Annotated in this window: 58 protein-coding genes, 2 pseudogenes and 1 riboswitch; of the genes and pseudogenes, 27 read left to right on the top strand and 33 right to left on the bottom strand. The window is 73.1% G+C overall.

The genetic code is table 11. The annotated features are described in order from the left end of the window. Positions 1-322: pseudogene (locus GA0070215_RS16380) on the top strand (IS110 family RNA-guided transposase); the annotation flags it as partial. Between the two features lie 137 nt (positions 323-459). Here the strand turns inward: GA0070215_RS16380 and GA0070215_RS16385 are convergent. Next, a complete protein-coding gene (locus GA0070215_RS16385) occupies positions 460-1,551 on the bottom strand; it encodes a UDP-N-acetylmuramate dehydrogenase (RefSeq protein WP_018789232.1) in 1,092 nt (363 codons plus the stop codon). A gap of 70 nt (positions 1,552-1,621) precedes the next feature. Here GA0070215_RS16385 and GA0070215_RS16390 point away from each other — a divergent pair, with 70 nt between their 5' ends. The 7 genes from GA0070215_RS16390 (at position 1,622) to GA0070215_RS16420 (ending at position 9,147) form a co-directional block, all read left to right on the top strand. Beyond that, positions 1,622-2,377 (top strand): maleylpyruvate isomerase family mycothiol-dependent enzyme, encoded by a 756-nt coding sequence (locus GA0070215_RS16390; RefSeq protein WP_018789231.1) that lies wholly within the window; start codon positions 1,622-1,624, stop codon positions 2,375-2,377. Between the two features lie 177 nt (positions 2,378-2,554). Further along, positions 2,555-3,859, top strand: a complete 1,305-nt coding sequence (locus tag GA0070215_RS16395; RefSeq protein ID WP_091047018.1) for an ABC transporter substrate-binding protein — start codon at positions 2,555-2,557, stop codon at positions 3,857-3,859. 70 nt (positions 3,860-3,929) lie between these two features. Beyond that, the gene (locus GA0070215_RS16400) at positions 3,930-4,919 is read left to right on the top strand and encodes a carbohydrate ABC transporter permease (RefSeq protein ID WP_018789229.1); all 990 of its coding nucleotides are present in this window, start codon (positions 3,930-3,932) and stop codon (positions 4,917-4,919) included. Further along, positions 4,916-5,749 (top strand): carbohydrate ABC transporter permease, encoded by an 834-nt coding sequence (locus tag GA0070215_RS16405; RefSeq protein WP_018789228.1) that lies wholly within the window; start codon positions 4,916-4,918, stop codon positions 5,747-5,749. Before GA0070215_RS16400 ends, GA0070215_RS16405 begins: the two co-directional genes overlap by 4 nt. Continuing rightward, on the top strand, positions 5,746-7,113 hold the full coding sequence (locus GA0070215_RS16410; protein ID WP_018789227.1) for a GH1 family beta-glucosidase: 1,368 nt from the start codon (positions 5,746-5,748) through the stop codon (positions 7,111-7,113). Before GA0070215_RS16405 ends, GA0070215_RS16410 begins: the two co-directional genes overlap by 4 nt. 19 nt (positions 7,114-7,132) lie before the next feature. Further along, the gene (locus tag GA0070215_RS16415; protein ID WP_091047022.1) at positions 7,133-8,134 is read left to right on the top strand and encodes a LacI family DNA-binding transcriptional regulator; all 1,002 of its coding nucleotides are present in this window, start codon (positions 7,133-7,135) and stop codon (positions 8,132-8,134) included. Between the two features lie 107 nt (positions 8,135-8,241). Then, positions 8,242-9,147, top strand: a complete 906-nt coding sequence (locus GA0070215_RS16420; protein WP_091047026.1) for a GNAT family N-acetyltransferase — start codon at positions 8,242-8,244, stop codon at positions 9,145-9,147. Here GA0070215_RS16420 and GA0070215_RS16425 read toward each other — a convergent pair. After that, the gene (locus tag GA0070215_RS16425; RefSeq protein ID WP_018788018.1) at positions 9,140-9,658 is read right to left on the bottom strand and encodes an O-acetyl-ADP-ribose deacetylase; all 519 of its coding nucleotides are present in this window, start codon (positions 9,656-9,658) and stop codon (positions 9,140-9,142) included. The genes GA0070215_RS16420 and GA0070215_RS16425 overlap by 8 nt on opposite strands. Position 9,659: 1 nt before the next feature. Further along, positions 9,660-10,451, bottom strand: a complete 792-nt coding sequence (locus tag GA0070215_RS16430) for an EI24 domain-containing protein (protein WP_091047028.1) — start codon at positions 10,449-10,451, stop codon at positions 9,660-9,662. A 103-nt stretch (positions 10,452-10,554) separates the two neighbouring features. Between GA0070215_RS16430 and GA0070215_RS16435 the strand changes: the two genes are divergently transcribed. Beyond that, positions 10,555-11,544, top strand: a complete 990-nt coding sequence (locus GA0070215_RS16435) for a helix-turn-helix transcriptional regulator (protein WP_091047033.1) — start codon at positions 10,555-10,557, stop codon at positions 11,542-11,544. Here GA0070215_RS16435 and GA0070215_RS16440 read toward each other — a convergent pair. Further along, entirely contained in the window at positions 11,535-12,449 is a 915-nt protein-coding gene (locus GA0070215_RS16440) for an SDR family oxidoreductase (protein ID WP_018788015.1), read from the bottom strand. The genes GA0070215_RS16435 and GA0070215_RS16440 overlap by 10 nt on opposite strands. A 76-nt stretch (positions 12,450-12,525) precedes the next feature. On the opposite strand from GA0070215_RS16440, the gene GA0070215_RS16445 reads away from it, so the two are divergent. Then, positions 12,526-13,197: a nucleotidyltransferase domain-containing protein gene (locus GA0070215_RS16445; RefSeq protein WP_091047036.1), complete on the top strand. Its 672-nt coding sequence runs from the start codon at positions 12,526-12,528 to the stop codon at positions 13,195-13,197. A 4-nt stretch (positions 13,198-13,201) separates the two neighbouring features. On the opposite strand, the gene GA0070215_RS16450 is transcribed toward GA0070215_RS16445, so the two are convergent. Next, the gene (locus GA0070215_RS16450) at positions 13,202-13,651 is read right to left on the bottom strand and encodes a VOC family protein (protein WP_018788013.1); all 450 of its coding nucleotides are present in this window, start codon (positions 13,649-13,651) and stop codon (positions 13,202-13,204) included. Positions 13,652-13,694: 43 nt separating this feature from the next. On the opposite strand from GA0070215_RS16450, the gene GA0070215_RS16455 reads away from it, so the two are divergent. Next, entirely contained in the window at positions 13,695-14,294 is a 600-nt protein-coding gene (locus GA0070215_RS16455; protein WP_091047040.1) for a CGNR zinc finger domain-containing protein, read from the top strand. 1 nt (position 14,295) lies between these two features. Here the strand turns inward: GA0070215_RS16455 and GA0070215_RS16460 are convergent, their stop codons facing one another. The 5 genes from GA0070215_RS16460 to GA0070215_RS16480 all read right to left on the bottom strand — a co-directional run bounded on the left by GA0070215_RS16460 (position 14,296) and on the right by GA0070215_RS16480 (position 17,709). Continuing rightward, entirely contained in the window at positions 14,296-15,033 is a 738-nt protein-coding gene (locus GA0070215_RS16460; RefSeq protein WP_018788011.1) for an alanyl-tRNA editing protein, read from the bottom strand. An 11-nt stretch (positions 15,034-15,044) separates the two neighbouring features. Then, entirely contained in the window at positions 15,045-15,932 is an 888-nt protein-coding gene (locus GA0070215_RS16465) for an alpha/beta fold hydrolase (RefSeq protein ID WP_091047043.1), read from the bottom strand. Next, positions 15,929-16,243: a DUF2516 family protein gene (locus GA0070215_RS16470; protein ID WP_013288803.1), complete on the bottom strand. Its 315-nt coding sequence runs from the start codon at positions 16,241-16,243 to the stop codon at positions 15,929-15,931. Before GA0070215_RS16470 ends, GA0070215_RS16465 begins: the two co-directional genes overlap by 4 nt. 72 nt (positions 16,244-16,315) lie before the next feature. Next, positions 16,316-17,086 (bottom strand): hypothetical protein, encoded by a 771-nt coding sequence (locus tag GA0070215_RS16475; RefSeq protein ID WP_091047047.1) that lies wholly within the window; start codon positions 17,084-17,086, stop codon positions 16,316-16,318. Further along, positions 17,083-17,709: a helix-turn-helix domain-containing protein gene (locus tag GA0070215_RS16480; protein ID WP_091047052.1), complete on the bottom strand. Its 627-nt coding sequence runs from the start codon at positions 17,707-17,709 to the stop codon at positions 17,083-17,085. The genes GA0070215_RS16475 and GA0070215_RS16480 overlap by 4 nt, the downstream gene beginning before the upstream one ends. A gap of 114 nt (positions 17,710-17,823) precedes the next feature. On the opposite strand from GA0070215_RS16480, the gene GA0070215_RS16485 reads away from it, so the two are divergent. After that, positions 17,824-18,621, top strand: a complete 798-nt coding sequence (locus GA0070215_RS16485) for an alpha/beta fold hydrolase (RefSeq protein ID WP_091047300.1) — start codon at positions 17,824-17,826, stop codon at positions 18,619-18,621. 43 nt (positions 18,622-18,664) lie between these two features. Here the strand turns inward: GA0070215_RS16485 and GA0070215_RS16490 are convergent, their stop codons facing one another. The 4 genes from GA0070215_RS16490 to GA0070215_RS16505 form a co-directional block, all read right to left on the bottom strand. Continuing rightward, positions 18,665-19,624, bottom strand: a complete 960-nt coding sequence (locus GA0070215_RS16490; RefSeq protein WP_091047055.1) for an asparaginase — start codon at positions 19,622-19,624, stop codon at positions 18,665-18,667. Positions 19,625-19,718: 94 nt separating this feature from the next. Then, the gene (locus GA0070215_RS16495) at positions 19,719-20,561 is read right to left on the bottom strand and encodes a beta-keto acid cleavage family enzyme (RefSeq protein WP_091047059.1); all 843 of its coding nucleotides are present in this window, start codon (positions 20,559-20,561) and stop codon (positions 19,719-19,721) included. A gap of 112 nt (positions 20,562-20,673) precedes the next feature. Further along, positions 20,674-21,783 carry a CAF17-like 4Fe-4S cluster assembly/insertion protein YgfZ gene (gene ygfZ / locus GA0070215_RS16500; protein WP_091047061.1) on the bottom strand — a complete coding sequence of 370 codons (1,110 nt, stop codon included), beginning with the start codon at positions 21,781-21,783 and terminating at the stop codon, positions 20,674-20,676. Next, the gene (locus tag GA0070215_RS16505; RefSeq protein WP_018788003.1) at positions 21,780-22,187 is read right to left on the bottom strand and encodes a Fur family transcriptional regulator; all 408 of its coding nucleotides are present in this window, start codon (positions 22,185-22,187) and stop codon (positions 21,780-21,782) included. The genes ygfZ and GA0070215_RS16505 overlap by 4 nt, the downstream gene beginning before the upstream one ends. 92 nt (positions 22,188-22,279) lie before the next feature. Here GA0070215_RS16505 and GA0070215_RS16510 point away from each other — a divergent pair, with 92 nt between their 5' ends. Then, positions 22,280-23,131 carry an aminotransferase class IV gene (locus GA0070215_RS16510; RefSeq protein ID WP_026268512.1) on the top strand — a complete coding sequence of 284 codons (852 nt, stop codon included), beginning with the start codon at positions 22,280-22,282 and terminating at the stop codon, positions 23,129-23,131. Positions 23,132-23,203: 72 nt separating this feature from the next. Here the strand turns inward: GA0070215_RS16510 and GA0070215_RS16515 are convergent, their stop codons facing one another. Together GA0070215_RS16515 and mtfM are read right to left on the bottom strand one after the other, a co-directional pair. Continuing rightward, positions 23,204-23,794: a heme-binding beta-barrel domain-containing protein gene (locus GA0070215_RS16515; protein ID WP_026268511.1), complete on the bottom strand. Its 591-nt coding sequence runs from the start codon at positions 23,792-23,794 to the stop codon at positions 23,204-23,206. 55 nt (positions 23,795-23,849) lie between these two features. Next, positions 23,850-23,954, bottom strand: coding sequence for a small membrane protein MtfM (gene mtfM / locus GA0070215_RS29555; protein ID WP_026268510.1), 105 nt, complete (start codon positions 23,952-23,954; stop codon positions 23,850-23,852). A 23-nt stretch (positions 23,955-23,977) separates the two neighbouring features. On the opposite strand from mtfM, the gene GA0070215_RS16520 reads away from it, so the two are divergent. The 3 genes from GA0070215_RS16520 (at position 23,978) to GA0070215_RS16530 (ending at position 26,875) form a co-directional block, all read left to right on the top strand. Further along, a complete protein-coding gene (locus tag GA0070215_RS16520) occupies positions 23,978-24,340 on the top strand; it encodes a DsrE family protein (protein ID WP_091047064.1) in 363 nt (120 codons plus the stop codon). A 70-nt stretch (positions 24,341-24,410) separates the two neighbouring features. Then, positions 24,411-24,800, top strand: a complete 390-nt coding sequence (locus GA0070215_RS16525; RefSeq protein ID WP_018787998.1) for an SCP2 sterol-binding domain-containing protein — start codon at positions 24,411-24,413, stop codon at positions 24,798-24,800. After that, complete coding sequence (locus tag GA0070215_RS16530; RefSeq protein ID WP_091047068.1) at positions 24,797-26,875, top strand: amylo-alpha-1,6-glucosidase; 2,079 nt, start codon at positions 24,797-24,799, stop codon at positions 26,873-26,875. The genes GA0070215_RS16525 and GA0070215_RS16530 overlap by 4 nt, the downstream gene beginning before the upstream one ends. A 2-nt stretch (positions 26,876-26,877) precedes the next feature. On the opposite strand, the gene GA0070215_RS16535 is transcribed toward GA0070215_RS16530, so the two are convergent. The 7 genes from GA0070215_RS16535 to GA0070215_RS16560 all read right to left on the bottom strand — a co-directional run bounded on the left by GA0070215_RS16535 (position 26,878) and on the right by GA0070215_RS16560 (position 32,440). After that, on the bottom strand, positions 26,878-27,720 hold the full coding sequence (locus tag GA0070215_RS16535; RefSeq protein ID WP_091047072.1) for a hypothetical protein: 843 nt from the start codon (positions 27,718-27,720) through the stop codon (positions 26,878-26,880). 46 nt (positions 27,721-27,766) lie between these two features. Then, entirely contained in the window at positions 27,767-28,816 is a 1,050-nt protein-coding gene (locus tag GA0070215_RS16540; RefSeq protein WP_018787995.1) for a hypothetical protein, read from the bottom strand. A 130-nt stretch (positions 28,817-28,946) separates the two neighbouring features. Then, complete coding sequence (locus GA0070215_RS16545) at positions 28,947-29,285, bottom strand: DUF1416 domain-containing protein (RefSeq protein ID WP_013288819.1); 339 nt, start codon at positions 29,283-29,285, stop codon at positions 28,947-28,949. Continuing rightward, positions 29,282-30,133, bottom strand: a complete 852-nt coding sequence (locus GA0070215_RS16550; RefSeq protein WP_018787994.1) for a sulfurtransferase — start codon at positions 30,131-30,133, stop codon at positions 29,282-29,284. Before GA0070215_RS16550 ends, GA0070215_RS16545 begins: the two co-directional genes overlap by 4 nt. Positions 30,134-30,335: 202 nt before the next feature. Beyond that, positions 30,336-30,413: an Ms5788A family Cys-rich leader peptide gene (locus GA0070215_RS29860; RefSeq protein WP_310503780.1), complete on the bottom strand. Its 78-nt coding sequence runs from the start codon at positions 30,411-30,413 to the stop codon at positions 30,336-30,338. Positions 30,414-30,528: 115 nt separating this feature from the next. Then, on the bottom strand, positions 30,529-31,311 hold the full coding sequence (locus GA0070215_RS16555) for an LmeA family phospholipid-binding protein (RefSeq protein ID WP_091047076.1): 783 nt from the start codon (positions 31,309-31,311) through the stop codon (positions 30,529-30,531). Positions 31,312-31,390: 79 nt separating this feature from the next. Further along, positions 31,391-32,440: a hypothetical protein gene (locus GA0070215_RS16560; protein ID WP_018787992.1), complete on the bottom strand. Its 1,050-nt coding sequence runs from the start codon at positions 32,438-32,440 to the stop codon at positions 31,391-31,393. 245 nt (positions 32,441-32,685) lie between these two features. Here GA0070215_RS16560 and GA0070215_RS16565 point away from each other — a divergent pair, with 245 nt between their 5' ends. The 3 genes from GA0070215_RS16565 to mshD all read left to right on the top strand — a co-directional run bounded on the left by GA0070215_RS16565 (position 32,686) and on the right by mshD (position 35,414). Further along, the gene (locus GA0070215_RS16565; RefSeq protein WP_196806757.1) at positions 32,686-33,405 is read left to right on the top strand and encodes a winged helix-turn-helix transcriptional regulator; all 720 of its coding nucleotides are present in this window, start codon (positions 32,686-32,688) and stop codon (positions 33,403-33,405) included. A gap of 148 nt (positions 33,406-33,553) precedes the next feature. Continuing rightward, positions 33,554-34,408: a polysaccharide deacetylase family protein gene (locus tag GA0070215_RS16570; protein ID WP_091047304.1), complete on the top strand. Its 855-nt coding sequence runs from the start codon at positions 33,554-33,556 to the stop codon at positions 34,406-34,408. Between the two features lie 67 nt (positions 34,409-34,475). Then, positions 34,476-35,414 carry a mycothiol synthase gene (mshD, locus tag GA0070215_RS16575; protein ID WP_091047079.1) on the top strand — a complete coding sequence of 313 codons (939 nt, stop codon included), beginning with the start codon at positions 34,476-34,478 and terminating at the stop codon, positions 35,412-35,414. A gap of 69 nt (positions 35,415-35,483) precedes the next feature. Here mshD and GA0070215_RS16580 read toward each other — a convergent pair whose 3' ends face one another. Next, positions 35,484-36,311, bottom strand: a complete 828-nt coding sequence (locus GA0070215_RS16580) for an NUDIX hydrolase (protein ID WP_091047082.1) — start codon at positions 36,309-36,311, stop codon at positions 35,484-35,486. Positions 36,312-36,803: 492 nt separating this feature from the next. On the opposite strand from GA0070215_RS16580, the gene GA0070215_RS16585 reads away from it, so the two are divergent. Beyond that, positions 36,804-37,385: a DinB family protein gene (locus tag GA0070215_RS16585; RefSeq protein WP_091047308.1), complete on the top strand. Its 582-nt coding sequence runs from the start codon at positions 36,804-36,806 to the stop codon at positions 37,383-37,385. A gap of 61 nt (positions 37,386-37,446) precedes the next feature. Then, entirely contained in the window at positions 37,447-38,415 is a 969-nt protein-coding gene (locus GA0070215_RS16590) for a Gfo/Idh/MocA family protein (RefSeq protein WP_091047085.1), read from the top strand. A gap of 43 nt (positions 38,416-38,458) precedes the next feature. Here the strand turns inward: GA0070215_RS16590 and GA0070215_RS16595 are convergent, their stop codons facing one another. The 3 genes from GA0070215_RS16595 to GA0070215_RS16605 form a co-directional block, all read right to left on the bottom strand. Further along, positions 38,459-39,463 (bottom strand): inorganic phosphate transporter, encoded by a 1,005-nt coding sequence (locus tag GA0070215_RS16595; protein WP_091047088.1) that lies wholly within the window; start codon positions 39,461-39,463, stop codon positions 38,459-38,461. A gap of 4 nt (positions 39,464-39,467) precedes the next feature. Continuing rightward, entirely contained in the window at positions 39,468-40,094 is a 627-nt protein-coding gene (locus tag GA0070215_RS16600; RefSeq protein WP_091047092.1) for a DUF47 domain-containing protein, read from the bottom strand. Between the two features lie 150 nt (positions 40,095-40,244). After that, positions 40,245-41,195, bottom strand: coding sequence for a PPK2 family polyphosphate kinase (locus GA0070215_RS16605; RefSeq protein ID WP_091047095.1), 951 nt, complete (start codon positions 41,193-41,195; stop codon positions 40,245-40,247). Between the two features lie 167 nt (positions 41,196-41,362). Between GA0070215_RS16605 and sigJ the strand changes: the two genes are divergently transcribed. Further along, a complete protein-coding gene (gene sigJ / locus GA0070215_RS16610; protein ID WP_091047099.1) occupies positions 41,363-42,316 on the top strand; it encodes an RNA polymerase sigma factor SigJ in 954 nt (317 codons plus the stop codon). A 6-nt stretch (positions 42,317-42,322) separates the two neighbouring features. Here sigJ and GA0070215_RS16615 read toward each other — a convergent pair whose 3' ends face one another. Next, entirely contained in the window at positions 42,323-42,829 is a 507-nt protein-coding gene (locus GA0070215_RS16615; protein WP_018787981.1) for a DUF402 domain-containing protein, read from the bottom strand. 124 nt (positions 42,830-42,953) lie between these two features. On the opposite strand from GA0070215_RS16615, the gene GA0070215_RS16620 reads away from it, so the two are divergent. Continuing rightward, positions 42,954-45,098 carry an ATP-dependent DNA helicase gene (locus tag GA0070215_RS16620; protein WP_091047102.1) on the top strand — a complete coding sequence of 715 codons (2,145 nt, stop codon included), beginning with the start codon at positions 42,954-42,956 and terminating at the stop codon, positions 45,096-45,098. A gap of 51 nt (positions 45,099-45,149) precedes the next feature. Here the strand turns inward: GA0070215_RS16620 and GA0070215_RS16625 are convergent, their stop codons facing one another. Continuing rightward, positions 45,150-46,424: an AI-2E family transporter gene (locus GA0070215_RS16625; RefSeq protein ID WP_341844996.1), complete on the bottom strand. Its 1,275-nt coding sequence runs from the start codon at positions 46,422-46,424 to the stop codon at positions 45,150-45,152. 172 nt (positions 46,425-46,596) lie between these two features. Here GA0070215_RS16625 and GA0070215_RS16630 point away from each other — a divergent pair, with 172 nt between their 5' ends. Next, positions 46,597-46,944 carry a GroES family chaperonin gene (locus GA0070215_RS16630; RefSeq protein ID WP_018787978.1) on the top strand — a complete coding sequence of 116 codons (348 nt, stop codon included), beginning with the start codon at positions 46,597-46,599 and terminating at the stop codon, positions 46,942-46,944. Positions 46,945-47,021: 77 nt separating this feature from the next. Beyond that, complete coding sequence (locus tag GA0070215_RS28470) at positions 47,022-47,189, top strand: hypothetical protein (protein ID WP_018787977.1); 168 nt, start codon at positions 47,022-47,024, stop codon at positions 47,187-47,189. Between the two features lie 18 nt (positions 47,190-47,207). On the opposite strand, the gene GA0070215_RS16635 is transcribed toward GA0070215_RS28470, so the two are convergent. Further along, on the bottom strand, positions 47,208-48,725 hold the full coding sequence (locus GA0070215_RS16635; RefSeq protein WP_208600360.1) for a PrsW family intramembrane metalloprotease: 1,518 nt from the start codon (positions 48,723-48,725) through the stop codon (positions 47,208-47,210). A gap of 23 nt (positions 48,726-48,748) precedes the next feature. Then, a riboswitch (SAM riboswitch) is annotated at positions 48,749-48,844 on the top strand. Between GA0070215_RS16635 and GA0070215_RS16640 the strand changes: the two are divergent. Further along, a pseudogene (locus tag GA0070215_RS16640) lies at positions 48,815-49,271 on the top strand (aminotransferase class V-fold PLP-dependent enzyme); the annotation flags it as partial. Its footprint overlaps the riboswitch before it by 30 nt. A 23-nt stretch (positions 49,272-49,294) precedes the next feature. Here the strand turns inward: GA0070215_RS16640 and GA0070215_RS16645 are convergent. Further along, the gene (locus GA0070215_RS16645; RefSeq protein ID WP_091047109.1) at positions 49,295-50,548 is read right to left on the bottom strand and encodes an FUSC family protein; all 1,254 of its coding nucleotides are present in this window, start codon (positions 50,546-50,548) and stop codon (positions 49,295-49,297) included. 292 nt (positions 50,549-50,840) lie between these two features. Between GA0070215_RS16645 and GA0070215_RS16650 the strand changes: the two genes are divergently transcribed. Further along, positions 50,841-52,241 carry an FAD-binding oxidoreductase gene (locus tag GA0070215_RS16650; protein ID WP_026268503.1) on the top strand — a complete coding sequence of 467 codons (1,401 nt, stop codon included), beginning with the start codon at positions 50,841-50,843 and terminating at the stop codon, positions 52,239-52,241. On the opposite strand, the gene GA0070215_RS16655 is transcribed toward GA0070215_RS16650, so the two are convergent. Continuing rightward, positions 52,238-52,735 (bottom strand): hypothetical protein, encoded by a 498-nt coding sequence (locus GA0070215_RS16655; protein ID WP_091047115.1) that lies wholly within the window; start codon positions 52,733-52,735, stop codon positions 52,238-52,240. The two genes, GA0070215_RS16650 and GA0070215_RS16655, sit on opposite strands and share 4 nt — an antisense overlap. Positions 52,736-52,801: 66 nt before the next feature. Continuing rightward, on the bottom strand, positions 52,802-54,619 hold the full coding sequence (locus tag GA0070215_RS16660; RefSeq protein ID WP_026268501.1) for a glycerol-3-phosphate dehydrogenase/oxidase: 1,818 nt from the start codon (positions 54,617-54,619) through the stop codon (positions 52,802-52,804). Positions 54,620-54,679 lie beyond the last annotated feature (60 nt).

Here is a 54,679-nt window from a genome sequence, read left to right on the forward strand (position 1 = left end):
AGGCGGGACCGGCAAGGGCAACCCGTACCTCAAAGGCGCCCTCGGAATGGCCGCCGCGACAGCCGCCCGCAGCCGCACCACGTTCCTGTCCGCACGGTACCGACGTCTGGTCACACGCCGGGGCAAGCGCAAGGCCCTGGTCGCCGTCGCCCGGTCCATCCTCGTGATCATCTGGCACCTACTCGCTGACCCGACGGCCCGCTACCACGACCTCGGCGCCGACTTCCACGACCGCCGGATCAACACCACCCGCAGGACCAACAGCCTCGTCCGACAACTCGAATCCCTCGGCCACACCGTCACCCTGCAACCCGCCACCTGACACCCCACACCCCAACCCACCCGCGTCGACCCACCGACGCCGGGCCACCCCCGCGCGCCCAAAACCCACCGTGGTACAGGTCATTTACCGGTCAGATCGGCGGGCGCGGGGGTCCGGGGGCGAGGGCGGGGGCGGGGTCAGATGGTGCAGTTGATGAGGACCGGCTCGGGGTGGAGGGTCACGCCGAAGCGGGACTGCACGCCGTCGCGGATCTCGCGGGCCAGCGCCACCAGCGCGGCCGTACTGGCGGCGCCGGAACGGTTCGTGAGCGCGAGCGTGTGCTTGCTGGAGATCGCGACACCCTCGGGGCCCGCGTACCCCTTGCCGAACCCGGCCTTGTCGATCAGCCACGCGGCGCTGACCTTCACCGTCCCGTCGGCGCCCGGCCAGTTCGGCGGCTGCCCCAGGTCGGCGGCTCGTTCCCGTACCTGCTCGAACACCTCGGCCGGCAGGACCGGGTTGGTGAAGAACGAACCCACCGACCAGGTGTCCGGGTCGGCCGCGTCCAGCACCATGCCCTTGCCGGCGCGCAGCCTGCGCACCGTGGCGCGGGCGTCGGCGAGCGGCACCCGGTCACCGACCTCGACCCCGAGTGCCCGGGCCAGCTCGGCGTAGCGGACCGGGCCGGAGCGCGGGGACCGGGTGAGCCGGAAGTCGACGGTGAGCACCACCCAGCGGTCGCTGTACTTGAAGATGCTGCCCCGGTAGACGAACCCGCAGTCGGCTGCGGTGATCCGCACCACCTCACGGCGGGTCCGGTCGTACGCCTCGACGGCGACGATCGTCTCGGCGACCTCCTGGCCGTACGCGCCGACGTTCTGGATCGGGGTGGCGCCGGCCGACCCGGGGATGCCGGAGAGGCACTCGAGCCCGGACCAGCCGCGCTCGACGGTGGCGGCGACGAGGTCGTCCCACGGCTCGCCGGCTTCGACGCGTACCGTGACGGTGTCGCCGTTCTCCGCGACGACCCGGAACCCCCGGGAGCGCACGAGCACGACGGTGCCGGGGAAGCCCTGATCGCCGATCACGACGTTGCTGCCGCCCGCCAGCACCAGCACGGACTGCTCCCGGGCTTCCGCTTCCTGCACTTTTAGTACGATCTGGGCGGCGTCGTCGGCGATCTCCAGCCGCCCGGCGGGGCCACCGAGGCGGAGTGTGGTGTAGCGCGCCAGGGTGGCCGGATCGGTCGGGTCACCGGCAGTAGCCGGTTCGGCGTAGACGTCTGACACGCCTTTCACCCTAGGCTGAGGGGTAGCCGGCGCACCCACTGGTGGCCCGGTCACCCCCGGGAGGATGGCGATGAGCAGACTGCACCACACGAAGGACTTCTGGATCGGCGCGCTGCGGACGGAGGGCCCCGCCTTCGCCGCGGCGGTGGCGGAGGCGCCGCCCGAGACACCCGTGCTGTCCTGTCCCGGCTGGACGGTCACCGACCTCGCTCATCACCTGACCCGCGCGTACGCCTGGGCGGGCACGGTGCTGACCGCGGGCATCGCGACCCGCCCGGAGCGGCACGACCCGGAGCCGCCCGCGGGCCTGACCGCGGCGCAGTGGTACGCGCAGGAGTACGAGCGGGTAAGCGCGTTGCTGGAGGCGACGGATCCGGAGGCGCCGGCGTGGAACTTCGCGCCGCAGCCGAAGAAGGCGGTCTTCTGGCCGCGCCGGCTGGCGCACGAGACGGCTGTGCACCGCTGGGACGCCCAGCTCGCGATCGGTGCGGGTGATCCGATCGAGGCGAAGCTCGCGGCCGACGGGGTGAGCGAGGTGCTGGACACCTGGCTGCCGGCGGGGCGGCGGACGCATCCGGGACAGTGGCGCGGCGTGGTGCAGCTGAACGCGACCGATGCCGCCCAGGAGTGGTACCTGCGGTTGCGGGGCGAGGGGGTCGCGCTGCTGGACACCGCGACGATCCTCGACCACGACGACCACCACGCGCGGGCGCAGGTGGCAGGCACGGCGAGCGATCTGTTGCTGGCGCTGATGGGCCGGATCAGCTTCGACACGCTGGACGTGGCGGGCGACCGGTCCCTGCTGGGCGGCCTGCGGGTCGGCTGAGGAGGGGCACCGGACGGAGGGGGGCGGTCGTCGCCCCTCTCCTTTCTTTTCGGATACCTCTGAGAGCGCTCTCTTGACAAGGTCCACGACCCTCCACCACGCTGTCGCGAGAGCGCTCTCTTAGTTCTGGCACCGCCTTCCACCACCCGTTTCGACGACCCGAGAGGTCAGGACAGCATGCTCACCTTCACGCGCCGCCGCCTGGCGGCGGTTGCAGTGGTCGCCGCCACCGCGTTGCTCGGCACCACCGCCTGCGGCGGCGGCGACGATGCCGCCGACGGGCCGATCACGCTCACCGTCGACGTCTTCGGCCAGTTCGGTTACGCAGATCTCTACCAGGAGTACATGACCGCCAACCCCGGCGTGAAGATCGTCGAGCGCGGCACGGGCGGCAACCTCGACGAGTACTCCCCCAAGCTCACCCAGTGGCTCGCCGCGGGCAAGGGCGCCGGCGACGTGGTCGCCATCGAGGAGGGCCTGCTCGTCGAGTACAAGGCCAACCCGCAGAACTTCGTCAACCTGCTCGACCACGGCGCGGCCGACCTGAAGGGCAACTTCCTCGACTGGAAGTGGAACCAGGGGCTCACCGCCGACGGCAAGCAGCTCATCGGCCTCGGCACCGACGTGGGCGGCATGGCGATGTGCTACCGGACCGACCTGTTCGCCAAGGCCGGCCTGCCCACCGACCGGGAGGCCGTGTCCAAGCTCTGGCCCACCTGGCAGGACTACATCAAGGTCGGCGAGCAGTTCACCGCGAAGAAGACCGGCGCCTCGTTCCTGGACGCCGCGACGAACACCTTCAACACGATCCTGCTCCAGACCGCCGGCAACAGCAGCGGCTACAGCTACTACGACACCGGCAACAACCTGGTCGTGGGCAGCAACCCGGCGGTGAAGCAGGCGTACGACACCACGATGGACATCATCGACTCCGGGCTGTCCGGCAAGTACGGCTCCTGGTCCGAGGAGTGGGTGTCGGCGTTCAAGCAGTCGAAGTTCGCCACCATCGCCTGCCCGGCCTGGATGACCGGCGTGATCGAGGGCCACGCCGGCGCGGGCGCCAAGGGCAAGTGGGACATCGCGCAGATCCCCGGCAACGGCGGCAACTGGGGTGGCTCGTTCCTCGCCGTGCCGAAGCAGAGCAAGCACCAGGCCGAGGCGATCGAGCTGGCCAAGTTCCTGACCAGCGCCAAGGGCCAGATCGGCGCGTTCAAGGCGAAGGGCCCGCTGCCGTCGTCCCCGCAGGCGTTGGACGACCCGGCGATCATGGACTCGAAGAACGCCTACTTCTCCGAGGCGCCGGTCGGGAAGATCTTCGCCGAGGGCGCCAAGAGCCTGAAGCCGGTCTACATGGGACCGAAGAACCAGGCCGTACGCACCGAGGTCGAGAACGCCGTCCGCAGCGTGGAACTGGGCAAGCGCTCCCCGGAGCAGGGCTGGAGCGACGCGGTCGCCAACGCCGAGAAGGCCGCCGCCAAGTAACCCGAGCAGCGCGTGCGGGCGGCCACCCGGCCACGGGGGCCGCCCGCACGGCGGAAAGGAGTCCCGGGTCATGGCCGTCCAGCTCGACGCCCGCCCGCCGGTCGCACCGGCACCCCGCCCTGCCCGTCCCGGCCTGGGCAACCGGCTCAGCCGGATCGACACCAAGTACTCGCCGTACCTGTTCATCGCCCCGTTCTTCCTGCTGTTCGGCGTCTTCGGGGCGTACCCGCTGGCATACACGTTCTGGGTCTCGCTGCACGACTGGGACCTGCTCGGCGCCGACCACCCGTTCATCGGCTTCGACAACTACACCCAGTTGCTCGCCGACCCGGACTTCTGGCACTCGGTGGTCAACACGCTGGGCATCTTCGTGATCTCCACGGTCCCCCAGCTGCTCGCCGCGCTCTGGCTGGCCAACCTGCTCAACCGGCAGCTGCGCGCCCGCACCACCTGGCGGATGGCGGTGCTGATCCCGAACGTCACCTCGACGGCCGCCGTGGCGATCGTGTTCGCGGTGCTGTTCGGCCGCGAGTTCGGCATGATCAACTGGCTGCTCGACCACGTCGGGATCAGCGCGATCGACTGGAAGGCGAACCGGTTCGCCGCCTGGGTCGCCATCTCCACCATGGTCGACTGGCGCTGGACCGGCTACAACGCGCTGATCTTCCTGGCCGCCATGCAGGCCATCCCCCGCGACCTGTACGAGTCGGCGGCGATCGACGGCGCCGGCCGGGCCCGGCAGTTCTGGTCCATCACGGTGCCGCTGCTCAAGCCGACGATCATCTTCGCGGTCATCATCTCCACCATCGGTGGCCTCCAGCTCTTCACCGAGCCGCGGATGTTCAACTCCGGCACCAACGCGATCCGCGGCGGGCCGCTGCGGGAGTCACAGACGGTGACCATGTACATGTTCGAGAACGCGTTCGCGCCGCACTACAACTTCGGCTACGGCTCCGCAGTCGCCTGGCTGCTGTTCGCGCTCATCGCAGTGGTCGCGGCGATAAACGTCCTGCTCCTGCGCCGACTCGGCGGCGGCTCCCGCAAGGAGGTCTCCCGATGACCCGCCTCTGGTCGGCCAACCGGCTCACCTACCTGGCGCTGACCCTCTCGGCCGTCCTGTCGATCTTCCCGATCTACTGGATGTTCGTGGTGGCCAGCCGGACCAGCGACACGATGGGCCAGGTGCCGCCGCCGCTCACCCCCGGTGGCAACCTCGGCGCCAACATCGCCCGGCTGTTCGACAACACCGACGCCTACTTCCTGACCGGCCTGATCAACTCGGCGATCGTGGCGACCACCGTCACGATCTCGGTGGTGTTCTTCTCCACGCTGGCCGGGTTCGCGTTCGCCAAGCTGCGCTTCCGCGGGCGCAACGCGCTGCTGCTGGTCATCGTCGCCACCATGATGGTCCCCACCCAGCTCGGCGTGATCCCGCTCTACCTGCTGATGACCAAGCTGAACTGGAACGACCGGCTGCCCGCCGTGATCGTGCCGGCGCTCGTCACCGGCTTCGGCGTGTTCATGATGCGCCAGTACGCGGGCCAGGCGGTCAGCACCGAACTGATCGAGGCGGCCCGGATGGACGGCTGCAACACCGCGCGGATCTACTGGAACGTGGTGCTGCCCGCGCTGCGCCCGGCCGCCGCCGTCCTCGGCCTGCTCACGTTCATGACCACCTGGAACGACTTCCTGTGGCCGTACGCGGTGCTGAACGACCCGGAGAACCCCACCGTGCAGCTGTCGCTGCGGGCCCTCTCCGACGGGTACTACCAGGACATGTCGCAGGTGTTCACCGGCACAGCCATCGCCACGCTGCCGCTGCTGCTGGTGTTCGTCGTCTTCGGCCGCCAGATCATCGGCGGCATCATGGAAGGTGCGGTCAAGGCATGAGCAACGTCCGATTCCCGGAGGGCTTCGTCTGGGGCGGGGCCACCGCCGCGTACCAGATCGAGGGCGCCGCCCGCGACGACGGTCGCGGCCCGTCGATCTGGGACACCTTCAGCCGTACGCCCGGAGCGGTGTTCGCCGGACACACCGGCGACGTGGCCTGCGACCACTACCACCGGTACGCCGAGGACGTCGCGATGATGGCCGAGCTGGGACTGCGGGCGTACCGGTTCTCGGTGTCCTGGCCCCGGGTACGGCCGGACGGCACCGGCCCGGTCGAGCCGCGCGGGCTCGACTTCTACGACCGGCTGACCGACGCGCTGCTGGACGCCGGCCTCGACCCGATCGTGACGCTCTACCACTGGGACCTGCCGCAGGCGCTGGAGGACCGGGGCGGCTGGACGGTCCGGGAGACCGCCGAACACTTCGCCGAGTACGCGCTCGCCGTGCACAGCCGCCTCGGCGACCGGGTGCGCACCTGGACCACGCTCAACGAGCCGTGGTGCTCGGCCTACCTCGGGTACGGCTCCGGCGTGCACGCCCCGGGCCGGCGCGACGCCGGTGACGCGTTCCGGGCCGTACACCACCTGCTGCTCGGCCACGGCCTGGCGGCGCGGGCGTTGCGCGCGGCCGGCGCACAGACGGTCGGGATCACGCTCAACCTGGCCGACGTGCAGCCGGCGGACGCGGGCAGCGACGCCGACGCGGAGGCGGTCCGGCTCGTCGACGGCCTGCACAACCGGATCTTCCTGGACCCGCTCACCGGCGGCGGCTACCCGGCGGACGTGCTGGCCCACGTCGGCCGGATCGTCGCGCCCGACTTCATCAGGGACGGGGACGAGAAGCTGATCGCCGCGCCGCTGGACCTGCTCGGCCTGAACTACTACGCGCCCACCTACGTGGCCGGGCGGGCGGGCGGTGCCGGCGGCGACGCGTACCCGGGGACCGCCGGGACCGTCGAGTTCCTGCCGCCGGCCGGACCGCTGACCGAGATGGGCTGGTCGATCGAGCCGGCCGGGCTCACCCGGCTGCTGGAACGGGTGGCGGCCGACCACCCCGGACTGCCGCTGATGGTCACCGAGAACGGCGGGGCGTTCCCGGACACCGGCCTCGACGAGCACGGCGGGGTGGCCGACGCCGACCGGGTCGCGTACCTCGACGGGCACCTGCGCGCGGCGCACGAAGCCATCGCCCGCGGCGTGGACCTGCGCGGTTATCTCGTATGGTCGGTGCTGGACAACTTCGAATGGGCCGAGGGTTACCGGAAGCGGTTCGGGATCGTCCACGTCGACTACCTGACCCAGCGGCGCACACCCAAGCGCAGTGCCCGCTGGTACCAGGAGGTGATCGCCCGGAACGGGCTGTGACGAGATGGTGGGAACGGGGATGACACAGCGACCGACCCTGGAGGCGGTGGCCCGGCTGGCCGGCGTGTCCCGGGCCACCGTCTCCCGGGTGGTGAACGGCTCGACCACTGTCGCCGAGCCGATCCGGCAGGCGGTACGCCGGGCCGTCGAGGAACTCGGGTACGTCCCGAACCTCGCCGCCCGCAGCCTGGTCACCCAGCGGACCGACTCGATCGCGCTGGTGCTGCCCGAGGCGGCCACCCGGGTGTTCTCCGACGACCAGGTGTTCCCGGGCATCATCCGGGGCGCGGCACAGGAACTGGAAGCGGCGGACAAGCAGCTCGTGCTGATGCTCGCCGGCTCGCCGGCCGGGCACGAACGGGTCGAGCGGTACACCACCGGGCGGCACGTCGACGGGGTGCTGTTCGCCTCGCTGCACGGCGAGGACCCGCTGCCCGGCCGGCTGGCCCGCCTCGGCATCCCGGTGGTGTGCAGCGGACGACCACTGGACGGCGCCGACGTGCCGTACGTGGACGTCGACCACGAAGGCGGCGTGAGCACGGCGGTCCAGCACCTGATCGCCGGCGGGCGTCGCCGGATCGCCACCATCGCCGGACCGCAGGACATGGTCGCCGGGATCGAACGGCTGATCGGCTACCGCAGCGCGATCACCGAGGCCGGGCTGCCGGAGCTGGTCGCGTACGGCGACTTCACCCGGGAGTCCGGCACCGCCGTGATGCGTGAGCTGCTCGCCGCCGACCCGGACCTGGACGCCGTGTTCGCCGCCTCCGACCTGATGGCGCACGCCGCCCTGCGGACGCTGCGGGAGGCCGGTCGACGGGTGCCCGAGGACGTGGCGGTGATCGGGTTCGACGACATCGAGACGGCCGCGTACACCGAACCGCCGCTGACCACCGTGCGGCAGCCGATAGTCGAGCTGGGCCGGTCGATGACCCGGCAGCTGCTGCGCATCGCGGCGGGCGAGGAGGTCGAGCAGGCGCTGGTGCTGCCGACCGAGCTGATACTGCGCGAGTCCGCGTAAGGAAGGGCCCCCTCTTAACGCCTCAGGTAGAGGAGGGGGCCCTTCTTAACAGCCCGCCCCGCGCTAACCGGTCGCGGCGGGGCGGCGACGGGGCTAGGGTCCGCCGGATGAGTGGAGCCGAGATCCGTCCTGCCCGCCCCGACGACGCGCCCGCCGTGGTGGCGTTGCGCGCGCTCGTCTACCCGTACATGGTGCGCGGTGTCGAATCGACCCGCCGCATGATCACCGAACCACCGCCCGGCGAGGACTGGGCCGGCTGGGTCGCCGAGGCGGACGGCGAGGTGGTGGGCTGGGCGTCGGCGTACCGCAACACGCAGACCTCGACTCCCGGCGTGGGGGCGATCTCCCTGCTGCACGTACACCCGGCGCATCGCCGTCGGGGCACCGGCACGGCGCTGTTCGACGCCGCGCTCGGGCACCTGCGGACGCTGGGGTCCACCGAGGTGCTCACCTACGCGCATACCGAGTCGCTGCCGTTCGCGCAGCGGCACGGCTTCACGCCCAGCCGGGAGGTGCGCTACTCGGCGCTGGACCTGAGCACGCCCCCGCCGGTGCCGCAGGTGCCGCCGGGCGTACGGCTGGTGCCCGCCGCCGGGCTCGACCCGCGCCTGGTGCACCGGGTCGACGCGGAGGCGTCCCGGGACGAACCGGGGGACGTGCCGACTGATGCGCTCGGCTTCGACCTGTGGCGGTACGAGTGCTGGGACAACCCGGGGCTGGACCGGGAGGCGAGCACACTCGCCGAGGTGGACGGGGAACTGGCCGCGCTCAGCCTGGTCCAGCGGGACGGCGACCGGATGTGGTCGGACTTCACCGGCACGCTGCCCGCGTACCGGGGGCGAGGGCTGGCCCGCCTGACCAAGCAGGCCGCACTTCACCGTGCGGCGGCGCGCGGGGCACGCACCGCGTACACCTCGAACCACGAGGTGAACGCCCCGATGCTGGCGGTCAACGAGCGGCTCGGCTACCGGCCGGTGGACAGCCAGTGGTCGTGCCGGCGCACGCTCAGCTGAGCCCGGCGGCCACCCGCACCGCTGTCGCGTACGTGTCGGCGCCGAACAGCACCAGCCGCGCCTCGGTGACGTGCTCCGGGGTGGCCGCGTGCAGCACGGTGATCGCCTGGGCCACCGCGTCCTCGACCGGCCAGCCGTAGATCCCGGCGGAGATCAGCGGGAACGCGATCCGTGTCGCGCCCAGCCCGTCGGCGGCGCGCAGGCTGTTGGCGTAGCAGTCGCGCAGCAACGCCGAACGGTCCTCTCCTGGCGAGAAGACCGGCCCGACGGTGTGCACCACCCAGCGCGCGGGCAGGTTGCCGGCGGTGGTGGCGACGGCCTGGCCGGTGGGCAGCCCGCGCCCGTACCGGGAGGCGCGCAGCGCCCGGCACTCCTCCAGGATCGCCGGGCCGCCGCGCCGGTGGATCGCGCCGTCCACTCCGCCGCCGCCGAGCAGCGACGAGTTGGCGGCGTTGACTATCGCGTCGACCTGCTGCGCGGTGATGTCCCCCTCGACCAGGACGGTGTCCATCTCAGTTCTCCTCGATCGGCTGGCCCAGCGAACGGCGGGCCAGCAGCGCGGCCCCGGCGACGGCGGCCGGCATGACCAGCACCGCGCCGAGCGGGATCAGGAAGCACAGGAAGACCGCCACCCCGAAGCCGAGCGCCGCCGGCCGGTCGGCCCGCAGCCGCGCCCGCCGGTCCGGCAGCCGCATCCCCCGCCGGTAGAACGGTGCACCGACCAGCTCCAGCGCCAGGAACCAGCCACCCACTCCGGCGCCGACCACCGGCACGACCGTCTGTCCCACCACCGGGATGAAACCGGCCGCGAACAGGGGTACGCCGATCAGCGCGGACAGCGCCACCAGGCGCAGCGAGTCGGCGAGGCTGCGCCGCAGCGAGGACCAGAACGGCACGTCCACCGCGCCCGGGGTGCCGCCGAGCCTGTCCTCGACCCGCTCGGAGATCGCCTCGTAGAACGGGTCACCGATGACCAGCGTGACGGCGGTGAACGTGAGCACCCCTACCAGCCCGGCGACCCCGACCACGGCGAGCCCGGCGGCGACCCGCAGCAGGTTGCGCCAGGGCGACGACCAGTCGTCGGCGAACGGGGTGAGCCACCCCGCCAGGTCGTCCACGAAGTAGATCAGCGTGGCGAACAGCGCCACGTAGAGCGCCCCGGTGATCAGCGCCGGGATCACGCCGAGCAGCATCAGTTTCGGGCTGCGGACGTACATGCCGAAGCCGCGCAGCAGCAGCCCGGCGCCGCCGAGGAAGCGGGTGGCCGCGCCGGTGACGGGCGCGACGGTACGGGAGGCGTTCACGACGGCACAGCCTAGTGGGCTCGCGCACGAACCCGGCCTGTTAGGAGGGGCCCCCTCCAATCCGTATGCGTTAACAAGGGGCCCTTCCTTACACAATGGGGGGGTGCGTGCGTCCCGGCTGATCTCGCTTGTGCTGCTGCTCCAGTCCCGGGAGACGATGACCGCCGCCGAGCTGGCCCGCGAGCTGGAGGTGTCCGAGCGGACCGTCTACCGGGACGTGCTGGCGCTCTCCGCCGCAGGTGTCCCGGTGTACGCGGACCGGGGCCGGGCCGGCGGCTACCGGCTGCTCGGCGGCTACCGGACCCGGCTGACCGGGTTGAGCCGGGACGAGGCCGAGGCGCTGTTCCTGGCCGGGCTGCCCGGACCGGCCGGTGACATGGGACTGGCCGACTCGGTGGCCGCCGCCGAACTGAAGGTGCTCGCCGCGCTGCCGCCGAGTCTGCGGGATGCGCCCGCGCGTACCGGGCAGCGGTTCCACCTGGACGTGCCCGGCTGGTTCCGGGAGACCGCGCCGCCGCCGGCCCTCGCCGAGCTGGCCCGGGCGGTCTGGCGGGACCGGATGGTCGAGTTGCGCTACCGGCGCGGGGACCGCGAGGTGACCCGCACGCTGGCACCGTACGGCCTGGTGCTGAAGAACGGGGTCTGGTACCTCGTCGGCCGGGTCGGCGACGCCTGGCGGACGTACCGGGTGGACCGGGTGACAGCGGTCGAGGTGGGCGCCGACGGCTTCGACCGGGACGAGGACTTCGACCTCGGGGCGTACTGGCGGGAGCAGGCGGGCGCGTTCCTGCGCGAGCTGCTGCGGGAGCGGGTCACCGTGCGGCTCGGCCCGGCCGGGTTGCGGGCGCTGCGGCACCTGGTGGACGCGCCGTTCGTCTACACCGAGGCGGTGGACGCGGCCGGGCCGCCGGACGAGCAGGGCCGGGTGGTGCTGCGGCTGCCGGTCGAGTCGGTGGACGTCGCGTACAGCCAGTTGCTGGCGCTCGGCCCGGAGGTGGAGGTGCTGGCGCCGCCGCAGCTGCGGGCGCGTTTCGCCGAGGCGGCCCGCCGCGCGGCGGCGCTCTACACCGATCCGCCGTCGGGTCAGCGGTAGCCGTCGGGGTCGGCCGGCTTGCCCGGCTTGACCACCTCCTCGTAGTAGCGGGCCCAGTGCGGGCGGCTGCCGTCGACGTCGGTGAAGCCGTACACCTGGGCCAGGCCGCCGCTGTCCAGCGACTGCCCGTTCCAGCGGGCCCGGTCCGGGTCGGCGGCCAGGGCTGCCACCGCGCGCCCGACGAGCGCCGGCGTCTCCGACATGACGAAGTGGGGCTCGGTCTTCGCGGCGTCGCGCCAGGTGGCCTCGGTGACGCCGTAGTGGTCGAGCATCGCCTCCGAGCGCAGCCACCCGGGCGTGAGCGAGACAGCGGTGCAGCCGTGCGGGGCCAGCTCGTGCGCCTGGCTGAAGCCGAGCCGGTTCACCGACACCTTGGCCAGGTCGTAGAAGACCGACAGGCGGTACTCCCGGTCGTTGTGCTCCTTGGTGCCGTCGCCGACCTCGACGACCAGGCCGCCCGGGTTGCGGATCATCAGCGGCAACGCGAAGTGGCTGGTGATGATGTGCGTGTCGACCGCGAGACGCAGCATGCGGAAACCGGCGTCGAGCGGCTGCTCCCAGACCGGCTTCTCCCAGGTGATCAGCGGATCGCCGCCCCAGACGTCGTTCACCAGCACGTCGAGGCGGCCCTGCTCGGCGTCGATCCGCTCGACCAGGGCGCGTACCTGCTCGGGGTCGAGGTGGTCGACAGCGACGGCGATTCCGGTGCCCCCGGCGGCGGTGACCAGCTCGGCGGTCTCCTCGATGGTCTCCGGCCGGCCCATCTCGGAGCGGCGCTCGCGGGTGGTGCGGCCGGTGGCGTAGACGGTGGCCCCGGCGGCGCCGAGCTGCACGGCGATCTGCCGGCCGGCGCCCCGGGTCGCGCCCGCGACGAGCGCGACAGTTCCGGTCAGTGGTGAGTTCATGGGATCACCGTGTCACCGATACCTGACAGCGGAAGTCCGGTTTCCCGGAAGACCCGGATGGGCGATCATCACCGGTATGCACCTGCTGTTGTCCGGGATCGTCGGCTCGGTCGCGTACGGGCTGGCCGGTCCCGGCTCGGACACCGACCGGATCGGCGTGTTCGCCGCGCCCACTGTCGCGTTCCACGGTCTGCGCCCGCCCCGCGAGTCGGTCGTGACGACCGAGCCGGACGTCACGCTGCACGAGGCGCGCAAGTACGCGCTGCTGGCGCTGAGTGGCAACCCGACCGCCACCGAGCTGATGTGGCTGCCCGAGGACTGCTACGAGACCCGGACCGGGTTCGGCGCAGAGTTGATCACCATCCGGTCGGCCTTCCTGAGCGCGCCCCGGGTTCGCGACGCCTACCTCGGGTACGCCTCGCAGCAGTTCCGCAAGCTCGCCAGCCGGAGCGCCGATGTCGGCGGGCGGCGACGCTCGGCGAAGCACGCCCGGCACCTGGCCCGGCTGCTGCACCAGGGCCGGGTGCTCTATGCGACGGGCGTGCTGGAGATCCGTCTCGCCGACCCGGAGTGGTTCCGCGCGTTCGGCGAACGGGTCGCCGGTGGCGCGCTGGACGAGGCGCAGGCCCTGGTGGCGACCGCCGAGGCGGAGTTCGGCCGCATCCGCTCGCCGCTGCCGGAACGCCCGGACGAGGAAACAGTGGAACGCTGGCTGCTCGCCGTCCGGGCGGCTCACCTGCCGCGCTGAACGATCACTGCACGTCGAACTCGTTGCCCTCCGGGTCGGCCATCGTGGTGTGCTCGCTGCCCCGGTCGGCGACCTCGGCCAGCACCGTCGCGCCGAGCGCGGTCAGCCGCTTCACCTCCGCCGCCCGCCCCTCCGGGCCGACGTGCAGGTCGACGTGGAGGCGGTTCTTCCCCCGCTTGGGCTCGGGGACGGCCTGGAACAGGAACCGCCGGCCCAGCCCGGTGCCGCTGGCCGGGTCGACCGGGTCGTCCGGGTGGCGTACCGCCGCCAGCTGGCGCCACGCCTTGCGGCCGTCCACCTCGACGTATGCCTCCGGCGGCACCGCACCGGCGGCGGCCAGCCGCTCGATCAGCACGCTGTTGTCCTCGACCTGATAGCCGAGCGCCTCGGCCCAGAAGCGGGCCAGCCCGATCGGGTCGGCACAGTCGATGACGAGTTTCCAGTCCCGCGCCATACGTCCTCCGTGGTCAGCTGGTGTAACCAGTTATAGTGGTTACGTGACGAACGGCGCAAGCGGACTCACCCTGACCACTCCCGAAGGCACGAGATACCGCTTCGACCCGGGCGCACTCTGCCTGGAGCTGCTGACCACCGGCGGTCCGGGCGTGTTCGCCCGCTACGAGGTGCTGCACCGGCCGGACGACCTCGCGGGCTGGCTGGCCGTGTCCCGGCTGCGCCTGGACCCCGCCACCGTCACCGTCGACGCGGACGACCTGGCCGCCGCCCGCCGGCTGCGCGACGCGCTCTGGCGGGTGGCGCAGGCGCGTACCCGCGACGAGGCCCCGCCCGCCGCGGACCTGGCGGTGGTGAACGACGCCGCGGCCGGGCTGCCGCTGAGCCCGCAGGCCGGTCCCGACGGCAGCCGGTCCTGGCGTACGCCGCTGACCGGCGCTCAGGTAGTCGCGACGTTCGCCCGGGACGCGGTGGACCTGCTCACCGGCCCGTATGCGGCCCGGATCCGGGAGTGCGGCGCACACGACTGCCAACTGGTCTTCGTGGACACCTCGCGGCCGGGGCAGCGCCGCTGGTGCGCCATGGAGCGCTGCGGCAACCGGCAGAAGGCACGCGCGCTGCGGTCCCGGCGCGCGCCCGGGTGAATCAGTCCGCCAAGCGCACGCGTACCCGGCGGTTGGCCCGGCCCTTGCTCTCCACCTTGACCACCTGAACCTTGCCGATCTGGGCGGTGGACGCGACGTGCGTGCCGCCGTCGGCCTGCACGTCCAGCCCGACGATGTCGACGATCCGCACCTCCTGCTCCTCCGGCGGGATCAGGTTCGACTGGGTACGGATGATGTCCGGCAGCGCGAGCGCCTCGGCGCGCGGCAGCACCCGTACGGCCACCGACCGGTCGGCGGCCACCTCGGCGTTCACCAGCTCCTCGATGCGGGCTTTGAAGTCCGGCGGCACCTCGGGGAGGTTGAAGTCCATCCGCGCCTCGCCCGGCTCCATGTTGCCGCCGGTCACCAGCGCGCCGAAGTCGCGGAACACCACGCCGCAGAGCACGTGCAGCCCGGAGTGGGTACGCATCAGCATGCTCCGGCGGGCGTCCTCGACCGCGCCGACCACCTCGGTGCCGACCGGCGGCACCGGGTCACCCTCGGCCGGGATCAGCCAGAGGTCGTCGCCCTTGCGGGTGCCGACGATCCGGGTCTGTACGCCCTGCCAGAGCAGCACGCCGTGATCCGGCGGCTGCCCGCCGCCGCCGGGGTAGAACGCGGACCGGTCCAGCACGACGCCCCGCTCGGGGTCGGCCGCCAGCACCCGGCACGTCCACTCGCGCAGGGTCGGGTCGGCGAGGTCGAGCCGGTGCGTACGGCCGTGGTGTGTGACGCCCATGGACGGCGACGTTACCCGTTCAGGAACTCCGAGACGCGCTCCCGCAGGTCGGCGCGCTCGGTCCAGAGAACGCCGGGACGGTCGTACACGTGCAGGGTGGCGTTCGGGAGCGCGGCGGCGAGCCGTTCGGCGACGGCGACCGGGTGCAACTCGTCCTCGGCGGCGGCGATGACCAGGGCCGGCGCGGCGACCGCGGCGAGCGACCCGGCGTCGTCGAGCGGAGCCTGGGCGGGCAGGTCGGCCAGTCCCGGTGCGAGCCCGTCGCGTAGCAACTGGTCGAGTCGCTGCCGCAGGTACGCCCACCCGGCTGGGGTGTTACGCACCGACGGCGGCAGCTCCAGCGACACCGCGTCGGCCAGCGCCGACGCGTCGCCCTCGGCCACCGCGTCGAGCAGGCCGGTGAGCCGGGCGCGGGCCGCCTCACCACGCGGCTCGTCCAGCACGGCGGGCAGGAAGAAGACGAGTCTCTCGAAGCGTTCCGGGCTCTCCGCGAGCAGCCGGCAGAGCGCACCCGCGCCGAGGCTGGCGCCGAACGCCCGGGTCGCGCCGCTCAGGTCCGCCATCGCGCGCAGGTCACGGGCGAGGTCCAGGTAGCTCCACGGCCCGGGCGGGGAGTCGGAGCGGCCGTGCCCGCGGAACTGGAAGAAGACGCGCCGCCCAGCGATGCCACTGCCGAACGGACGGGTGGTGGCGATGCCGCTGCCGAGCCCGTGCGCGAACACGGTGACCGGGTCACCGGTGCCGGTGACCAGCCGTTCCAGGCTCACCCCGTGCGGGGTGGCGACCAGCTCCGTCTCCGGCTCGGGGAGTGCGGGACGCCCGGTCCGGGGCGCGCCGGGGCCGGGCCCCCAGGTGCGGGGACCGCCGTCCGGCGGCGGGGGCCAGCGGAAACCTCTCACCAGGACCCTCGGCCGTCGTGCAGGTCCCGCAGGCCGGGCCGCACGTCGAGCAGGTAGATGAGACCGGCCGCGATGCCGATCAGTCCGAACAGGCTGATCGGGCCGAAGCCGAGCAGGGTCAGCAGCAGGCAGACCGCCAGGATGGCGACCCAACCGCCCTTGGGCAGCGTGCCGAGCGCGGCGAAACCGTCGCCGCGCTGGGTGACCGCGTGCACCAGCGCCACTCCCTGTACGACCAGGGCGAAGACGAGCAGGATCAGCTGGATCACATCTTGGACTGCGAACGCGAAGATCGGCGCGGCGATGGCCATGGGGGCAAGCTTATGCCGAGACCCCGGAAACGTCCGACAAGACGTTGTCCGGGGTCCGGGTGGAGCTTCGGGTCACTCGGCGGCCGGGCGGGTCCGCTTCGTGGTCTTCGGCAGCTTCGCCGACGGGGTGGCCGGCTCGGCGGCGGTCGTCTTCGTGGCGGCCTTGGTCGCGGTCGCCTTGGTGGCGCGGGTGCGCTTCACCGCGGCCGGCTTGGCGGCCACCGCCTCGGCCACCTCGGCCGGGGTGGGCGCCTCGGTCGTCGCGGCGGCCTTCGGCGTGGTCTCCGGCCTCGGGGCGGTCTCGGTCTTCGTGGCGACCTCGGTGCCGGTGGCCTCGGTGGCCTCGATGTCGGCGTTCACCGTGTCGGCGGCCTCCAGCACCCCGGCACCGACGACGCGCTCACCGCGGGCGACCAGCTCGGCGTACGCGGCCAGCGCGCGCTCCTGGGCGGCGTGCGCGCCGGCCACCACGACGGCGGCGTTGCGGGTGGCGGCCTCGCGGAGCTTGTCCAGGGCGGCGGCGTCCCGCAGCTTGTCCAGGTTGGCGGCCTCGCGCAGCTTCTCCAGGTTGGCCGCCTCGCGGAGCTGGTCGAGGTCGGTGGTGACGGCCCGCTCGCGCAGCCCGGTGGCGGTCTGGTTGGCGGTCTTCAGCGTCTCGGTGGCCTTCTGGCGCAGTTCGAAGCCGGTGACGACGGCCTTGCCGCCGAGGTCGGCGACGACCCGGGTGCCGAGACCGCTGACCACTGTCGGCAGCTTGCGCAGCTGCTCCAGGGCCAGCTCACCGGCGCCGGCGGCGGCGTAGAGGGGTGCGGGAATGCGGTTGGTCTTCGGCTGGGTGGTCATGACTGCTCCTCCTCGGCCGCACCGGCGGCCTTCCGGGCCGCCCGGCGGGCGGCCGTCTGCTCAGGGGCGGCGGTGGTCGGAGCGGGCGCGGCGCCCGCTTCGGTGACGGCTACGGATTCGAGGACCGCCTCGGTCGGCGTGCCCTCCGGCGTGACGGGACCGGTCGCGGCCGCCGCCACCGTCGCCGGGGCCTCCGGCGCGGTGGCCGCCTCGGTCGTGGTGGCCGTCTCGGTCGTGGTGGCCGTCTCGGTCGTGGTGGCCGCCTCGGTCGCCTCGGCCAGGCGGGCGTTCTCGCGCCGGAACGTCTCGTAGATCTGGGTGAGCGACTGCTTCTGGGCCATGGTCAGCTCGGGGTCGACGGCGATCGCCGCGAGCACGCCCTGCCCCTCCTTGTCGTCCAGCAGCCCGGCACGCAGGTACATCGCCGGGGTGGAGACCCGCAGCGCGCTGGCGAGCTGCTGCAGCACCTCGGCGCTCGGCTTGCGCAGTCCGCGCTCGATCTGGCTCAGGTAGGGATTGCTGACGCCCGCCTGCTCGGCGAGCTGGCGCAGTGAAATCTTCGCGTTCCGCCGCAGGTCGCGAATGAACCCGCCGACATCGGGAAGGTCCTTGCTGGTGGCCATGACTCAACGCTAACCCGGCCTGCTAACTCCTGCAAGCAAATCGCTAGCCAGAGTTAGCAGGGTCACTGGAGGTGGGTTGCGGACCCCGTGTCCCGGTCCGTACCGTTCTCCCCCGTGACCAAGATCGATATCAACGGTGCCAAGCTCGCGTACGACGAGAGCGGCACCGGAACCGCCGTGGTGCTGCTGCACGCCGGCATCGCCGACCGGCGGATGTGGCGCGGGCAGATCCCGGCGCTCGCGCAGCGACACCGGGTGCTCGCCCTGGACCTGCGCGGCTACGGCGAGTCGGAGCTGCCGCCCGCGCCGTTCGCCCACCACGACGACGTGATCGGGCTGCTCGACGCGCTGGGCATCGAGCGGGCCGCACTCGTCGGCTGCTCGTTCGGCGGCCGGGTCGCGGTGGACACCGCGCTCGCCCACCCGGAGCGGGTCTCGGCGCTGGCGCTCCTCGGCGCTCCGGTCTCCGGCACGGAGTGGTCCGAGGAGACCGAGCAGCTCTGGGACGAGCTGGTCGGCGACGTGGACCCGGAGGACTTCGCCGCCACCGCCGCCGGGGAGGTGCGGTTCTGGGTCGTCGGCCCGACCCGGAGCCCGGAGGACGTCGACCCGGAGCTGATCCGGTTCGCCGAGGAGATGGACCGCCGGGCGCTCGCCGCCGAGCAGGCGCTGAGCGCGATCGAGGTGGGCGAGCTGGACCCGCCGGCCATCGACCGGCTGGGCGAGCTGCGCGTACCGGTGCTCGTCGGCACCGGTGCCGACGACCTGGCCGACATCCGCCGCCTGGCCGACCGCATCGCCGACGAGGCCCCGAACGGTGTACGCATGCAAGACGTCCCCGATGCCGCCCACCTGCTCCCCCTGGAGCGCCCCACCGAGACGAACGCCGCCCTCCTGCCTTTCCTGCCCTGACCTTCTCGCCCTCTCACCGAGATCGGGTGGGCGGGGTGCGGGGTCACCAGGCGGGGCGGATGGCGCCCACCGGAAGGCCGCCGCCGAGCAGGGGCGACTCGGCGTACTCGGTGAGCACGGGGGCGCGCACGTTCAGGCGAGCCAGGGCGGACACCAGGACGGGCGTGCGGGCTCTCGCCGCACCGTCATCGATCTTCAGGGCCACGGCGCCGACCTCCGGGACCGCCGCCGCGATCACGCCCTCCGCGCCGATCTTGGCGAGCAGGCCGGGTACGCCGCGCATCAGCCGGGTGTCCTCCGCCTGGGTGCCGCCGACCAGTTCCGGGTACGCCCGCATCGCGTCCGCCACCGTCCGCTCCACGGTGCCCGGCTCGGCACCGACCAGCCGCAGGAACGCCCGCGCCAACCCGGTCAGCGAGACCGCGAGCACCGGCGCGCCGCAACCGTCGACGCCGACCGCCGCTGCCCGCTCCCCGGTGACCTCCTCGATCGTGGCGGTCAGGTGCTGCTGGAGCGGGTGCTCCGGGCGCCAGTAGCCGTCCAGCGGCCAGCCCGCGGCCAGGCAGGTACGCAGCATGCCGGCGTGCTTGCCGGAGCAGTTCATCAGCACCCGGGCCGGACCGCCGCCGGCCCGCAGCACCGCCTCCCGGGCGGCCTCGCCGAACGGCAGGTCCGGCGGGCAGTGCAACGCCTCCTCGGTCAGGCCGGCGTCGCGCAGCAGCGCTGTGACCCGCTCGACGTGGAACTCCTCACCCGCGTGGCTCGCCGCGACGAGCGCCACGTCGGCCGGACCGGTGAGCGGCAGTCCGGCCCGGAGCATGCCGACCGCCTGCATCGGCTTGCTGGACGAGCGGGGGAAGATCGGCGAGGTGACGTCGCCGGCCCCGGCGACCGGCTCGCCGGCGGCGTCGAGCACCACCACGGAACCCCGGTGGACGCCCTCCACGAATCCGGACCGGACCACCTCGGCGAGCGGCACGCCGCCCTCGTACGTTTTTCCCACGGTATGGACCGTACCGAGGGGGCGGACCCGACAGGCGGCGGGGTGACCTGCGACGGCGGACGTACCGGTACGGGGTCGCCGCCGGGTGTGCCGCTTACCGGGCGGCGGCCGGGAGGCCGAGCAGCGTACGGGCCTCGGCAGTGGTCAGCGGAGGCCGCTGGGCGAGCTGGGCGAAGCCGACCGCCCGCGCGACGAGCTGCATGTTGGACTCCACCGGGCGTCCCTTGGCGTACGTGACAGTGTCCTCCATGCCGACACGCAGGTGGCCGCCGGTCGACAGCGAGGCCAGCATCACCGGGATGGTGCTGCGCCCGATGCCGGTGGCCGAGAACGTGGTGCCCTCGGGCAGGTCGCGCAGCATCTGCTGGGCCGCCACGAGCGTCGCCGTGGTGCCCGGCATGCCGCCCGGCACCCCCATCACGAAGTCGACGTGCACGTGCCCGCCGTGCGGCGGGCCGTACTTGCCGAGCAGCCGCTGCAGGGCGGTGAGGTGGCCCAAATCGAAGATCTCGTACTCGGGGACGACGCCCCGCTCCTGCATCCGGGTGTGCAGGTCGACGATGAACTCCCACCGGTTGAGGAACACGTCGTCGCCGAAGTTGACGGTGCCCATGGTGCAGGAGGCCATGTCCGGCCCGGCGTCGAGCACCGCGAGCCGGGCGGACTCCGGGTCGGTCACCGCGCCGCCGGAGGAGAGCTGCACGATCAGGTCGGTGCTCTCCCGCAGCGCCGCCACGGTGTCGCGCAGCCGCCCCTGGTCGAGCGTGGGCCGCGCGTCGTCGTCGCGGATGTGGACGTGGATCACGGCGGCGCCGAGCGCCTCGCACTCCTTGGCGGTCAGCAGCAGCTCGTCGAGCGTCACCGGCAGCGCCGGCACCTCCGCCTTCGCCGACTCCGCGCCGGTGGGGGCAACCGTGATCAACGTCCCTGTCGTCATGCCCCGGATCCTAGACGGGCGCCCGCCGCCGGGTCGACCGGAGGATTTCCGGCGTAAGCGGTGTTAAGAAGGGGCCCTTCCTCTACCGGAGGCGTTAATAGGGGGCCCTTCCTTACATGTCAATGGCGGCGGCGCTGTCGCCGACGAGCAGGCGCGCGTCGTCGGGCGTGTTGCGCTTCAGGACCGCCAGCGCCACCTGACCCAGCTCGTAGTGCTGCACGGCGGTGCCCACGAAGCCGACGGTCCGGCCGTCGAGCGTCACCGGCGTACCGGCGGCGGGCGGCTGGTCGCTCGCCACGCCGTCCAGGTGCAGCAGCACGAGCCGGCGGGGCGGCTTGCCCAGGTTGTGCACCCGGGCGACCGTCTCCTGCCCCCGGTAGCAGCCCTTGTCCAGGTGCACGGCCGGGGCGATCAGGTCCACCTCGGCCGGGATCGTCCGGTGGTCGGTGTCCACGCCGGCCCGGGCCCGCTTGGCGGCCACCCGGATCGCCTCGTACGCCCACAGCCCGGCCGCCGGCACCCCGGCGCCGCGCAGCTCCGCCACCACCCCGGCCATTGCCGCCCGGGGCACGAGCAGGTCGACGCCGAGCGCCACCCGCCGGGCCCAACCGCCGATCGGGAGCGGCTTGACGTCGTACACCACTGAGGGCCGCGCGGGCAGCTCACCGGAACGGAATTTCGGGCCCGGCACCGCTGCCACGTCGGGAGCGGCCAGCCCGGTGACGCCGAGCGTGTCGAGCGCACCGGGTGCCTCCGGCCCGACGAGCGACAGCAGCGCGTGGTCGGCGGTGGCGTCGCGCGGGTCGACATTGCTGAAGAACCGCATCTTCTCCAGGTACGACAGCAGGCCCTCGGTCATTCCCGGCTCGGTGTCCAGCCAGGTGGTCTCGCCGTCGTCGGCGACCATCGCGTGCTGCTCGACGTGCCCGTGCGGGGAGAGCACCAGCAGCTCGGTGCCCTGCCAGGGCGCCAGCGCGGCCAGGTGCTGGCTGGTGAGCGTGTGCAGCCAGCCGATCCGCTCCTCGCCGGGCACCGCGACCACGCCCCGGTGCGAGCGGTCGACCAGGCCCACGCCGGTGGCCAGGAGCCGCTGCTCGCGCATCGGGTCGCCGTAGTGGGCGGCCACCGGGCCGACGCCCGCCGTCCGGTGGGCCGGTTCCGGCTGGTCCCGGGTCTGGTCGTCGATGGCGTCGGTGGCCACCGCGCCCGCGATGTCGATCATGTGCGTTCCCCGTCCTGTGTGCAGCGGCCGCAGACCCCGAAGAGCGCGACATGCCCGATGTCGACCTGGAACCCGCGCTGCTCGTCCAGCTGGTCGGCGAGCGGGCGGAGCATCTCCGGGGAGATCTCGTCGATCGCCCCGCACTCCCGGCACACCAGGTGCACGTGCTGGTGCTCACCGGCCGCGTGGTAGGTCGGCGAACCGTGCGACAGGTGCGTGTGCGTCACCAGGCCGAGCCGTTCCAGCAGCTCCAGCGTGCGGTAGATGGTGGTGATGTTGACTCCGGCCGCCACCTCGCGGACCGCTGTGTGCACCTGCTCCGGGGTGGCGTGCCCCAGATCCAGGACGGCCTGGAGCACCAGTTGCCGCTGCGCCGTCAGCCGCAGCCCGCGCGAGCGGAGCATTTCCGCGAGGGAGGATTCGGACACCCTTCGATCATAGTTCGGCCGCCGCGCCGGCCGTCCCACCGCCGGGGGTACGCCACTACGCTGCGCCAGTGGGTACGACACGGGTGGCGGTGCTCGGCCGGGGGCTCGTACCGGCGGGCGAGCCGGTGCTGCGCGGCGACGACCGGGGCGTCCTGCACGGTGACGGCCTGTTCGAGACGCTGCACCTGCGGGACGGCCGCCAGTGGCTGCGCGACGCCCACCTGGCCCGGCTGCGGGCCGGTGCGGCGGCGATCGACCTGCCGCTGCCCCCCGATGCCGCGCTCGTCGAGTTGCTGGACGCGGTGTGCGCCGGCTGGCCCGCGCACACCGAGGGCGCGTTGCGGCTGGTCTGCACGCGGGGACCGGAGGGCGGCGGGCCACCCACGGTGTACGCCACGCTCGGCGAGGTGCCCGCGTCCGCCCGCCTGGCCCGGCGTGACGGGGTGACTGTCGCCACGCTGCCGCTCGGGGTGGCCGCCCGGTCCCGCCCGGAACTGCTGTGGCTGCCCAGCGGTGTGAAGTCCATCTCGTACGCGCTCAGCACCGCCGCCCGGCGGTGGGCGCAGCGCAGCGGCGTGGACGACGTGCTCTGGGTCTCGACCGACGGCTACGTGCTGGAGGGGCCCACCGCGAACGTGGTGTGGCTGATCGGCGGCCGTCTCCTCACGGTGCCGGCGGCCCGGACCGGGATCCTGCCCGGCGTGACCGCCCACCATCTCCTGAGCCGCGCCGGGGAGCTGGGCCTGGACGCCGGTGAGCACCTGCCGACGGTGCCCGACCTGCACGAGGCCGAGGCCGTCTGGCTGACCAGCTCGCTGCGCGGCCCGGCGGAGGTCACGACCCTGGACGGCATTCCCCGCCCGAGTTCCCCTTTGACCCGGCGCATCCAGACCCTCCTGGGCTTCCCCCCACCCCGTTGACCATGGAGTTGGCGGTGCCGGGGCGCCCGACTTGTCGCCGCCAACTTCATGATCGCCGGGAACTGAGGCGGGTCAGCCGGCCACCCGGGTCAGGCGGGCGGACAGGTGCGGGCTCAAGGGCTGACCGACGGCGGCCATCTCCTGCGCGTAGAGCAGGGCGCCCTCGACGATGCCGAACAGTCGGGCACCGGCGGTGACCTCCTTCGCCGTGGCGGTACGCACGACCGCGTCGGTGGCGAACTCGATCTGGGTGCCCTTGCGCTTGCCGATGTGCAGCTCCATCACGCCGGTCGGCGTGGTCATCAGCGCCTCCAGCTCGTCGGTCACCCGCTCACCGTCGAGCACCGGACGCCACCAACCCACCTCACGGCCGGCGGGGCGGACCGGACGGCTCTGCTCGTCGAGGATCCAGGCCCGCGACTCGTAGAACAGGAACGGCCGGCCGTCGTGGCTGATCCGGATCTCCTGCGCGTAGTCGAAGTCCTCGATCGTCGGGAACCCACCCCGGCCCCGGCCACGCCACACCCCGATGTACGGCAGCAGGCCGTCCAGGCTCGGGTGCAGCTTCGGGCCGACGCGCAGGTCGTGACTCTCCTCGTACGGGTACTCCTCGACCGGCGGCGCGTTCAACCACGGCGGCTGAAGCGGATTCTCACTATTCACAGCGCCACCTTCGTTCGCGACTGCGGGGCTCGCAAAACCGGCTCACTCCTCGCGCTCACCACTTACCTCTAGCTATGCGGACCGCGACGTACCCCAGGCCACCGGCCAGCGCGCCCAGGCCGGCGACCAGCAGGCTGACGAACCCGATCTCGGTAACCATCCGGGCCATCCTATGCTGGCGTCATGGCGCGCACTCTCGTCGTCAAGGCCACCGCCGGCGCGGACTCCCCGGAACGCTGCGCCCAGGCGTTCACCGTCGCCTCCACCGCGGCCGCGGCCGGGGTGGACGTCTCGCTCTGGCTCACCGGCGAGTCCACCTGGTTCGCGCTGCCCGGGCGGGCGGCGACGTTCGAGCTGCCGCACTCCGCGCCGCTCGGCGAACTGCTGCACGTCGTCCTGACCACCGGCCGGGTCACCGCCTGCACCCAGTGTGCGGCCCGGCGGGACATCGGGCCGGACGACGTCATCCCCGGCGTACGCATCGCGGGCGCAGCGGTCTTCGTCGAGGAAGCGATGGCCGAGGGCGCGCAGGCCCTGGTCTACTGAACCCACCCGGGTTGTCCACTCTGCCCGGTGCGCCGATCCCAACCCGACATGTCCGGATTGCGCCTACCATGTGCACGTGAGTGAGGCGATCCAACAGTTCTTCGCGTCGCTGCCTGCGCGCGCCGCGTCGGTGCTGAGCAGCCCGATCGGCGGCACGCTGAAGATCGACCTGGCCGACGGCAACCGGACCGAGCACTGGTACGTGACGCTGGCCCCCGGATCGGCCCAGGTGAGTCGGGATGAGCAACGGCAGGCGGACGGCGTGCTGACCCTCTCCACCGAACTGTTCGAGAAGCTGGTCACCGGCCGCGAGGCCGGCATGGCCGCGGTGCTGCGCAACGAGGCCACCTTCAGCGGACACGTCGTGCTGTTCCTGGCGTTCCGCCGGTTCCTGCCGCCCCGGCCCGACGTACGGGACCCGCGGAACGCCGCCCGCGACCACGTCCGGCGGCTGGCGTGAAGGACCGGTTCAGCATCCTCGACGGCAACAACTTCCTGGTCAGCGACGATCGCGGCAACATCCAGCCGTCGTACGACTTCCCCACCGGGCTGTTCTCCTTCGACACCCGGTTCCTCTCCACCTGGATTCTCACCCTCGACGGGCAACCCCTGCACGCGCTCTCCATCGACGACTCGCTGTCGTACAAGACGCGGTTCTTCCTGGTCCCCGGCGAGCCGACGCACTATCTGGACTCGAAGGTGTCGGTGATCCGCAGCCGCGCGATCGGCGGCAGCCTCGACGAGGAACTGACCCTGCTCAACCACGCCGACCAGGAGACGGAGTTCCGGCTCCGGATGGAGATCGGATCCGACTTCGCCGACCTCCTGGAGATCAAGAACCAGCGGGAGAAAGGGGGACACACCACGCCAACGGTGGAGCCGAACGCGCTGCGGCTGACCTACCGCAGGCAGGCGTTCCACCGCGAGACAGTGGTGACCAGCAGCACGCCGGCCGAGATCGACGAGAACGGGATGACGTTCCGGGTCCGGGTCGGCCCGCACGGCGAGTGGACCACCCGGCTGAACGTCGACACCGTCATCTACGGCGCCCGGGGCGAGGACGTCCGGGCCATCCTGCCGCTGGGCGGCCGGCGCACGGCGGCCGACATCGCGGCGGAGCAGACCGAGCTGATCGGCCACGCGCCGAAGCTGGGCTGCGACTGCGAGCCGCTGGCCGGGGCGTACCGGCGCAGCCTCAACGACCTGGCCGCCCTCCGGTACGAGTCGATCGCGCTCGGCGTCCGGCTGCTCGCCGCCGGCCTGCCCTGGTTCATGACGCTGTTCGGCCGGGACAGCATCTTCACCTCGCTCCAGGTGCTGCCGTTCCTGCCCGAGATGGTCAAGCCCACCATCGTCATGCTCGCCGGCCTCCAGGGCAGCCGGGTCGACGACTTCCGGGACGAGGAACCCGGCAAGATCCTGCACGAGCTGCGCTACGGCGAGAGCGCCGGGTTCGAGGAGCAGCCGCACTCGCCGTACTACGGCGCGGCCGACACCACGCCGCTGTTCGTGATCCTGCTCGACGAGTACGAGCGGTGGACCGGTGACGCCGAGCTGGTGCGCAGGCTGGAACACGAGACCCGGGCGGCGCTGACCTGGCTGGACACGTACGGCGACCTGCTCGGCACCGGCTACGTCTGGTACATGTCCCGCAACCCGGAGACCGGCCTGCCCAACCAGTGCTGGAAGGACTCGCCGGACGCCATCTCCTACGCCGACGGGCGGACCCCCGAGTTCCCCCGGGCCACGTGCGAACTCCAGGGGTACGCGTACGACGCGAAGCTGCGCGGCGCCCGCATGGCCCGCATCCACTGGAACGACCCGGCGTACGCCGACCGGCTGGAACGCGAGGCGGCGGCGCTCAAGGAACGGTTCAACCGGGACTTCTGGATCCCGGACCGGGAGTACTACGCGCTGGCACTCGACCCGCGGGGCCGGCAGGTGGACGCGCTCACCTCCAACATCGGCCACCTGCTGTGGAGCGGCATCGTCGAGGAGTCCCGGGCCCCCGCCGTCGCCGCCCACCTGCTCGGCCCGCGCCTGTTCTCCGGGTGGGGCGTGCGGACGCTCGCCGACGACCAGGGCCGGTACAACCCGGTCGGCTACCACGTGGGCACCGTGTGGCCGTTCGACAACTCGATCATCGCCTGGGGCCTGTGGCGGTACGGCTTCCGCCACGAGGCGGGCCGAATCTGCGACGCCCTGCTCAGCGCGTCCCACTACTTCGACGGGCGGCTGCCCGAGGTGTTCGCCGGCTACGCGCGCAGCCTCACCGACTACCCGGTGGAGTACCCCACCGCGTGCAGCCCGCAGGCGTGGTCCGCCGGCACACCGCTGCTGCTGCTACGGGTGATCCTGGGGCTGGAACCGCAGGGCGATCACCTGATCATCGACCCGGCCGTGCCGCCCGGGATGGGCCGGGTGGAACTGCTCGACATCCCGGGCCGCTGGGGCCGGGTGGACGCGCTGGGCCGCAGCCGGGAGCCGCACGAGGAACAGCCGTCGCCGCCGGCGCTCACCCTGCCCGGCGGCTGACGTCAGGCAGGGCAGGGCGTGGTCACCGCGACCCGGACCCGCTCCCCGGCCCGCTGCGCCAGCACCGCCGGGTCGCCCGGGCGCGCGTACGCGTCGGCCGTGTCCACCACCGGCGCGGTGCCGCCGCCGAACGCGGCGGCCAGCGACCGATCGGCCGGCACGACCGCCTCGGACCGTGCGGTGCGGGCGGTCCCGCCGCCCGGGCAGGGCGCGGCCAGCACCTGGACCGGCCCGGTCGCGCCGCCCCACCGGCCCAGCGCCGACGCCAGCGCTGCCGACTCGGTGGTGGCGTCGGCGGACGGTGCCCGGTAGCCCGAACCCGTCGGGCGGCAGCCGGTGCCGGCGGTCAGCAGCACCCGGTCCGGGCCACCGGCCCGGCCCTCGACCGTGACGAACTCGCCCGCGTCGGCGCGCAGCAGCGGCTCGCCGTCGAGCGTCGACACGCCGGCCCGCCATCCCGGCGGCAGCCGGTCGGCGATGCCGCGCAGCACCCCGCGTACGTCGTCGTCGCCGATCGCCACCTCGACGCCGCGCTCCAGCGTGGCGCCGTCGTCCATCGGCGTGATCCGGCAGCCGCGCTCCAGCCGGTCCGGCAGGAGCGCCGGTACGCCCGCGGCGCCGACCGCGGCGGTCAGCTCCCCGATCGCCCGGTCCACCACCGGCCCGGCCTGGTCCAGCGACCGCTGCTCCTTGACCGTCGGCGCGTCGGTGCGCACCGACCACCAGGTCAGACCCGCGAGCAGCACGGCCCACGCCACAGCGGCGGCCACCAGCCAGCGCAGCCGGCGTCGGCCCGTCGAGCCGGGCGGGGTGGGCGGGGCGTAGCCGGTCTCGACGGCAGTCACCCGGCCATGGTGTCACGGACCGGCGAGCCGCCCGGCCGCGCCTCCGTCAGGCCGGTACGGACCGGCGGGACAGCAGCCACAGCAGGTAGAAGGGGCGCTGCCGTAGCTCGCCGCGACGGTCGGCGTACTGGTCGGCGGCGAGCACGGCGGAGAAGAACCCGCCCGCGCCGAGCATGCCGAGCACCGGCGCCAGGTGCGTGCCCTCGACCGCCACCAGCGTCGCCGCGACAGTCGCCACCGCTGCTCCGGCGGCCTGCACGGCCGAGCGCCGGGAGACCCGGCCGACCTCGGCCCGCGCCGCCCGCACCCCCTCCTGGATCTCCGCGTCGAGCTTCGCGAGCTGCACCAGCGCCTTGTCCGGATCGGTGTCGACCTCCAGCATCCGGCCCCGCAGGTACGCCTGGGTCGCCGCGAGCGCGTCGCCCTCCTGGGTCAGGATGGCGCAGTAGTCCCGCAGCGAGGTGCCCTCCAGCATCGGCAGGTCGAGCTGGAGAAGCGGGGTCACCAGACGCGCCTTCACCGGATCCCGGCTCGGCACGTCGACGACCCGGTGTCCCTTGACGATCAGGTCGAGCGTGCGGTCCGGGTTGTCGCCCAGTTCGAGCTGGCCGACGCTGTTGAACGGCGACGAGGTGGACTGGGCGTCCGGCGCGCGCGACTCCAGGTGGCTGCGCCGGAAGGTCTGCGGGAAGTAGACCAGCTGGCCCAGCTCCAGCAGTGGCGCGCAGTCACGCAGATACGCGCCGAGGCGGTCCAGATCGTCGCACTCGGCGAAGAGCTGGTCGATCCGGATGTCCTCGTACCGGCATCCCGGTCCGCAGTGGTCCGGGTCCGCACCGCATCTCTTGCAGATCTCCCGGTGCGCCAGATAGCAGTGCTCGCCGCCCGGCTGGGAGAGGACCAGCTTGGCCGTGACGAGTGTGGCCCGCTTGGTGAGGAACGACAGGTCGGCGTCGAGGCTGGCGACCGAGACGTCGAACGGGCGCCGCCCGGAGGCGTCGGTGCGCTGGAGTTCGCGGGCGACCTCCTCGCCCCGGTTGCCGTCGATGAAGTCGATCAGATAGCGGCGGGCGTGGTCGGCGGCGTCGTCGGGCACCTGATCCCCCTCCGGTGCGTCCGGCGCGCACCGCGGTCCAGCCTGCCAGCCGTGGTCAAGGCGCACAGTCGCCGGAACGGCTCGTGGCCCGCCACCCGGGTGGGCGGCGGGCCACGATCTCCAGCGTGGGTCAGGCGGCGACCGAGACGGTCACCTCGTTGATCCCGCGGGCCGCGGACACGGCGGTGTCGCCGTTGCCGTGGCGGGACAGCGCGCGCAGCGTCCAGGAGCCGGGCGCGGCGAAGAACCGGAACTGCCCGGCCGCCGACGTCACCACCTCGGCGGTGAACTCGCCGGTCGAGTCGAGCAGGCGCACGTACGCGCCCGGCACGACCTCACCGGACTCGGCCAGCACGCGGCCGGTGATGACGGTCTCCTTCTCCAGGTCCAGGCTCGCCGGGAGCGGGGCGGACTGGTCCGGTGCGGCGCAGCCGGCGGCAGCGGTCGAGGCGGCGGAGGCGGCGGTCATCGGGCCTCCCCCGGCTCGTCGCCGAGCGCCACCGGCACGCCGACGAGCGATCCGTACTCGGTCCAGGAGCCGTCGTAGTTCTTCACGTTCCGGTGCCCGAGCAGCTCCTGCAGCACGAACCAGGTGTGCGAGGAGCGCTCGCCGATCCGGCAGTACGCGATCGTCTCCTTGCCGTCGTCCAGCCCGGCGTCGGCGTAGATCCGGCGCAGCTCGTCGTCGGACTTGAACGTGCCGTCCTCGTTGGCCGCCTTGGACCACGGGACGCTGATCGCGGTCGGGACGTGGCCGGCCCGCTGCGCCTGCTCCTGCGGCAGGTGGGCGGGGGCGAGCAGGCGGCCCGCGTACTCGTCGGGGCTGCGCACGTCGACCAGGTTCTTGGTGCCGATCGCGTCGACCACCTCGTCGCGGAACGCGCGGATCGAGGTGTCCGGCTCCTGCGCGACGTACTGCGTCTTCGGCCGCTGCACCACGTCGGTGACGAGCGGACGGGCGTCCAGCTCCCACTTCTTGCGACCGCCGTCGAGCAGCTTCACGTCACCGTGGCCGTAGAGCTTGAAGTACCAGTACGCGTACGCGGCGAACCAGTTGTTGTTGCCGCCGTAGAGGATCACGGTGTCGTCGTTGGCGATGCCCCGGTCGGACAGCAGCGCCTCGAACTGGCTCTTGTTGACGAAGTCCCGGCGGATCTGGTCCTGGAGGTCGGTACGCCAGTCGAGCTTGACGGCGCCGGCGATGTGCCCGGTCTCGTAGGCCGAGGTGTCCTCGTCGACCTCGACGAAGACGACGCCCGTGGCGCCGAGGTTCTTCTCGGCCCACTCGGCCGAGACGAGTGCGGTGTCGCGACTCATCAGATCACTCCCTGGTGAGGATGGTTGGTGAGCCTGCGCGTGGAGATCGATGCCGATTTTTGTCGCACCACACGCGGACCCTGAGCGAGGAACGGATCACGGGTACGTGCGACGGCGCCGCTGCCGGGCGTTGAGGAGGGGAACCGAAAGGTTCGTGGACCCTGGGTGACCGCCGTTCAGGCGGCCGGAGACAGCCCCGCCGTCAGATGACGGGGCGACACAGGCAGGTGGCCACGCGGCACAGGTCGACCGCGCGCCGTTTGGTGAGGTGGGTCCCCATGGGCAGGGAGATTACCAGCCGAGGCGACGGCTGCCACCAGGCCGACCAGCATCCGGGACGGGCTGCCCGCCTTCCGGCCGGCTTTCAGCCGGCGGAGTTGACGGCAGGCCGGCTTTCAGCCGGCGGAGTTGATGGGCACGTTCGCCGCGTCCGCCGTGACCACCAGGCCCTCCGGCTTCGGCTCCACCTTGCGCAGGTTGAGCTGGAACGGCAGTTCCGGCAGCGGCACGTCGATCGAGATGCCCTGCGCGTACCGGGTCAGCGCGGCCCGCGCCAGCGGCACGTTCGGCAGACCATCGGCGGTGAGGTCGTTGAAGCGCAGCGCCACCTTGTTGCCGGCCACCGTGACGTCGGCGGTGCCGTTGACGGTGAGCTTGATGCCGAGGACGTCCACCGGGGCGGTGACCGCCAGCTTGCCGTTGCGCTCGCCCAGCGTGAGCCCGGGCCGGTCCAGCAGCTTGGCCAGGCTCTCGTAGGTGACGGTGCCCCGCCCGTCGACGCTCTCGGCCACCACGTCGCCCCGGCCGGAGCGCAACGTGTCCAGTGAGGCGGTCACGTTGCGAGCGTCCACGTCGAGCTTCGGCACCTCGACCGCGTCGCCCTGCACGTCGCCGCGCACGTCGGTGAGGTGGATCGAGATGCGCTCGTACCGGCCGTCGAGCACCTGGGTGAGGAACGGGAACCCGCCCACCTCGACCTGCGGCGCGGCGGACTGCGCGTCCTGCTTCGCGATCTCCTGCCGGACCTGGTCGGCGATGGCACGCTCGGCCACCCCGGCGGCGACCCGGTCGGCGACGACGAGCAGACCGGCCAGCACCAGCAGCAGGACGAGGAAGCCGATCAGCACCTTCCGGCCCCGTCGCCGGGGTCGGCCCTCCGCCGGATACGCCTCTGCCACGCCGCCTCCCGTCCTCACCACCGTCACCGCGCCTCGCGGCGCAACCGTACCTACCCGAGGCGAATCCGCCCCAACCGCGTCACAGGAACAGCACGCACATCGCGTACGCGGCGGGCGCGGCCAGCGCGAACCCGCCCAGCGGCCCCTGCATGTGCCGGGCCACCCACATGGTCGGCGGTTCACCGGCCATCAGGCGACCCGCCTCGGCGTACCCCACGGCGAGGTCGGCCAGGACGGCGGTGGCCGCGCTGACCACCCCGACCAGGGCGGCGCTGGTCGGGGTGAAACCGACCAGGTAGCTGCCGAGCACGGCACTGGTGAGCGTGCCGAGCATGGCGCCGACGACCACGCCCGCCGCGCCGCGCGGCACCTGTGGGGCGAGCCGGGGCCACGGTGCCACCGCGTCGGTGAGCCGGGCGACGAGCAACGCCACCCCGGCGGCGGTGAGGCAGACCGTGATGGCCTGGGTGCCCTTGGGGATCCGGCTGAGCACGATGAGCGTGGCGAACGCGACCACACCCACCACGATGAGCAGCGTGCCGCCGAGCGAGTCGGTCACCCGGACCCGGTCCACCCGCCGCACGAGCTGCCCCAGCACGGCGAGCAGGAACCCGGCGACGGCGGCGTAACCGAGCGGGGCCAGGCCGGCGATGTCCGACTGCACGGCGGCGACGTCGGCGATCACCGCCGTCGCGGCGCTGACGAGCGCGACGACGAGCAGCGCGGGCGGCCGCATGGCCATCGTCCAGGCCAGCACGAACAGCAGCTGGACGCCGAAGATGATGGCCGCGAACGGCAGCCGGTGCCCCGGGCCCGAGGTCTGCGCGCCGAGCACCAGACCGATGCCGAGCAGCGCGGCGAAGCCGGCGACGGTGAGCGCCAGCGGACGGCGGACCGGGACCGACGGCGTCTCCTCCTCGGGCTCCTCGTCGGACTCGTCGTCGGGACGCCGGCCGGGGCCGCCCTTGCGCAGCCGGCGCGGGCCCTTGCGTTCCGGCCGGTCGCCCTCCTCGTCCGCGGGCCCGGTGCGCGGGGCGGGCGGGTGGCCACGGGCGGGGGCGGACGAGCCGGTCGGCGGCTCGTCGGCCCACGGGTCACGACCGGTGTCGCGCGAGGTGGAGGGAAACACGCCCCGATCGTGCCAGACCCGGGCGGCTCGGCGGAGATCCCGGTTTCGTCGACGTTAAAACCTGCGCCGCGATCGAGGGCAGAAAGGGCAAACGGTAAATCGCGCGAAGGTGACGCGCGGTCCATCGGTTACGCTCAGGCCGTTACCCGCCCGTCGACGACGCCGGGACCCACGCAAGTTCACAGCACCGCCCGCACCCGGGCGTGTCGCTGGTCGCGCGCGGCCGAAGGGCCGCCGGGACGGAGGTGATCGTGGAGCTCCTGCTGCTCGTGACCGCGCGGGCCGGCGAGCCGTCGGCGGTGCTGCCGGCACTCGACCTGCTGCCGCACTCGGTTCGCACCGCACCCCGCGACGTCCGCACGCTGGTCTCCGGCCCGACTCCGGACGCCGTCCTGGTGGACGCCCGCTCCGAGTTGAGCGAGGCGCGGGCCACCTGCCGGATGTTGCACGCCACCGGGCTCGGCGTGCCGCTCGTCGCGGTCGTCACCGAGGCCGGGCTGATCGCGTTGAACGCCGACTGGGGCGTCGACGACGTGATCCTGGCCGGCGCCGGGCCGGCCGAGGTGGAGGCGCGGCTGCGGCTCGCGGTGGGCCGGATCAGCAACGCCACCGCCGGCGCGGGCGGCTCGATCCGGGCGGGCGAGTTGAACATCGACCCGGACACGTACGCCGCCAAGCTGAAGGGCCGCCCGCTCGACCTCACGTACAAGGAGTTCGAGCTGTTGAAGTTCCTGGCCCAGCACCCGGGGCGGGTGTTCACCCGGGACCAGTTGCTGCGCGAGGTCTGGGGCTACGACTACTTCGGCGGCACCCGGACGGTGGACGTGCACGTACGGCGGCTGCGCGCCAAGCTCGGCTCGGAGTACGAGTCGATGATCGGCACCGTCCGCCAGGTGGGCTACAAGTTCGTGGTTCCGCCGTCGCGTTCGCTGCCGGAGTCGGAGCCCGCCCCGCTGCCGGTCTGACCGCCCACGCCCGACCTCAATAGAGGGCATTTTTCTCGTATGCCCTTTTTGCCCGATAGGTGAGCCATATCCTGGCTGCCGGAATTGTCGGGCTGAGGGGGCGGCGGTGCGCGGTGGACACGGGGGCGACGAACGGGCGGTACCGCTGATGCGGGGCCCGACGTTGCGCGCCGCCGGACTCGTGACAGTGGTGCTCGCCGGCCTGCTCGGATCGGCCTTCGCGCTGGGCCGCAGCCTGGTGCCCGACCCGCATCCGTCGGCCACCGAGGTCGCGACCCCGCTCACCGGAACGCGTTACGGCGACCAGCCACCCAGCACCGACTTCCCGGACGGCACGGCCAGCGCCCGCCCGATCCCCGACGCAGCGCCGGACGCCGCCCCGGTGGAGCCCGGTGGCGACGGCCCGTACGGCGCCCTGGTCACCACCGGTTCGGCCGGGGTCGCGCTGACCTTCGACGACGGTCCCGATCCCCGCTGGACCCCGCAGGTGCTCGCGCTGCTGGCCCAGTACGGCGTGAAGGCGACGTTCTGCGTCGTCGGCGAGAACGTCCAGGCCAACCCCGATCTGGTCCGGTCGATCGTGGCCGAGGGCCACACGCTGTGCAACCACTCCTGGAACCATGACGTCAGACTGGGCAAGCGATCACCGGCGATGATCCGGGCCGACCTGCTGCGCACCAGCGACGCGATCCTGGCCGCCGCGCCCGACGCGCGGATCGAGTACTATCGCCAGCCCGGCGGGGCCTGGACGCCTTCGGTCATGTCGGCCTGCGCCGACCTGGATCTCACCCCGCTGCACTGGAACGTGGACCCGTCGGACTGGAAGGCGCCGGGCGCCACCGCCATCGAGGCACTGGTCCGCTCGCAGGTGGGCCCCGGCGCGATCGTGCTCATGCACGACGCGGGCGGGGACCGGTCCGGCACCGTCAGCGCGTTGCAGCGACTCCTGCCCGAACTGGTGTTCCGGTTCGAGCTGGCGCCGCTGCCGGTCGGCAGTCCGTGACGAGCGCCACCGAGCGCCGTCGTCGTCCGGCGCGAACCGTGGCCCGCCTGCCGCTACCGTGACTCAGATGAGCAGCACCGAGCCGACGAGTGGTCCCGCCCCCGACGGGATCGACCGGGCGGACCGGCTGACGCCGGACGAGGTCGCCGAGGTGCTGGCGCTGGCCCGCACCGCCGGTGACGCCGACGGCGCCGATCCGCTCGACGAGCACGTACTGCTGCGGCTGCGCGACCCCGAGGCGCCCGCCGTGCACCTCACCGCGCGGACCATTGACGGCACCCTCACCGGGTACGCGCACCTCGACACCACCGTCCCGGCCGAGGGGGTCGGCGTGGAGATGATGGTGCATCCCGCGTACCGACGGCGGGGTTCCGGCCGGGCGCTGGCCCGAGGAGTGGTGGCCGCCGCGGCCGGACCGCTGCGCGCCTGGGCGCACGGCGACCACCCGTCGGCCGCCGCGCTGGCCGTCGACCTGGGCTTCTCCCGGGCACGGGTGCTCTTCCAGATGCGCCGTCCGCTGACCGCCGAGATGCCGGCGCCGGTCGTGCCGGACGGTGTGACGCTGCGCGCGTTCCGTCCGGGCGAGGACGACGAGCCCTGGCTGGCGGTGAACAACGCGGCCTTCGCCCAGCACCCCGAGCAGGGCAGGTGGACGCTCGACGACCTGCGCGTCCGCATCGCGGAGCCGTGGTTCGATCCGGCCGGCTTCCTGCTCGCCGTCGACTCCACCACCGGGCGGCTGCTCGGCTTCCACTGGACCAAGGTGCACGAGCGGCCGGGGTCGGCCCGCATCGGCGAGGTCTACGTGCTGGGCGTCGACCCGTCCGCGCACCGGGGCGGACTCGGCCGGGTGCTCACCGCCGCCGGCCTGACCCACCTGCGCGACGAGCGCGGGCTGGACCGGGTGATGCTCTACGTGGACGAGAGCAACACCGCCGCTGTCGCCCTCTACGAGCGGCTCGGCTTCGCGCGCTGGTGCGCGCACGTCAGCTACCAGCTCGGCTGAGGGCCCGCCGACTCCGTCAACCGGGCCTTCCTACCTTGCGTATCAGCCGGTCAGCGCCGGCGCCGGCGATCAGCGCAGGCGGAAGCTGGGCTCGGCGCCGTCCAGTCCCTCGATGTACGGCATGATCGGCGTACCCGGGTCTCGTTCCGCCGCTGCGCGGGCCACCCCGGCGAGGTCGCCGGTGGCGGCGACCTCGGCGAGCGTGACCATGGTCGGCGGCAGCATGGTCAGTTCGCCGGCCTCCGCCCGGGCCAGGGCGTCCGCCGGGCGCAGCCACAGCGTGTGGTCGGCCTCGCCGGAGACGTCCCGGGTCCGCTGCCCCTCGGGCAGCAGGGCGATGAAGAAGTACGTGTCGAAGCGGCGCGGCTCGAACTCCGGGGTGATCCAGCGGCTCCAGGGCAGCAGCAGGTCGGACCGGAGCGTCAGGCCCCGACCGGCCAGCAGGTCCGCGAAGCCGGCCCGCCGTCCCTCCAGGTCCTGCCGGGCCGCCTCCCAGTCGTCGCCGCTCACGTCGCCGACGACCGTGTCGGGGTCCGGCCCGGCGAGCAGCACGCCCGCCTCCTCGAAGACCTCGCGGGCGGCGGCGCACACCACCGCCTGTGCGGCGGCCGGGTCGAGCCGGAGCCGCTCCCCCCACGCCGCCGGGTCGGGGCCGGCCCAGCCGAGATGCGCCTCCGAGTCGGAGCGGTCCACCCCGCCGCCGGGGAAGGCGTACATGCCGCCGAACGTCATCGCCGCCACCCGGCGGATCATGTAGATCTCGAACCCGTCGCCGGCCGGGCGGAGCAGCAGCACGGTGGCGGCGACCCGGGGCACGGCCGGGACGGCGCCCTCGGCCCGGAATCGGCGGGCGTGCTCCACCAGGGCGGGGGGTGCGGCGAAGCCGTCGATCGTCATGCGCCGAGCCTAGTGCCGTAACGCGCGACGCCGCCCCGCCGCCCGATGGCGTCCCCGCCCGATCGCGGCAACGCTCGTCGTTTGACGGATCTCGAGAACCGGACGGGATACCGGAATACCGCATCGGCCACCCGGTCGCACGTCAGTGGCTCGACGGCGTCGATCGGCGGGCACGCGAACGCCTGACGTCCCGGCGGGTGGATCGCCCCGTCGGTCCGGGAGCACGAGGGGATGGCGTGCCGGGCCTGACGCGGTGGGCAGTCCGGTCGTGCTCGCCGGCCCACGCGGCCCGCGCTCCACAAGGGGGCAACCGATCACTTTCCGTAGTTTCTCGCTCGGCCGGGGGGACACTCCTCCGTCGCCTTTGCTCTGCAGCCGGATCCGCAGCGGCGACCCTTGCCCTCTTCCCGCACCACTCGTGCACCGCCGGACGGCCCGGCGGCTCACGGCACGGGGCTGCGGCGACCGGCCGCGCCTGGCAGGGTCGTGACCGTGATCGACGATTTCGCGAAGGAGTACCTGCACAACGACCTGCGCCAGATTCGCGAGGCGATGCTGTGGAAGCTCGACGGGCTGTCCGAGTACGACGTGCGCCGTCCCCTGACCGCGTCCGGCACCAACCTGCTCGGCCTGGTCAAGCACCTGTCGTTCGGGGAGGCCCGGTACTTCGGTGAGGTGTTCGGGAGGCCGTTTCCGGAACACCTGCCCCGCTGGGACGAGCCGGATCCGGACGGCACCGACATGTGGGCGAGCGAGCACGAGACCCGCGAGGAGGTGATCGGCCGCTACCGGCGGGTGTCGGAGCACGCGGACGCGACGATCGACGCCCTCCCGGTCGACGCGCCAGGCCACGTGCCGTGGTGGCCCCGCCCGGACGTCAAGTTGTTCAACATCCTGGTCCACGTGGTGGCCGAGACCAATCGGCACGCGGGACACGCCGACATCCTGCGCGAGCAGCTCGACGGCTCGACCGGGGCGTGGGCCGAGTACGCGCACCTGGAACCCGGCCAGCCGACGCTGACGGCGCGGCGGGCGATGATCGAGCGGGCCGCCCGCGCCGCCGCCCGCCGTTGAGCCGTCCCGACGGGTGGATCTCCCTGCCGGTCGCACAGCGGCAGGGGATAGCGTGCCGGGCATGACGCGTTGGGGAATCCTGGCCACCGGAAACATCGCTGCCCGCTTCGCCGAGGATCTGCGGCTGGTGCCGGACGCCGAACTGGTCGCGGTCGGCTCGCGTACCCGGGAGAGCGCCGAGCTGTTCGCGCGCCGGCACGACGTGCCGCGGGCGTACGCCTCGTGGGCGGAACTGGCCGCGGACCCGGACCTGGACGCGATCTACGTGGCCACGCCGCACGCCGCCCACCACGAGGCGGCGCTGGCGTGCCTGGCCGGCGGCAAGGCCGTGCTGGTGGAGAAGCCGTGCACGCTGGACCTGCCGACCACGACCGAACTGGTGGAGACGGCCCGCGCCCGGGGCCTGTTCCTCATGGAGGCCATGTGGATGCGGACGAACCCGCTGATCCTGCGCGTGCTGGAGCTGATCGGGGACGGCGCGATCGGTGAGGTGACGCACGTACGGGCGGACTTCGGCGTGGCCGGCCCGTTCCCGCCGGAGCACCGGATGCGGGCCCGCACGCTCGGCGGCGGTGCGCTGCTGGACCTCGGCGTGTACCCGCTGAGTCTGGCCCACCTGGTGCTCGGCGCGCCGCAGCACGTGCAGGCGTGGGCCAAGCTGACCCCGGAGGCGGTGGACGAGAACACCGGCATGGTGCTCGGCTGGGACTCCGGCGCGGTGGCGACGCTCAGTTGCGGCATGGTCGGCGCGACGGCGATCACCGCGTCGATCACCGGTACGACCGGCCGGATCGACCTGCCCGAGCTGTTCTTCCGGCCCGCGCACGTGGTGCTGCACCGGGCCGGCGCCGAACCGGAGACGATCCCGGCGGACCTGACCGGCGGCGGCTACCAGTACGAGGCGATCGAGGTGCAGCGCTGCCTGGCGGCCGGGCTGACCGAGAGCCCGCTGGTGCCGCACGCCGCAACGCTCGAGGTGATGGGCCTCATCGACGACATCAAGGCCCGGATCGGCGTCTCCTACGCGTGAGGGTTCCCCGCCACGGCGGGGAACCCCTCACGCGTCAGCGCACTCAGAACAGGGGCCGGACCAGCAGGTACGAGAAACAGGCGATCGCGGCGGCGGCCGGGAACGTGATGATCCAGGCGATCACGATGTTGCCCGCCACGTTCCAGCGCACCGCGGAGAGCCGTTTCGTCGCGCCCACACCCATGATCGCCGAGGTGATCGTGTGCGTGGTGGAGATCGGCGCCTTCAGCACCAGCGCGTTGAAGTAGAGCACCGCGCTGGCGACGGTCTCGGCCGCGAAGCCCTCCGCCGGGCCGAGGTCGATGATCTTCCGGCCGAGCGTACGGATGATCCGCCAGCCGCCCGCGTACGTGCCGGCGGCCAGCATCGCGGCGGAGGTCCAGAAGACCCAGCCCGGGATGTGGGTCTTGCTCTCCTGGAAGCCGCCGGTGTAGAGCGCCAGCACGATGATGCCCATGGTCTTGGCGGCGTCCTGCATGCCGTGGCCGACCGACATGGCGGCGGCGGACGCGGTCTGCGCCCAGCGGAAGCCGCGGCTGAGTTTGCCGGGCTGCCCCTTCCGGAACAGCCACATGATCCCCAGCATCACCAGAAAGCCGAGCACCAGGCCGACCACCGGCGACAGCACCATCGGGATGAGGACCTTCTCGATGATGGTGCCCCACTGGACGATGCCGTCGGCGGCGAACAGGGTCGCGCCGACCAGGCCGCCGAAGAGGGCGTGCGAGGAGGACGAGGGCAGGCCGAAGTACCAGGTGATCAGGTTCCAGATGATCGCGCCGAGCACACCGGCGAAGACCACGCCGAGACTCTCCACTCCGGTCGGCAACGTGACCAGGCCGTCGCCGACCGTCTTGGCGACGCCGGCACCGAAGTGCGCGCCGACGAAGTTGCCGACGGCGGCCAGCGCGAGCGCGATCCGGGGGGTCAGTGCCCGGGTCGAGATGCTGGTGGCGATCGCGTTCGCCGCGTCATGGAAGCCGTTCGTGTAGTCGAAGGCCATGGCGACCGCGATCACCGCCAGCACGGCGATGAGTTCGGGACTCACGGGATCAGGACTCCTTGACCGCGATGGTCTCGACGGTGTTGGCGACGTGCTCGAAGGCGTCGCAGGCGGCCTCCAGCTCGTCGGCCACCTCCTTCATCTTCAGCACCGTGAGCGCGTCGTACTCACCGGAGAAGAGGCGGACCAGCAGCATCCGGTACGCCTGGTCGCCGTCGTTCTCGAGCCGGTTGCACTCGATCCAGTAGTCCTCGAGATCCTTCATCGACTTCAGCCGGGGCATCGCCTCGGCGGTGAGCTTGGCCTGCTGGTCGAGCACGTTGACCAGCTCGTGCAGCTCGCGCGGAAGCGCCGGCAGCTTGGTGAGGCCGTACAGGTAGAGCAGGTTGCCGACCGCCTCCAGGTGGTCCATCACGTCGTCGAGCAGCGAGCCCAGCCGGTAGATGTCCTCCCGGTCGAACGGCGTGATGAACGTGGAGTTGATCTTCTTGTACAGCTCGTGCGTGATCTGGTCGCTGTCGTGCTCGATGTCGGTCAGCCGCTCGCTGATCGACTGGACGTCGGCACCGGGCAGTCCCAGCTCGTTGAGCAGGTCGGTCCCCTTCACGAGGTTCTGCGCGGCCCTGGTGAAGAGCTCGTAGAAGGCGCCCTCGGTGGGACGGAAGGAAAACTTCACAGCACGGACCTCGTCGTGTCGGTGGAAGGGTGGCCGTCGCCCCCGGGGGCGTCTGCTCTGCGCATGCTAGGGACCGCGCCGAAGCCACTGTCGATCGGCCCACCCCTGATCAGACCCCATTCACCGCCCGTTCACCTTCCGTTCACCTGATCATGGGCGACGCTGGCTCCGTAACCGGTCACGCTCCCGTTCGACGTCGAAATCGGCAGGCGGATACCCCAGATGCAACCCGTCGAACGTCTCCCGCAGCAGGTGGGCGACCGCCCAGTCGCGGTACCACTTGCGGTCCGCCGGCACCACGAACCACGGCGCGGCATCAGTGCCGCAACGCTCCAGAGCCTCGGCGTACGCGGCCTGGTACGCGCCCCAACGGGCCCGGGTGTCCAGATCGCTCGGGTTGTACTTCCAGAACTTCGTCGGGTCGGTGAGCCGCTCCATCAGCCGCTCGCCCTGCTCGGCGTGCGAGATGTGCAGCATGACCTTCACCACTGTGACCGCCTGCTCGGCCAGTTCCCGCTCGAAGTCGTTGATGACCGCGTACCGGGACCGCCAGGTCGCCTCGTCGACCAGCCCTTCCACCCGGGCGATGAGCACGTCCTCGTAGTGCGAGCGGTTGAACACGCCCACGTACCCGGGTGGCGGCAGCGCCCGGCGTACCCGCCAGAGGAAGTCGTGCCGCAACTCCTCCTCGGTCGGCGGCCCGAACGAGCGGATGTGCAGCCCGAGCGGGTTCATCGCGCCCGCCACCCGCTTGACCGTGCCGTCCTTGCCGCCGCAGTCCATCGCCTGGAGCACCAGCAGCACCCGCCGTGGACGGTCGCCGCCCAGCCCGGCGTCCGCCTGGGCCGGCGCGCTGGTGGCGCTGCCCGGCCCGGCGGCGCCCTGCGCCGCGGCGTACAGCATCTCCTGCTGCCGCCCGAGTTCCGCACCCATCAGCTCGACCTGGGTCCGCGCCCAGTCCTTGCGCGCCGGACCGTAACCGGCCGCCACCGGCAGCCCCGGCGTCGACCGGGGGTCGATCGCCTCCAGATCCACCGGCCCCGGCGCCACTCGCAGCAGTTCCCGCATAGGCCCACCGACGGGCCGCACCACCTCACTCATCCCCCGATCCTCACCCCCGGAGCCGTTCCCCGCCCGCCTCGTCCCGCCGATCTTGCGATTGCGGCCTCCGGTACGCCCGGAAAGCACCGTTTGCCGGGGCGGCAAGTGCAAGATCAACGAGGATGGGTGGGGTGCCGTGGTGAGGGGTGGGGCGGGAGAATGAGGGGGTGGACGAGCTTGCGGGGGAGTTCGAGGCGGCACGAGGGCGTCTCCTGGCTGTGGCGCAGCGGATGCTTGGTAGCCGCAGCGAGGCCGAGGACGCGGTGCAGGAGACCTGGCTGCGCTTCTCCGGCGCGCTGAGCGACCCCGAGCAGCGCGCCCGCGTGCGCGATCTGCGCGGCTGGCTCGTCACCACCTGCTCCCGGATCTGCCTCGACGTGCTCCGCTCCGCCCGGGTGCGCCGGGAGGCGTACCCCGGTCAGTGGCTCCCCGAACCGGTGGTGACAGCGGTGCCGGCGGCGGACGGGTTCGCGCCCGACCCGGCCGAGCGGGCGGTGCGGGCCGACCAGCTCGGCACCGCGCTGCTGGTGGTGCTGGAACGGCTGACGCCGGAGCAGCGGGTGGCGTTCGTCCTGCACGACGTGTTCGCGGTGCCGTTCTCCGACGTGGCGGACGTGCTCGCGGTGACGCCGGAGGCGGCGCGTCAGCTGGCCTCCCGGGCCCGCCGGGCGGTGCACGGGCCGGACGCGCCCCGGCACAGCGCCGACCTCGCCGAGCAGCGGCGGGTGCTCGCCGCGTTCGCCGCGGCGGTGGAGTCCGGCGAGCTGGAGCAGTTGGTCCGCGTACTCGCCCCGGGCGTCGTGTCGATCGGCGACGCCGGCGGTCACTTCCCGGCCGGAACCCGGCCGGTGGTCGGCACCGACTCGGTCGGCCGCCTGCTCCTCGCGCTGTACGGCCAGGCCCGGCAGCGGGGTGGCCTGCGCGGCCGGCCGGTGCTGGTGGACGGGACGCTGGGATGGCAGTCGGAGTTCCTCCACCGGGACGGGCGGACCATCCGGATGGTCACCTCGTTCGCGGTCCACGAGGGGCGGGTCACCGGTGTGTTCAACCAGCTCAACCCGGACAAGGTGAGCGACCTGCCGCCGCTGGGGCCGGACGCCGTCTGGCCGCCGCGCTGGTGAGCCGGCTCAGACCACCAGCGCCAGCCACTTCCGGTACGACGTGGCGAACGGTTCGGTGCCGTCGCCGAGCGCGCCGAGCAGCCAGCGGGACGCGGCCTCGGCCTCGGTGACCACGTCGTCCGGGTAGCCCCAGCGGGCCCGGTGCACGGCGAACTCGTCCTCGTCGCGCAGCTCGACCAGGCCGGTCTCGCGGCGGCGCACCACGTCCAGGTCGAGGTCGACCAGGTGGACGGTGTCCTCCCCCTCCCAGCGGGCCGGGGTGGCGATGTCGCAGTAGACCTCGCTGGTGCGCGGCGGCGGGTTGAACATGCCGGTCCACCACCCGTGGTGCGGCACCAGCAGGACGAACGGGATCTGCTCGACCGACGGGCGGCCGTGGTAGACGGACTCGGTACCGGCGGGCACGCCGAGCCAGACGCCGAGGTCGTCCTCGGCGAGCCGGCGGGCCGGGTAGTCGCGGTGGGCGCTGCCGTCGTACTTGCGGTAGATCACGCGGACCACGTCGCTCGGCATGCCTGGCACCCTAACCGATTCCGGCCACGCCACGCGATCGGGAGGTAACCGGACGCGACCCGCCGTCCCGCCACGCCGCCGGAGCGGCCGGACCACGGTCGGTGCCGGCGGGTACGGTCGCACGGTGACCCCGTCCCGTACCGCCACCGGCCCGGCCGTCCCGAAGAAGCGCCGCAGTGGCCGCGCCGGTGCGGGGGAGCTGCTGACCGCCGCTGTGGGCGCGGTTCCGGGCGGCGCGGCCCGGCCGGGTCAGCAGCAGATGGCCGAGGCGATCGAGCGCAGCATCGCCTCCGGCGAGCATCTTCTGGTGCAGGCCGGCACCGGCACCGGCAAGTCCCTGGCCTACCTCGCCCCGGCGCTGACCGTGGACGGCCCGGTGGTGGTCTCCACCGCCACGCTGGCGTTGCAGTCCCAGCTCGTCGAGCACGACCTGCCCCGGCTGGCCGACGCAGTCGAGCCGGTGCTGCGCCGCCGTCCCACCTTCGCGGTGCTGAAGGGGCGTCACCACTACCTCTGCCTGGCCCGGCTGGACAGCTCGGTCGAGGACGAGCCCGACGACGCCCTGTTCGACGCGCCGCGGTCCGGTGGCGGGGGCACCAAGTGGCTCGGCGAGGCGGGCCGCCTGGGCAAGCAGGTGCAGCGGCTGCGCGACTGGGCGGAGGAGACGGCCACCGGCGACCGGGACGAGCTGGACCCGGGCGTGGACGACCAGGTGTGGCGAAGCGTGTCCATGCCGGCCCGGGAGTGCGTCGGCGCGAGCCGCTGCCCGTTCGGGCAGGAGTGCTTCGCGGAGGCGTCCCGGGCCCGGGCCCGCGAGGCCGACATCGTGGTCACCAACCACAGCCTGCTCGCCGTCGACATGCTCGCCGGGCGGCACATCGTGCCGCCGCACAAGCTGCTCGTGGTGGACGAGGCGCACGAGCTGGCCGACCGGGTCTCCTCGGCCGCCCAGGCCGAGCTGGTGCCGGAGCTGATCGACAGGTCCACCCGGCGGGCCCGGCCGCTGCTGCGCCCGGACCTGGCCGAGCGGCTCACCGAGGCCGGTGACGCGCTGGCGGTGGGGCTGGCCGAGGCGCCCGCCGGGCGGCTCACCGCCGGTCTGCCGCCCGCGCTGCGCGAGGCGTGCACGCTCCTGGACTCGGCGACCCGGGCCGCGCTGGAGGCGATCGGCGACGTGAAGTCCGACGACCCCGATCCGGTACGCAAGCAGCAGGCCAAGGCGGTGCTGGACGAGTTGTCCGCCACCGCCCAGCGGCTGCTGGAGGAGGCCGACCACGACGTCGCGTGGGTCGAGAAGCCGGACAACGGCAGTCGCCGGGCGCTCGTCGTCGCGCCGCTGTCGGTGGCGGGCACGCTCGCCACCCACCTGTACGACGAGCGCACTGTGGTCGCCACCTCGGCGACGCTGGCGCTGGGCGGGCGCTTCGACACGGTGGCCCGGGCGCTGGGGTTGGACGCGCCGCCGCCCGCCCCGCCGTCCCCGGCCGCCGCCGCGCTCGCCACCGCTGCCGCCGCGGGCCGTTCCCCGGTCGCGCCGCCGGTGGCCGCCACCGAGGGCAGCCGGGCGTCGATCGGCACCGTCCCGGCGACCGAGGGGCCGGGCTGGAGTTCGCTCGACGTCGGCTCGCCGTTCGACTACGCCCGGCAGGGCATCCTGTACGTGGCAGCGCACCTGCCCCGCCCCAGCGTCTCCGGGCTGCCCGGACCGGCGGGTGAGGAACTGCTGGCGCTGGTCGAGGCGCTCGGTGGTCGTACCCTCGGGCTCTTCTCGTCGCGACGGGCCGCGCAGCAGGCGGCGGAGCTGGTCCGCGCGCGGACCGACCTGCCGGTGCTGCTCCAGGGCGAGGAGGCGCTGCCGCTGCTGGTGCGCCGGTTCCGCGAGGTGCGGGAGAGCTGCCTGTTCGGGGTGATGTCGCTCTGGCAGGGGGTGGACGTGCCGGGCGACGCCTGCCAGCTCGTGGTGATCGACAGGTTGCCGTTCCCCCGGCCGGACGAGCCGCTCGCCGCGGCGCGGGCGGCGGCGGTGGACGCCGGTGGCGGCTCGGGTTTCGCGGCGGTGAGCGTGCCGATCGCGGCGGTCCGGCTGGCCCAGGGCGTCGGCCGGCTGATCCGGGCCACCGGCGACCGGGGCGTGGTGGCGGTGCTCGACTCGCGGCTGGAGACGGCGCGCGGGTACGGCCCGTTCCTGCGGCGCTCGCTGCCGCCGTTCTGGTACACCACCCGCCCGGAGGTGGCCCGGGGCGCGCTGGAACGGCTCGCCAGGAGCTGACGCCCGCGCCTCCCCGGAGGGGTGACGCGGGCGTCGGCGGGTCGTGCCGGGTCAGGGCGCCTGGGAGGCGACCACCACCGCGTCCGGTGGGGTGTCCGGCACGGCTCGCGCGGCGAGGCGGCGCACCGCGGTGTTGAGTACGGCGATCAGCGGCACCGCGACCAGCGCGCCGGCGATGCCGGCGAGCACCACTCCGGCGGCGATGCCGATGATCACGGCGAGCGGGTGGATGGCCACCGCCCTGCCCATGATCAGCGGCTGGAGCACGTGTCCCTCGATCTGCTGCACGCCGACCACCGCGGCCAGGATGACCAGGGCGATGCCGGGGCCGCTGTCGACCAGCGCCACCAGCACGGCGACCACGCCGGACAGGAACGCGCCGACGATCGGGATGAACGCGCCGAGGAAGACCAGCGCGGCCAGCGGGAACGCGAACGGGATGTCGAACGCCACCAGGAAGATGCCGATGCCGACGGCGTCGATGAACGCGACCAGCACTGTGGCACGCACGTAGGCGCCGAGCGTCGCCCAGGACGCGCGCCCGGCGTCGTCGACCTTCCACCGCGCCGCGACCGGCAGCAGCCGGACGATGAACCGCCAGATCACGTTGCCGTCGCGGAGGAAGAAGAACGTGGCGAACAGCACCAGGACCGTGCCGGTGAGCACCTCGGCGAGCGTGGCGGCGGTGCTTATCGCACCGCTGGTGAACCGCTCGGTGTTGCCGTTGATCCAGTTCTGCGCCTCGTCGATGTAGCGGTCGAGCTGGCTGTCGGACAGGTGCAGCGGCCCGGTCTTGAACCAGTCCTGGATCTGCCGGACGCCCTCGGAGGACTTCTCGCTCAGCTCCGGTACGCCCTTGATGAACTCGTTCACCACGAGCGTGAGCGTGCCGACGACGGCGGCCAGGCCGCCGACCAGCACCACGGCGGTCGCCAGCGAGCGGGGCAGCCGGGCCCGCAGCAGCCAGCCGACCGCTGGGGCGAGCAGCGCGGAGAGCAGCAGCGCGACGGTCAGTGGGATGATCACGATGCTGATCGTGCCGACGATCTTGATCAGGGCCCAGGTCACGATGCCGATCACGATCAGGCGCCAGCACCACGCGGCGGCGATGCGCAGCGCGTGCGGCACCTCCGTGTCGTCCCGGCTCACGGTCGAGGAGTGCAACGCCGCCGGTGACGCCGCACCCGCGACCGTCGCCTCCGGCGCGGCGGGCGGCCCCGGCGCGGCGGGCGAGGCCACGCCCGCGTCCTCCACCTCCGCGGCGGCCCGCCGGGTCCGGGCCGTCTCCCGGCCCGACTCGTACGCGCGGCGGAGCCGCCCGCGCATCCGCTCGAAGCGGCTCAAGCGCACCTCCGGCAAATTCAGCCCCACCAGGTCGCAGGGGGCACAGGATACGTCCGTACGCCCCACCCTAGGGCGACTCGGCCACACATTGCCCTCCCGGCGCTCTCACCAACCACACCGGGATCGATCCGCGACCACGCGGTAGCGTCTTCGCGTGACCGCCGACCAGAGTCTCGACGCCGGCCTGCCGATCCGCCTGCTGCACGACCGCGTGCTGGTGCGTACCGAGGGTGCGGAGGGGGAACGCCGCTCCACCGCCGGCATCGTGATACCCGCGACGGCCGCCGTGGGCAAGCGGCTGGCCTGGGCCACGGCGGTCGGCGTCGGGCCGAACGTCCGCGCGGTCGTGGCCGGTGACCGGGTGCTGTTCGACCCGGACGACCGCTCCGAGGTCGAGTTGCACGGACGGGCGTACGTGCTGCTGCGCGAGCGCGACGTGCACGCCGTGGCGGCCGAGCGGGTGGAGACCACCGCGGCCGGCTCCACCGGTCTCTACCTTTAGCCCTCACCTGCGGCGCTGTTTGCGGCGCTGCCCGGCGGGAAGCCCAGGCACCTCAGCGCGCCCTGGGGAGGGACACCATGCCGGTAGTGATCAAGAAGATCCTCGCCTGGGGATTCCTCGCGTTCCTGATCTACTTCATGGCGTTCCGGCCGGACGGGGCGGCGCAGATGTTCAAGGGCATCGGCGGCGCGCTGATGGCCATCGCCCAGGGGCTCGGCGACTTCCTGACCGGCCTGATGAGCTGACCGGCGGGCCGGCCGGCCTCAGCGCCCGGGGTGCCAGGGCGCGCCCGGGCCGTAGCCGCCCGGACCGTAGCCGCCCGGACCGTAGCCGCCCAGACCGTGTCCGCCCGGACCGTAGCCGCCCTGGGGGAAGGCGGGCGGCTGGGCCAGCACCACCGGGATCGGCACCACCGGGTCGTCCGGCGCCTCCACCGGGCGCTGCGAACCGTCCGGGAACCGCAGGTGGTAACGCTGACCGTCCCAGACCCCGACCGGCGCCTGCGGGTCACGACCGACGAAGAACGACCGGTACGCGGTGATCGCGTCCAGCAGCTCCCGTTCCTCCCGTGCCGTCCGCTCCCGCTCCTCCGGCTTACGGTCCAGCCCTCGGCGCATCCCGTCCCGCAGCAGCGCCAGACGAGTCGCGGCGAACTGGTAGCCGCGCATCGCGCGTACCCCGCCGTCACCGGCGACCCGCCGCGCCCAGGTGCGCGCCGCGTGCCGCCGGCCCAGGCTGCCCAGCGCCGCCACCTCGGGCGGGGTGAGCCAGCCCGCGCGGACGTAGTCCGGCAGCGTGCGCTCGGTCAGCCGGCCCTCCCAGGCGCGCAGCCACACCGCCAGCCCGACCATCGCGAAGAAGATCGGCACCATCACGCCGATGTAGCCGTAGAGCACGATCACGGTCTCGCCGGTGGCCTGGGCCAGCGAGGGCAGCAGGTTCCAGGTGCCGTGCAGGATCATCGCCAGCAGCAGCCCGGCGAGCGGCGCGAGCACCCGTACGCGCCGGTCCGCGGTACGCGCGGCGACGCCCAGCCCGACGCCGGTCATCGAGGTGAACAGCGGGTGGGCGAAGCCGAACAGCAGGATCCGGACGATGAAGATCGCGATCACCTGCTGCGCGCCGGTGGCCGGTCCGTACTGCTCGACGCCGGTGCGGTAGCCGTAGCCGCCCAGGTAGAGGATGTTCTCCACCATCGCGAAGCCGACCGCGGAGAGCCCGCAGTAGACCAGGCCGTCGGTGATGCCGGAGAACTCCCGCCGCCGGAAGACAAGCACCAGGAGCGGGCCGGCCGCCTTGGTCAGCTCCTCGATGAACGGCGCGACGAGCACCGCGGTCAGCGCGGCGGGCAGCCCCCAGTCGTCGAACAGCCCGGCGGCCCCGGTGTTCACCAGCAGCGAGATCGCGGTGGAGACGAAGGCGCCCCAGGCGAAACAGAAGATCAGGTACTTCAGCGGCTCCGGCTCGTACCGGTCGAGCCAGAGGAAGCAGAAGACCAGCACCGGCACCGGCAGGATCGCCGCGATCACACCCACCAGCAGCGCTTCGGCGCCCAGGCTCTCGCCGAGCGTGAACACCATGAACAGCGCGCCGGCCGCGATCAGCAGCACCACACCGGCCAGCACCAGGAAGCGTCGCCAGCCGAGCCGGCGCAGCGGCATCCGGGGCGTCGGCGCCCCCGGCGGGGCGGCGGGCGCGTGCGGTGGCGGCGGGGCTGCGCCGGGCGGGGTGTCGGCCATGCGGTCAGCGTAGTCACCCACGACCCACTGGTCCGGTCGCATCGTGCGGGCTGTGCTCCCGAACAGGTCACGAGTGCCAGCGTCAAGCCCCGGCTTGCTGGCCGGCAACCCTCGTCGAGGTTCGCGGTGGGGTGCCCCGGGTGATACCGGAGGAGATCAACCTGGACCACGCCGCCAGCGCGCCGTGCGCGCGGGCCGCGGCCGACGCGGTGGCCGGGCTTCTTCCCTGGTACGCGAGCGTGCACCGCGGCGCGGGGCGCGCTGTCGCGCCGCTGCACACTGGCGTACGAGCGGGCCCGGCAGACGGTCGGCGACTTCCTCGGCGCCCGTCCCGGCGATCACGTGATCTTCACGCGGAACACCACCGACGCGCTGAACCTGCTGGCCCGGGCGCTGCCCGCCGGCACCACCGTGATCACGTTCGGCGGCGAGCACCACGCCAACCTGCTGCCCTGGCCGCGCGGCTCGGTACGGCTGCCGGTGCCGGACAGCCCGGCCGCAGCGGTCCGGTCCCTCGCGGCGGCGGCGAGTGCCTGCCGGTCGCCGGACCGCACTGACCCAGACCCACCTCCCGTAGCCCGAGCGACGCGAACAGAAGCGCGCGGGCGAGGTCAGCCGACGGGTGGGGCCGTGGGCGGGTGGGCGGCGGGGTTCCGGGCTGCGGGTTCGCCCTGGCGGTCATCACCGAACGCCTGCCGTACCAGCCGGTTCGCCTCCTCCTGCTCGATGCCGGAGGCCACCAGCAGGTCACTCGCCGTGGTACGCACCTGGGCGATCACGACGCTGCCGGAGAAGCCGACCCCCTCGGCGTACGCCCGCCCGGCCTCGCTCACCGCGCGCAGCGACCGTTCGCGGGCCTCCTGCGGCTCCTGCCCGGCGGCGAACTCCTGCCGGAGCAGGCGTACCGACTCGGCCAGGTGACCGATCGCGTCCGGCATCGGCTCGGGGGCCGGTTCGGAGTCCTCGATCATGGTGACCGCACGGCGGATCAGCGTGCCGCTGTTGCGCATGGCCCGGTCGATCGGGTCGGCCGCCTCGGCGTAGTGGGTCAGCTCGCTGCGCCGGTGCCAGCGTGCCGGGGAAAGCGTGCTCGTCTCCTTGGCACCCTCGATCGCCTCGGAGAGCGCCGCCAGCTCCTCCTTGTTCTCCCGCAGGCGGAACAGCGCCTGCTGGGCCGCGTCCCGGTCCCGGCTACGCACCGCGTCGGCGCAGGCGTCGAGCTGGCCGGCGAGCAGGTCCAGCGCGGGCCGGGCGGCCCGGTTGATCACCCGTAGCGGGTTGAGCGGCAGCAGGACGGCGGTGACCAGCAGCGCGATGCCGCCGCCGAGGAGCGCGTCGATGAAGCGGGGGAACTCCAGGTTCTCCGTGGACGGGCTGAGCGTCACGATCAGCACCCCGGTGGCCGCGGCCTGGATGACGATGGCGACGCTCGCCCCGGCGAAGATGCTCAGCAGGATGGCCGAGGTCACCACCAGCGCGAGCTGCCACGCGCCGGTGCCGACGAAATAGATGAGCGCGTCGCCTACGAGCACGCCGACCGCCACCCCGACGATCAGTTCGACGGTGCGCCGGAACCGCTGCCCGAGCGAGGCGGCGAGCGTGCCGACGGCGGAGATCGGGGCGAAGACCGGCTGCGGGTTCTTCAGCAACCGGTGCGCGACCAGGTACGCCAGGCCGGCGGCGAGCCCGGCCTGCACCGCCAGGCCGAACGCGGTACGGACCCGGTGCAGCCGGTCGTGCAGCGTCGCCTTTCCCCGGTGCCGCAGTTCCTCCATCGCGGAGGCGATCCGCTGCCCGTCGCAGTCCGCCAGCCCGCCGGACAGCTTGCCGCGACGCAGGAACTTCAGTCGTCCGTCCCGGGCCATGGCCGGTACTACCCGCACCGCCCCGGCTGAATCCCTCCGCCCGAACCGGAGTGGGGCGGACTGCACCCCTGGGACGACCTGACGGCACGGTGGCGGGGCACGGGCGGCGGGCGCGACCGACCCGGCGGGCGTCGACCGGGTCGGCGAGTTGCTGACCGCCGCCGGGCTCCGGGCCGCGACGGTGACCGGGGTACGCCGTCTGGTGCTGCTCACCGCCGGTCACGTGGTCGCGCCGGACGACCCGGACGGCGCGCTGCACGGCAACAGACGGTACGCCGGTAGCCTTCCCGGCATGGCCGCTCATCCCCTCCTCGACGACCTGCGGGCCGCGCTCGGCGACGCCGCCGTGCTGACCGACCCGGACCTGCTGGCCGGGCACGCGCGCGACGAGGCCGACCTGTGCGACTCGGGCACCCCGCTGGCGGTGGTACGCCCCCGCGACACCGACGAGGTGGTGGCTGTGGTCCGGGCGGCCGGGCGGCACGGCGTACCCGTGGTGCCGCAGGGCGCGCGGACCGGGCTGGCCGGCGCGGCGAACGCGGTCACCGGCGCCGTGGTGGTGAGCACGGTGGCGATGGACGCGGTGCGGGAAATCGACCCGGTCGGCCGGATCGCCGTGGTGCAGCCGGGCGTGGTGAACGCGGCGCTCGCCCGCGCGGTGAGGGAGCGGGGCCTGTGGTATCCGCCGGATCCCGGCTCCTGGGAGTCCTCCACCATCGGCGGCAACGTGGCCACCAACGCCGGCGGCATGTGCTGCGTGAAGTACGGCGTGACAAGCGAATACGTGCTGGGCCTGGAGGTGGTGCTCGCCTCCGGCGAGGTGCTGCGCACCGGGCGGCGTACCGCCAAGGGGGTCGCCGGGTACGATCTGACCCGCCTCTTCGTGGGCTCGGAGGGCACGCTCGGCGTGATCACCGAGGTGACCGTGGCGTTGCGCCCGGCCCCGGAGGAGTCACTGACCCTGGTCGCGGTCTTCCCCACGGTGGCGGCGGCCGGTGGCGCGGTCGCCGGGATCGCCGAGCGCGGCCTCACCCCGAGCCTGCTGGAGCTGCTCGACCGGACGCACCTGCGGGCGATCGAGGCGTACCGGCCGATGGGTCTGCGCACCGATGCCGAGGCGCTGCTGCTCGCGGCGGTGGACACCGGCGCCCGGGCCGCCGACGACCTGGCCCGGCTGTCCGAGGTGTGCATCGCGGCGGGCGCCGACGAGGTCTACGCGGCCACCGACGCGACCGAGGCAGCGGCGCTGCTCCAGGCGCGGCGGCTGGCCCATCCGGCGATGGAGCGGTTCGCGGCGGAGACGTTCCCGGGCGGCAACGGCGGCCTGGTCATCGACGACGTGGCGGTGCCGCGCGGCCGGCTGGCGGAACTGCTCGACGGGGTGGCCCGGATCGCGCAGGCGTGCCAGGTGCCGATCGGGGTGGTCGGTCACGCGGGCGACGGCAACATGCACCCGAACATCGTGGTCGACCGGGCCGACCCGGGGAGCCTGGCCCGGGGACGGCGGGCCTTCGACGAGATCATGCGGCTGGGGCTGGACCTGGGCGGCACCTGCACCGGGGAGCACGGCGTCGGGCTGCTCAAGCGGGACTGGCTGGCCCGCGAAATCGGCCCGGTGGGCGTACGCGTGCACCAGGCGATCAAGGCGGCGCTGGACCCGGCCGGGCTGCTCAACCCCGGCAAGATGTTCTAGCCCTTGTCCTCCGCGGGCGTGGCCTGGGTGACGAGCAGCAGCACGTCGTAGGCCACCTTCGGCTTCGGCTCGCCCGGGCAGTCCTGGATGGTGACGGTCAGCTCCGGCGGCACGAGCAGCGTCGACGTCAGCACGCCGATGCAGCCCTGCTTGTAACTGCGGGCCTCGTCGGTCTCCTTCGCCATCGCCGGGTCGGCGAGCATCCGTTGGAGCCGCTGGGTCTGCTCCGGGCTGAGCGTGCCGGTGGCGTCCACGCCGTCACCGGCGCAGTCGCGGCACTGCCAGCGGCCGGACGGGTCCACGTCGAGGCTGCGGACCGGGCCGTCGCCGAGCCGCTGCACCAGGGAGACGCGCCTGCCGTCCGGTGCCGGGCTCGCCGTGCCCGCCGCCTCGGGTGTGGTGGTGCCCTCGGCCGGGCCGAAGGAGCAGCCGGTCAGCGCCAGCAGGCCGACGACGCACAGGGCGGGGACACGCAACCAGGACGGGCGAACCACGCCCGGAAACCTACACTTCCGTAGGTAGCGCGCACCAGCGGCCGAGCGGCCCGGGTCGGGGATCGACTACCTGGGGGAGGCCGGAAGTTCGACGCCCGGCCCGTCGATGCCCCGGTCGGCCGCGAATCCGCGCACGTCGGGCGCGCCGAGCCGGGCCGCGTCGGCCGCGATGTCGTCCGGCATGAGCTGGGACTCCCGTTCGGCGAGCACCCGTGCCCGGTAGTGGGCGACCTCCCGGCCCCGGGTCGCCGCGTCCCAGCCGAGCACCGCGCCCATCAACTCCGCGGCGTGCTCCGCCGACTCCAGTCCGCGGTGGCTGGTCTCGATCGAGATCCGGGTACGCCGGGTGAGCACGTCCTCCAGGTGCAGCGCGCCCTCGGCGCGGGCGGCGTACGTCACCTCGGCGGCCAGGTATTCCGGCGCGCCCGCCAGCGGCGAGCCGAGCAGCGGATCGGCGTCGACCAGGGCGAGCAGGTCGAGCGTGAGGGTGCCGTAGCGCTCCAGCAGGTGCTCGACCACGCCGACCGCCACCCCGTGCCGGCGGGCCAGGTCGGCCCGGTCCCGCCACATGGCCGCGTAGCCGTCGGCGCCGAGCAGCGGCAGGTCGGCGGTACGCGAGGAGCGGACCCGGCCGAGCCGGTGCATCGCGCGGTCGACCACGTCGGAGGCCATCACCCGGTAGGTGGTGTACTTCCCGCCCGCGACCAGCAGCAGGCCGAGCATCGGCTCCACCACGGCGTGCTCGCGGGAGAGCTTGGAGGTGGAATCCGCCTCGCCGGCCAGCAGCGGGCGCAGCCCGGCGTAGACGCCCTCGATGTCAGCGGTGGTCAGCGGCCGGTCCAGCACGGCGTTCACCTGCGACAACAGGTAGTCGATGTCGCTCGCGGTGGCGGCCGGGTGGGACCTGTCGAGTTGCCAGTCCGTGTCGGTGGTGCCGATGATCCAGTGCCCGCCCCAGGGGATCACGAACAGCACGCTCGTCGCGGTACGCAGGATCAGGCCGGTCTCGCCGACGATGGCCGAGCGGGGCACCACCAGGTGCACCCCCTTGGAGGCCCGGACCCGCAGCTTCGGGCGCAGCCCGACGTCGTTGAGCATCCGCGACATGTCGTCGCTCCACACGCCGGTGGCGGCGATCACGGTGCGGGCGCGCACCTCGAACTCGGCGTCCGGCGAACCGGCGGGCGCCTCCAGGTCGCGGACCCGCACGCCGGTGACCTCCCGGGCCTGGCGGATCAGGCCGACCGCGCGGGCGCTCGTCACCACTGTCGCGCCGAGGCTCGCCGCGGTGCGGGCCAGCGTCACCACCAGGCGGGCGTCGTCGACCTGGCCGTCGTAGTAGCGGATCGCGCCGGCCAGCTTGTCCGGGCGGAGGCTGGGAAAGATCCGGCGGGTGCCCTCGCGGGTGAGATGCCGGTGCAGCGGCATGCCGCGCCCGCCGCCGAAGACCCCGGCGAACGCGTCGTACGCGGCCACGCCGAGGCCGTAGTAGGAGCGGCGGAAGAACCGCCGGGGCAGGTCGCGCGCGCCGCCCTCGGCGGGCAGCGGCACCAGGATCGGCACCGGCCGGACCAGGTGCGGCGCGAGCCGGGTGGCGAGCAGCCCGCGCTCGGTCAGCGCCTCGTGGACCAGGTGGAACTCCAGCTGCTCCAGGTAGCGCAGGCCGCCGTGGATCAGCTTGCTGGACCGGCTGGAGGTGCCGGCGGCGTAGTCGCGCGCCTCCACCAGGGCGACCTTCAGCCCTCGGGACGCGGCGTCGAGCGCGGCGCCCGCTCCGGTCACGCCACCGCCGATGACCAGCACGTCGAACCGCTCCGCCCGGAGCCGGCGCAGGTCGTCGGCGCGGCGCTCGGCGGAGAGCCGGCCGGCCGTGGATCGGGACACACTCGGGTCACGCACCAGTCCACGGTAACCGTCCCGGGCGCGCGGCGACACGGCCCGGCC

The organism is Micromonospora marina (genome assembly GCF_900091565.1).
In the GTDB taxonomy this organism is placed as follows: domain Bacteria; phylum Actinomycetota; class Actinomycetes; order Mycobacteriales; family Micromonosporaceae; genus Micromonospora; species Micromonospora marina.

Excerpts from the sequence above, each read along its gene's own strand:
- GA0070215_RS16615 (WP_018787981.1), bottom strand. The coding sequence starts at position 42,829 with ATGCCGAGCGACGTGGTCCGCGTGATCTACCGCAAGTACGACGGCAGC.
- GA0070215_RS16570 (WP_091047304.1), top strand. The coding sequence starts at position 33,554 with ATGCGGGGCCCGACGTTGCGCGCCGCCGGACTCGTGACAGTGGTGCTC.
- GA0070215_RS16580 (WP_091047082.1), bottom strand. The coding sequence starts at position 36,311 with ATGACGATCGACGGCTTCGCCGCACCCCCCGCCCTGGTGGAGCACGCC.
- GA0070215_RS16545 (WP_013288819.1), bottom strand. The coding sequence starts at position 29,285 with ATGACCGCCGCCTCCGCCGCCTCGACCGCTGCCGCCGGCTGCGCCGCA.
- GA0070215_RS16440 (WP_018788015.1), bottom strand. The coding sequence starts at position 12,449 with ATGAACTCACCACTGACCGGAACTGTCGCGCTCGTCGCGGGCGCGACC.
- GA0070215_RS16475 (WP_091047047.1), bottom strand. The coding sequence starts at position 17,086 with ATGACCACCCAGCCGAAGACCAACCGCATTCCCGCACCCCTCTACGCC.
- GA0070215_RS16470 (WP_013288803.1), bottom strand. The coding sequence starts at position 16,243 with ATGGCCATCGCCGCGCCGATCTTCGCGTTCGCAGTCCAAGATGTGATC.
- GA0070215_RS16480 (WP_091047052.1), bottom strand. The coding sequence starts at position 17,709 with ATGGCCACCAGCAAGGACCTTCCCGATGTCGGCGGGTTCATTCGCGAC.
- GA0070215_RS16415 (WP_091047022.1), top strand. The coding sequence starts at position 7,133 with ATGACACAGCGACCGACCCTGGAGGCGGTGGCCCGGCTGGCCGGCGTG.
- GA0070215_RS16650 (WP_026268503.1), top strand. The coding sequence starts at position 50,841 with ATGGCCGCTCATCCCCTCCTCGACGACCTGCGGGCCGCGCTCGGCGAC.
- GA0070215_RS16450 (WP_018788013.1), bottom strand. The coding sequence starts at position 13,651 with ATGGCGCGGGACTGGAAACTCGTCATCGACTGTGCCGACCCGATCGGG.
- GA0070215_RS16635 (WP_208600360.1), bottom strand. The coding sequence starts at position 48,725 with ATGCGACCGGACCAGTGGGTCGTGGGTGACTACGCTGACCGCATGGCC.
- GA0070215_RS16445 (WP_091047036.1), top strand. The coding sequence starts at position 12,526 with ATGCACCTGCTGTTGTCCGGGATCGTCGGCTCGGTCGCGTACGGGCTG.
- GA0070215_RS16495 (WP_091047059.1), bottom strand. The coding sequence starts at position 20,561 with ATGACGACAGGGACGTTGATCACGGTTGCCCCCACCGGCGCGGAGTCG.
- GA0070215_RS29860 (WP_310503780.1), bottom strand. The coding sequence starts at position 30,413 with ATGGGGACCCACCTCACCAAACGGCGCGCGGTCGACCTGTGCCGCGTG.
- GA0070215_RS16410 (WP_018789227.1), top strand. The coding sequence starts at position 5,746 with ATGAGCAACGTCCGATTCCCGGAGGGCTTCGTCTGGGGCGGGGCCACC.
- GA0070215_RS16520 (WP_091047064.1), top strand. The coding sequence starts at position 23,978 with ATGGCGCGCACTCTCGTCGTCAAGGCCACCGCCGGCGCGGACTCCCCG.
- GA0070215_RS16420 (WP_091047026.1), top strand. The coding sequence starts at position 8,242 with ATGAGTGGAGCCGAGATCCGTCCTGCCCGCCCCGACGACGCGCCCGCC.
- GA0070215_RS16505 (WP_018788003.1), bottom strand. The coding sequence starts at position 22,187 with ATGCTCCGCTCGCGCGGGCTGCGGCTGACGGCGCAGCGGCAACTGGTG.
- GA0070215_RS16550 (WP_018787994.1), bottom strand. The coding sequence starts at position 30,133 with ATGAGTCGCGACACCGCACTCGTCTCGGCCGAGTGGGCCGAGAAGAAC.
- GA0070215_RS16395 (WP_091047018.1), top strand. The coding sequence starts at position 2,555 with ATGCTCACCTTCACGCGCCGCCGCCTGGCGGCGGTTGCAGTGGTCGCC.
- GA0070215_RS16625 (WP_341844996.1), bottom strand. The coding sequence starts at position 46,424 with ATGCGCGGGCGGCTCCGCCGCGCGTACGAGTCGGGCCGGGAGACGGCC.
- GA0070215_RS16390 (WP_018789231.1), top strand. The coding sequence starts at position 1,622 with ATGAGCAGACTGCACCACACGAAGGACTTCTGGATCGGCGCGCTGCGG.
- GA0070215_RS16605 (WP_091047095.1), bottom strand. The coding sequence starts at position 41,195 with ATGAGTGAGGTGGTGCGGCCCGTCGGTGGGCCTATGCGGGAACTGCTG.
- GA0070215_RS28470 (WP_018787977.1), top strand. The coding sequence starts at position 47,022 with ATGCCGGTAGTGATCAAGAAGATCCTCGCCTGGGGATTCCTCGCGTTC.
- mtfM (WP_026268510.1), bottom strand. The coding sequence starts at position 23,954 with ATGGTTACCGAGATCGGGTTCGTCAGCCTGCTGGTCGCCGGCCTGGGC.
- GA0070215_RS16590 (WP_091047085.1), top strand. The coding sequence starts at position 37,447 with ATGACGCGTTGGGGAATCCTGGCCACCGGAAACATCGCTGCCCGCTTC.
- ygfZ (WP_091047061.1), bottom strand. The coding sequence starts at position 21,783 with ATGATCGACATCGCGGGCGCGGTGGCCACCGACGCCATCGACGACCAG.
- GA0070215_RS16400 (WP_018789229.1), top strand. The coding sequence starts at position 3,930 with ATGGCCGTCCAGCTCGACGCCCGCCCGCCGGTCGCACCGGCACCCCGC.
- GA0070215_RS16460 (WP_018788011.1), bottom strand. The coding sequence starts at position 15,033 with ATGGGCGTCACACACCACGGCCGTACGCACCGGCTCGACCTCGCCGAC.
- mshD (WP_091047079.1), top strand. The coding sequence starts at position 34,476 with ATGAGCAGCACCGAGCCGACGAGTGGTCCCGCCCCCGACGGGATCGAC.
- GA0070215_RS16425 (WP_018788018.1), bottom strand. The coding sequence starts at position 9,658 with ATGGACACCGTCCTGGTCGAGGGGGACATCACCGCGCAGCAGGTCGAC.
- GA0070215_RS16645 (WP_091047109.1), bottom strand. The coding sequence starts at position 50,548 with ATGGCCCGGGACGGACGACTGAAGTTCCTGCGTCGCGGCAAGCTGTCC.
- GA0070215_RS16405 (WP_018789228.1), top strand. The coding sequence starts at position 4,916 with ATGACCCGCCTCTGGTCGGCCAACCGGCTCACCTACCTGGCGCTGACC.